This window comes from Cupriavidus necator, from assembly GCF_040578825.1.
GTDB classification, from domain to species: Bacteria; Pseudomonadota; Gammaproteobacteria; order Burkholderiales; family Burkholderiaceae; genus Cupriavidus; species Cupriavidus necator_E.
In genome coordinates this window covers 1-49,176 of the sequence record NZ_JBEFLI010000054.1, presented here as the reverse complement: position 1 = coordinate 49,176, position 49,176 = coordinate 1, and the positions used below count along the sequence as shown (strand labels likewise).

The 49,176-nt window shown below is 69.1% G+C and carries 46 protein-coding genes and 1 pseudogene; 26 read left to right on the top strand and 21 right to left on the bottom strand.

Annotated elements, in window-relative coordinates:
* Positions 1-105: 105 nt before the first annotated feature.
* The 3 genes from AB1I47_RS23655 to ligD form a co-directional block, all read right to left on the bottom strand.
* The gene (locus tag AB1I47_RS23655; RefSeq protein ID WP_354686147.1) at positions 106-2,148 is read right to left on the bottom strand and encodes a hybrid sensor histidine kinase/response regulator; all 2,043 of its coding nucleotides are present in this window, start codon (positions 2,146-2,148) and stop codon (positions 106-108) included.
* 322 nt (positions 2,149-2,470) lie between these two features.
* The gene (locus AB1I47_RS23650) at positions 2,471-2,881 is read right to left on the bottom strand and encodes a hypothetical protein (protein WP_354686146.1); all 411 of its coding nucleotides are present in this window, start codon (positions 2,879-2,881) and stop codon (positions 2,471-2,473) included.
* Positions 2,882-3,032: 151 nt separating this feature from the next.
* Entirely contained in the window at positions 3,033-5,951 is a 2,919-nt protein-coding gene (ligD, locus tag AB1I47_RS23645) for a DNA ligase D (RefSeq protein ID WP_354686145.1), read from the bottom strand.
* A 265-nt stretch (positions 5,952-6,216) separates the two neighbouring features.
* Here ligD and AB1I47_RS23640 point away from each other — a divergent pair, with 265 nt between their 5' ends.
* Positions 6,217-7,239 carry an SDR family oxidoreductase gene (locus AB1I47_RS23640; protein WP_354686144.1) on the top strand — a complete coding sequence of 341 codons (1,023 nt, stop codon included), beginning with the start codon at positions 6,217-6,219 and terminating at the stop codon, positions 7,237-7,239.
* 265 nt (positions 7,240-7,504) lie between these two features.
* Positions 7,505-9,553, top strand: a complete 2,049-nt coding sequence (locus tag AB1I47_RS23635; protein WP_407935893.1) for a PAS domain-containing hybrid sensor histidine kinase/response regulator — start codon at positions 7,505-7,507, stop codon at positions 9,551-9,553.
* Here the strand turns inward: AB1I47_RS23635 and AB1I47_RS23630 are convergent.
* Positions 9,538-10,587: a sigma-54 interaction domain-containing protein gene (locus tag AB1I47_RS23630; protein ID WP_354686142.1), complete on the bottom strand. Its 1,050-nt coding sequence runs from the start codon at positions 10,585-10,587 to the stop codon at positions 9,538-9,540. The genes AB1I47_RS23635 and AB1I47_RS23630 overlap by 16 nt on opposite strands.
* A 378-nt stretch (positions 10,588-10,965) precedes the next feature.
* Here AB1I47_RS23630 and AB1I47_RS23625 point away from each other — a divergent pair, with 378 nt between their 5' ends.
* The 5 genes from AB1I47_RS23625 (at position 10,966) to AB1I47_RS23605 (ending at position 15,693) form a co-directional block, all read left to right on the top strand.
* Positions 10,966-12,366 (top strand): sigma-54-dependent transcriptional regulator, encoded by a 1,401-nt coding sequence (locus AB1I47_RS23625; RefSeq protein WP_354686141.1) that lies wholly within the window; start codon positions 10,966-10,968, stop codon positions 12,364-12,366.
* Between the two features lie 124 nt (positions 12,367-12,490).
* Positions 12,491-13,363 carry a sensor histidine kinase gene (locus AB1I47_RS23620; RefSeq protein WP_407935896.1) on the top strand — a complete coding sequence of 291 codons (873 nt, stop codon included), beginning with the start codon at positions 12,491-12,493 and terminating at the stop codon, positions 13,361-13,363.
* 241 nt (positions 13,364-13,604) lie between these two features.
* Positions 13,605-14,411 carry a hypothetical protein gene (locus tag AB1I47_RS23615; protein ID WP_354686139.1) on the top strand — a complete coding sequence of 269 codons (807 nt, stop codon included), beginning with the start codon at positions 13,605-13,607 and terminating at the stop codon, positions 14,409-14,411.
* A gap of 96 nt (positions 14,412-14,507) precedes the next feature.
* On the top strand, positions 14,508-15,116 hold the full coding sequence (locus AB1I47_RS23610; RefSeq protein ID WP_354686138.1) for a hypothetical protein: 609 nt from the start codon (positions 14,508-14,510) through the stop codon (positions 15,114-15,116).
* Positions 15,117-15,222: 106 nt separating this feature from the next.
* A complete protein-coding gene (locus tag AB1I47_RS23605) occupies positions 15,223-15,693 on the top strand; it encodes a PRC-barrel domain-containing protein (protein ID WP_354686137.1) in 471 nt (156 codons plus the stop codon).
* Between the two features lie 101 nt (positions 15,694-15,794).
* On the opposite strand, the gene AB1I47_RS23600 is transcribed toward AB1I47_RS23605, so the two are convergent.
* The gene (locus AB1I47_RS23600) at positions 15,795-16,127 is read right to left on the bottom strand and encodes a BON domain-containing protein (RefSeq protein ID WP_354686136.1); all 333 of its coding nucleotides are present in this window, start codon (positions 16,125-16,127) and stop codon (positions 15,795-15,797) included.
* A 279-nt stretch (positions 16,128-16,406) separates the two neighbouring features.
* Here AB1I47_RS23600 and AB1I47_RS23595 point away from each other — a divergent pair, with 279 nt between their 5' ends.
* The 4 genes from AB1I47_RS23595 to AB1I47_RS23580 all read left to right on the top strand — a co-directional run bounded on the left by AB1I47_RS23595 (position 16,407) and on the right by AB1I47_RS23580 (position 20,391).
* Positions 16,407-16,997 carry a low affinity iron permease family protein gene (locus AB1I47_RS23595; RefSeq protein ID WP_354686135.1) on the top strand — a complete coding sequence of 197 codons (591 nt, stop codon included), beginning with the start codon at positions 16,407-16,409 and terminating at the stop codon, positions 16,995-16,997.
* Between the two features lie 93 nt (positions 16,998-17,090).
* Positions 17,091-18,278 (top strand): DUF3182 family protein, encoded by a 1,188-nt coding sequence (locus AB1I47_RS23590; protein ID WP_354686150.1) that lies wholly within the window; start codon positions 17,091-17,093, stop codon positions 18,276-18,278.
* Positions 18,265-19,158 carry an alpha/beta hydrolase family protein gene (locus tag AB1I47_RS23585; protein WP_354686134.1) on the top strand — a complete coding sequence of 298 codons (894 nt, stop codon included), beginning with the start codon at positions 18,265-18,267 and terminating at the stop codon, positions 19,156-19,158. The genes AB1I47_RS23590 and AB1I47_RS23585 overlap by 14 nt, the downstream gene beginning before the upstream one ends.
* 27 nt (positions 19,159-19,185) lie before the next feature.
* A complete protein-coding gene (locus AB1I47_RS23580) occupies positions 19,186-20,391 on the top strand; it encodes a DNA topoisomerase IB (protein ID WP_354686133.1) in 1,206 nt (401 codons plus the stop codon).
* Positions 20,392-20,397: 6 nt separating this feature from the next.
* Here AB1I47_RS23580 and AB1I47_RS23575 read toward each other — a convergent pair whose 3' ends face one another.
* Both AB1I47_RS23575 and AB1I47_RS23570 read right to left on the bottom strand, forming a co-directional pair.
* Positions 20,398-21,033 (bottom strand): ParB-like protein, encoded by a 636-nt coding sequence (locus tag AB1I47_RS23575; protein WP_354686132.1) that lies wholly within the window; start codon positions 21,031-21,033, stop codon positions 20,398-20,400.
* A gap of 50 nt (positions 21,034-21,083) precedes the next feature.
* The gene (locus AB1I47_RS23570; protein ID WP_354686131.1) at positions 21,084-22,289 is read right to left on the bottom strand and encodes a BON domain-containing protein; all 1,206 of its coding nucleotides are present in this window, start codon (positions 22,287-22,289) and stop codon (positions 21,084-21,086) included.
* Positions 22,290-22,638: 349 nt separating this feature from the next.
* Here AB1I47_RS23570 and AB1I47_RS23565 point away from each other — a divergent pair, with 349 nt between their 5' ends.
* The 3 genes from AB1I47_RS23565 to AB1I47_RS23555 all read left to right on the top strand — a co-directional run bounded on the left by AB1I47_RS23565 (position 22,639) and on the right by AB1I47_RS23555 (position 24,886).
* On the top strand, positions 22,639-23,496 hold the full coding sequence (locus tag AB1I47_RS23565; protein WP_354686130.1) for an SDR family oxidoreductase: 858 nt from the start codon (positions 22,639-22,641) through the stop codon (positions 23,494-23,496).
* 219 nt (positions 23,497-23,715) lie between these two features.
* On the top strand, positions 23,716-24,174 hold the full coding sequence (locus AB1I47_RS23560; protein WP_354686129.1) for a hypothetical protein: 459 nt from the start codon (positions 23,716-23,718) through the stop codon (positions 24,172-24,174).
* Positions 24,158-24,886: a ParB/Srx family N-terminal domain-containing protein gene (locus AB1I47_RS23555; RefSeq protein WP_354686128.1), complete on the top strand. Its 729-nt coding sequence runs from the start codon at positions 24,158-24,160 to the stop codon at positions 24,884-24,886. The genes AB1I47_RS23560 and AB1I47_RS23555 overlap by 17 nt, the downstream gene beginning before the upstream one ends.
* 255 nt (positions 24,887-25,141) lie before the next feature.
* On the opposite strand, the gene AB1I47_RS23550 is transcribed toward AB1I47_RS23555, so the two are convergent.
* From AB1I47_RS23550 to AB1I47_RS23535, 4 genes are all read right to left on the bottom strand, one after another.
* Positions 25,142-25,330 (bottom strand): DUF3008 family protein, encoded by a 189-nt coding sequence (locus AB1I47_RS23550; RefSeq protein ID WP_354686127.1) that lies wholly within the window; start codon positions 25,328-25,330, stop codon positions 25,142-25,144.
* Positions 25,331-25,499: 169 nt separating this feature from the next.
* Entirely contained in the window at positions 25,500-25,658 is a 159-nt protein-coding gene (locus AB1I47_RS23545; protein WP_354686126.1) for a DUF3309 family protein, read from the bottom strand.
* Between the two features lie 262 nt (positions 25,659-25,920).
* Positions 25,921-26,577, bottom strand: a complete 657-nt coding sequence (locus AB1I47_RS23540) for a response regulator transcription factor (RefSeq protein ID WP_354686125.1) — start codon at positions 26,575-26,577, stop codon at positions 25,921-25,923.
* Positions 26,574-28,607, bottom strand: coding sequence for a type IV pili methyl-accepting chemotaxis transducer N-terminal domain-containing protein (locus AB1I47_RS23535; RefSeq protein ID WP_354686124.1), 2,034 nt, complete (start codon positions 28,605-28,607; stop codon positions 26,574-26,576). The genes AB1I47_RS23540 and AB1I47_RS23535 overlap by 4 nt, the downstream gene beginning before the upstream one ends.
* Before the next feature lie 319 nt (positions 28,608-28,926).
* On the opposite strand from AB1I47_RS23535, the gene AB1I47_RS23530 reads away from it, so the two are divergent.
* From AB1I47_RS23530 to AB1I47_RS23520, 3 genes and pseudogenes are all read left to right on the top strand, one after another.
* Positions 28,927-29,352: a hemerythrin domain-containing protein gene (locus AB1I47_RS23530; RefSeq protein WP_354686123.1), complete on the top strand. Its 426-nt coding sequence runs from the start codon at positions 28,927-28,929 to the stop codon at positions 29,350-29,352.
* Positions 29,353-29,402: 50 nt separating this feature from the next.
* Complete coding sequence (locus AB1I47_RS23525; RefSeq protein ID WP_354686122.1) at positions 29,403-30,731, top strand: hypothetical protein; 1,329 nt, start codon at positions 29,403-29,405, stop codon at positions 30,729-30,731.
* Positions 30,691-31,323: pseudogene (locus AB1I47_RS23520) on the top strand (Crp/Fnr family transcriptional regulator); the annotation flags it as partial. The gene AB1I47_RS23525 and the pseudogene AB1I47_RS23520, both read left to right, overlap by 41 nt.
* 112 nt (positions 31,324-31,435) lie before the next feature.
* Here the strand turns inward: AB1I47_RS23520 and AB1I47_RS23515 are convergent.
* A complete protein-coding gene (locus AB1I47_RS23515) occupies positions 31,436-32,596 on the bottom strand; it encodes an NAD(P)H-dependent flavin oxidoreductase (protein WP_354686121.1) in 1,161 nt (386 codons plus the stop codon).
* 272 nt (positions 32,597-32,868) lie between these two features.
* Here AB1I47_RS23515 and ubiU point away from each other — a divergent pair, with 272 nt between their 5' ends.
* From ubiU to ubiT, 3 genes are all read left to right on the top strand, one after another.
* Positions 32,869-33,915 carry a ubiquinone anaerobic biosynthesis protein UbiU gene (gene ubiU, locus AB1I47_RS23510; RefSeq protein ID WP_354686120.1) on the top strand — a complete coding sequence of 349 codons (1,047 nt, stop codon included), beginning with the start codon at positions 32,869-32,871 and terminating at the stop codon, positions 33,913-33,915.
* A 66-nt stretch (positions 33,916-33,981) separates the two neighbouring features.
* A complete protein-coding gene (locus AB1I47_RS23505; protein WP_354686119.1) occupies positions 33,982-34,914 on the top strand; it encodes a U32 family peptidase in 933 nt (310 codons plus the stop codon).
* Entirely contained in the window at positions 34,911-35,369 is a 459-nt protein-coding gene (gene ubiT, locus AB1I47_RS23500) for a ubiquinone anaerobic biosynthesis accessory factor UbiT (protein ID WP_354686118.1), read from the top strand. Before AB1I47_RS23505 ends, ubiT begins: the two co-directional genes overlap by 4 nt.
* A gap of 21 nt (positions 35,370-35,390) precedes the next feature.
* Here the strand turns inward: ubiT and AB1I47_RS23495 are convergent, their stop codons facing one another.
* Positions 35,391-36,965 (bottom strand): histidine kinase N-terminal 7TM domain-containing protein, encoded by a 1,575-nt coding sequence (locus AB1I47_RS23495; RefSeq protein ID WP_354686117.1) that lies wholly within the window; start codon positions 36,963-36,965, stop codon positions 35,391-35,393.
* A gap of 418 nt (positions 36,966-37,383) precedes the next feature.
* Between AB1I47_RS23495 and AB1I47_RS23490 the strand changes: the two genes are divergently transcribed.
* On the top strand, positions 37,384-37,683 hold the full coding sequence (locus AB1I47_RS23490) for an alcohol dehydrogenase catalytic domain-containing protein (protein ID WP_354686116.1): 300 nt from the start codon (positions 37,384-37,386) through the stop codon (positions 37,681-37,683).
* A 29-nt stretch (positions 37,684-37,712) separates the two neighbouring features.
* On the opposite strand, the gene AB1I47_RS23485 is transcribed toward AB1I47_RS23490, so the two are convergent.
* Positions 37,713-38,246 (bottom strand): phasin family protein, encoded by a 534-nt coding sequence (locus AB1I47_RS23485; protein ID WP_354686115.1) that lies wholly within the window; start codon positions 38,244-38,246, stop codon positions 37,713-37,715.
* A gap of 219 nt (positions 38,247-38,465) precedes the next feature.
* Complete coding sequence (gene norR / locus AB1I47_RS23480) at positions 38,466-40,031, bottom strand: nitric oxide reductase transcriptional regulator NorR (RefSeq protein ID WP_407935894.1); 1,566 nt, start codon at positions 40,029-40,031, stop codon at positions 38,466-38,468.
* Positions 40,032-40,182: 151 nt separating this feature from the next.
* Here norR and ytfE point away from each other — a divergent pair, with 151 nt between their 5' ends.
* Positions 40,183-40,902, top strand: coding sequence for an iron-sulfur cluster repair protein YtfE (ytfE, locus tag AB1I47_RS23475; RefSeq protein WP_354686114.1), 720 nt, complete (start codon positions 40,183-40,185; stop codon positions 40,900-40,902).
* A gap of 40 nt (positions 40,903-40,942) precedes the next feature.
* Positions 40,943-43,231, top strand: coding sequence for a nitric-oxide reductase large subunit (locus AB1I47_RS23470; RefSeq protein WP_354686113.1), 2,289 nt, complete (start codon positions 40,943-40,945; stop codon positions 43,229-43,231).
* 68 nt (positions 43,232-43,299) lie between these two features.
* Here AB1I47_RS23470 and AB1I47_RS23465 read toward each other — a convergent pair whose 3' ends face one another.
* Positions 43,300-43,962 (bottom strand): DsbA family oxidoreductase, encoded by a 663-nt coding sequence (locus AB1I47_RS23465; protein WP_354686112.1) that lies wholly within the window; start codon positions 43,960-43,962, stop codon positions 43,300-43,302.
* A gap of 137 nt (positions 43,963-44,099) precedes the next feature.
* Positions 44,100-44,504, bottom strand: coding sequence for a hypothetical protein (locus AB1I47_RS23460; RefSeq protein WP_407935892.1), 405 nt, complete (start codon positions 44,502-44,504; stop codon positions 44,100-44,102).
* A gap of 160 nt (positions 44,505-44,664) precedes the next feature.
* Here AB1I47_RS23460 and AB1I47_RS23455 point away from each other — a divergent pair, with 160 nt between their 5' ends.
* A complete protein-coding gene (locus AB1I47_RS23455) occupies positions 44,665-45,042 on the top strand; it encodes a c-type cytochrome (RefSeq protein ID WP_354686111.1) in 378 nt (125 codons plus the stop codon).
* A 22-nt stretch (positions 45,043-45,064) separates the two neighbouring features.
* On the opposite strand, the gene soxR is transcribed toward AB1I47_RS23455, so the two are convergent.
* Positions 45,065-45,556: a redox-sensitive transcriptional activator SoxR gene (soxR, locus tag AB1I47_RS23450; RefSeq protein WP_354686110.1), complete on the bottom strand. Its 492-nt coding sequence runs from the start codon at positions 45,554-45,556 to the stop codon at positions 45,065-45,067.
* A 135-nt stretch (positions 45,557-45,691) separates the two neighbouring features.
* Here soxR and AB1I47_RS23445 point away from each other — a divergent pair, with 135 nt between their 5' ends.
* Positions 45,692-46,159, top strand: coding sequence for a RidA family protein (locus tag AB1I47_RS23445; protein WP_354686109.1), 468 nt, complete (start codon positions 45,692-45,694; stop codon positions 46,157-46,159).
* A gap of 25 nt (positions 46,160-46,184) precedes the next feature.
* Here the strand turns inward: AB1I47_RS23445 and AB1I47_RS23440 are convergent, their stop codons facing one another.
* Positions 46,185-46,586, bottom strand: a complete 402-nt coding sequence (locus AB1I47_RS23440) for a nuclear transport factor 2 family protein (protein WP_354686108.1) — start codon at positions 46,584-46,586, stop codon at positions 46,185-46,187.
* A gap of 117 nt (positions 46,587-46,703) precedes the next feature.
* Positions 46,704-47,597, bottom strand: coding sequence for a LysR family transcriptional regulator (locus tag AB1I47_RS23435; RefSeq protein WP_354686107.1), 894 nt, complete (start codon positions 47,595-47,597; stop codon positions 46,704-46,706).
* A gap of 92 nt (positions 47,598-47,689) precedes the next feature.
* Here AB1I47_RS23435 and AB1I47_RS23430 point away from each other — a divergent pair, with 92 nt between their 5' ends.
* Positions 47,690-48,466: an NAD(P)H-dependent oxidoreductase gene (locus AB1I47_RS23430; protein ID WP_354686106.1), complete on the top strand. Its 777-nt coding sequence runs from the start codon at positions 47,690-47,692 to the stop codon at positions 48,464-48,466.
* A 117-nt stretch (positions 48,467-48,583) separates the two neighbouring features.
* Here AB1I47_RS23430 and AB1I47_RS23425 read toward each other — a convergent pair.
* On the bottom strand, positions 48,584-49,176 hold a 593-nt coding region (locus AB1I47_RS23425), incomplete at its 5' end, for a transposase (RefSeq protein WP_354686105.1).

Genomic DNA, 49,176 nt, shown 5'->3' with positions numbered 1-49,176 from the left:
GGCGGGGGCTCGGGCGGCGGGGTTTCGGGCTTGCGCGAAGGGATGTCGGGATCAGGCGTGGTATGCACGAAGGCTCCTTGTTCCAGGGTTGCGGGGATCGGCGCGCTAGGCGCGCTCGCGTTCGGTGCCGAGCGCATCGAGCAGCCGTGTCAGGGCGTCGAGATCGGCGGGCTTGACCAGGTGCTGGTCGAAGCCGGCTTCCAGTGCGCGGCGGCGGTCTTCCGGCTGGCCGAAACCAGTCAGCGCGACCAGCGTGGCGCCGCGCATCTCGGGCAGCGCACGCAGCCGACGCGCGGTTTCGAAGCCGTCCATCGCCGGCATGCCGAGATCGAGCAACACCACCTCCGGACGCACATCATGCGCGCGTTCCAGCGCGCTCGGTCCATCGGGTGCGGTGACGACGGTATGGCCCAGCGTCTGCAGCGTCATCGTCATGGCCTCGAGGGCGTCGACGTTGTCGTCCACCACCATGATGCGGCGTGGCACGCCGCTGCGCGGCACGACCTTGCCGGTGCCGGGGTGCCACTTCTGCCACGGCTCGACCGGCAGCGTCACGGTAAAGGTGCTGCCCTGCCCGGGGCCGGGACTGTGTGCGCGGATGATGCCGCCATGCAGGCGCACCAGCTTCTGCACCAGCGTCAGCCCGATGCCGGGACCGTCATGCGGGAAGGTGTTGCGCGGCGGCTCGGCAGGGGTGTCTTCGGGCGGGGCCAGCGGATCGAACAGCTGCCGCTGCAGCGCTTCGGACAGGCCGGTGCCGTTGTCGCGCACATTGACCGTGACGTGGCCGCCGGCGGTTTCGGCGTCGTCGCCTTCATAGGTGGCGTCCACGGTGATCTGCCCGCCCGCGGGCGTGTAGGCCGCGGCGTTGTGCAGCAGGTTGCTGAAGATCTGCGTAAGCCGCACCAGGTCGCCGCGCACCGGCAGCGGCTGCTCGGGCAGCGACAGGCGCAGCGTGTGGTTGTAGGCGTCCATCACCGGGCGCACCGCCTCCACCGCGGTATTGAGCGCGGTGCGCAGCTCCACCAGGTCCTGGCGCAGCGTGATGCGGCCCTGGTTGAAGCGCGAGATGTCGAGCAGTTCGTCGACCAGCCGCGTCAGGTGGTGCAGCTGGCGGCCAATGACGTCGCGCGCGCGGAACATGTCCTCGCGCGACGGTGAAAGCTGCTGCAGCAGGTCGGCGGCACTGCGCAGCGGCGCCAGCGGGTTGCGCAGCTCGTGCGCCAGCATCGCCAGGAACTGGTCCTTGCGCCGTTCCTCGTCGCGCAGCGTGCGCCCGGCGCGGTTGTGCAGCGTCACGTCCTGGCAGGTGCCGGCAATGCGCAATGGCGGGGTGTCGCATTCTGTGTCCTTGCCCCCGTCCTTGCCGGCGTCTTTCGCCGTCTCGGAGACCCGCACCGGAAACGCCCGCGCGCGAATCTCGCGCAATTCGCCATCCGGGCGCGTCAGCTGGAATTCGATATCCATATGGCCGGTGCGCAGCATGCTCTCGAATGCCGCCACCACGCGCGGGCGGTCGGCCGGCGCCAGCCGGTCCAGGCACTGGCGGGGGTCTTCCATCAGTTGCTCGGCCGGATGGCCCAGCAGCGCCGCAAGCGAGCGGCTGGCGAACAGCAGGCGCTTTCTCACAGGGTCGAAAATCCAGACCGCATCGGCCAGCGATTCGGCGAGCTGCCGGAACATGTCTTCGTTATCGTGCAGCGCCTGCGAGGTCCGGTGGTAGGCGTCCTCGGCGCCGCGCAGCCGCAGCAAGGCGTGGATGCTCGACAGGACCTCCTCGGGCTCGGCCGGCTCGACCAGGTAGCCGTCGGCGCCACAGTTCAGCGCTTCGACCCGCTGGCGCGACTGCGCCAGCCCGGGCGAAGTCAGCAGCACCAGCGTGCGGGCGGTCTGCGGATCGTCCTTCAGCAGCCGGCACACCTCCAGCCCGCTGATATCGGGCAGACGTGCCGACAGCAGCACCAGCGCGGGCGCGTGCTGGCGCACCAGCGACAGCGCGGCGTGGCCGGTGGCGGCTTCGATCACGGAATATTCACCGCGATGCAGGATCCGGCTCTTGACGTAGCGCGGACCCTCGCGGTCATCGACGTTGAGAATCAGCACGGCAGCGTTGTCCCGGGAAATGGGGGAATTGGCATTCGGCTTCATGGCATCACGCTGCCGTGCGCTGGCGCGGCCGGTCATCAGTGGGCGTGGCGGCCCACGCAGCGGCCAAGCGCCATGGCGGCGTGTAAAACTGCGCCGGGGGTCGGGTGCTGTGTGCAACTCCTGTCATGCTGGCTCGCTTGTGGGTTGTAGTTATTACACACGTGAAAAACTCGTCCATCGCGATTCCCCCAGTGGCGTCGGCGTGTTGGCGGCCTTCATCGACGCCGTCCTGCTGCGCAGTGGCAAAAGGCGTGCCGGCCGAGCGGCGCGCCGGCCGCTTCCAACCGTCAGCCACGCCTTGCCCTGCCCGTGTCGGCCGTCCTTACTTGCGCTGCGCTTCGCCGCTGTGGGCTTCAGCGCTGGGCGCGGTGCCGCCGTGCGGGCCGGCCGATTTCGGCGCTTCGGCGGCCTTCTGTGGGATCTTGCCGGGTTCCGTAGCAGGGGTCGCCGTGGCGCCCTTGCCAAAGCGCGACGCGATCTGGTCCTGCACCCGGGTCAGCGCGTCGGCCTGCTGCTTGGCCGTTTCGGCCTCCTTGGCTTTCTTGGCGTCCGCGGCCTGCTGCTGCTCGGCCGAAAGCGGGGGCAGCTTGGCTTGCGCGGGGCCGGAGGCAAACGACAGCATCGCGCATGACACCAGCAGCCCATGCAGGGCGCGGCGGTTGCGCGGTGCGGCCCTCGCTGTGATGACGGCACTGATCGCGCGGATCGTCCTGTGAATCCTGAGTCGGCTCATGGCAGTTTCTCCGTGTCGTCGCGGCACGGGAAGCGCATCGCGCACAGTGCCGTGGGGCCGCCCATCGCGGGCGGGTTCACGGTAGAAGGATGGCAAGAAATGTGCCGCTTTCCCTTTCCACGATGCGGCATGGCCGCCGCCGCGGCGCTGCTCAGCGCACGTGGCCGAGCCGTGCGGCTGCGCGGGTGATGGCCTGGCGCGTGTCGGCGTAGTCGGCCCACGGATCGTCGGTCTCCAGCGCAGCCAGTCGCGCATCGACGTTGGCGACGCTCCACTGCGCCGCGCCTTGCAGCGTGTCGAGCTCGTCCCACGACACCGGGATCGAGACCCCCAGCCCGGGCCGCGCGCGCGCCGAGAACGCCGCAACCGTGGTGGCGCCCATGCCATTGCGCAGGTAATCGATGAAAATCTTGCCGACGCGATTGCGCGCGCCGCTCTTGGCCACGAAGCGCTGCGGGATCGTCGCCGCGAGATGGCGCACCACCTCTTCGGCAAAGTCCTTGAGCTCATCCCAGCCCGCGCGTGGCGTGACCGGCACCACGACATGCAGCCCCTTGCCGCCGCTCGTCTTCAGGAAGCTCGCCAGGCCCAGCTCGTCGAGCAGCGCCTTCATCAGCACGGCAGCTTCCTGCATCTGCGGCCATGGCACACCTTCGCCGGGGTCCAGGTCAAAGATGATCCGGTTGGGACGGTCGATGCTGCGCTTGCTGGCGTTCCAGGTGTGGAACTCCACCACGTTGAGCTGCGCCGCAGAGACCAGCGCCTCGACCGACACGATTTCCAGCAGCGCGGGATGGCCCGGCCACAGCGCGGGATCGAGCACGTTGAGGCCTTCTACGCGCAGCGTGTCGCCATGCCGCTGGAAGAACTGCTCGCCGCCCACGCCCGACGGCGCGCGCACCATCGCGATCGGGCGCCCGCGCAGGTGCGGCAGCATCAGCGGCGCGGCGCGTTCGTAGTAGTGCACCAGATCGCCCTTGGTGAGGCCGGTGCTGGGGTCGATCACGCGCTCGGCATGGCTGATCGAGACCTTGCCGCCCGCGGCAGTGGTGCGCTTGCCCGCGGCGCCGCGGGCGCTGGGCGCGGGCTTTGCCTTCGCTTCCGGTTGCGCCTTCGCTTTGGGCTTTGCTTCGGCCTTTGCTTCGGATCTGCCCTTCGCGGTCTCTGTGGCTTTCACGGCGGCCTTGCCCTTGCCGGCCGGTTCCGCCGGCTGTTCCACCGACACCGCGCCGGCAGGCTTGTCGGTGCGCAGGCCGTGGAACACGGCATGGCGCACGCGGCCCTCGCGGGTCCAGCTTCCGAACGACACCTCGGCCACCAGCTTGGGCTGCACCCACTGGCCCCTGACGCCGGCAGGCACCGTATGGAAGGGCGAGGCGTCGGCGCGCAGCGCATCCAGTTGCGCGCGCAGATCGCCCAGCATGCGCGTGTCGAACCCGGTGCCGACATTGCCGGTGTAGCGCAGCCGGCCGCTGGCGTCATGCACACCCAGCAACAACGAGCCGATGCCTGCGCGCGAGCCCTTGGGATCGGTAAAACCGGCTACGACGAATTCCTGGCGCAGCGTGCATTTGAGCTTGATCCACGTATTGCTGCGCGCGCTGACATAACTGGAATCGGCGCGCTTGCCGATCACGCCTTCGAGCTTCATGCGGCAGGCGGCATCGAGCATGTCGTCCGGGCTGGCTTCGAAGTCCTCGCTGAACTGCAGCCGCGCCGAGGTGTTGTGTTCGAAGATCCGCCGCAGCAGCGCGCGGCGCTCGACCAGCGGCAGCTTGCGCAGGTCATGGCCGGCAAAATAGGGCAGGTCGAAGACGAAGTACTGGATGGACTCGGCGCGCGAGGTCTCGAATGCGTTCTGCAGCGCCTGGAAATCGGTCTCGCCATGCTTGCCGAGCACGACGATCTCGCCGTCGATCCAGCCATCTGGCAGGCCCAGCGCGCCCACATCGCGCGCCAGCGGGCGCAGCCTGGCGGTCCAGTCGTGGCCCTGGCGCGTAAAGAGCCGCACGTCCTTGCCGTCGATGCGCGCCAGCACCCGGTAGCCGTCGAACTTGATCTCGTAGCGCCAGTCCTGCGCATTGGGCGGGGGCTTTTCCACCAGCGTGGCGAGCTGCGGTGCCAGTGCCAGCGGCAACGCGGCGCGCGGCGCGCCGCGCGGGGGCTTCAACGCCTTTATGCCGGCGCCCTGCGGCGCGGCCCGCGTGTCTTGCGCATCGTCCTCCGGATTCGCGCGCCTGGCTTTGCCGGCGGCACCGCGCCTGGCCGCGGCCTTGTGCGCGGTGCCACCGAGCACGCTGTCCGGCATCGCCTCGACCACATCGAACTCCGACGCCGGCACCGCGGCCTGGTCGCGCTCCTTGATCAGCAGCCAGGCGTCCTGCTCCTTCTGCTTGCTGCCGTGCATGCGCACCAGCGTCCAGTGGCCATGCAGCTTCTCGCCGCGCAGCTCGAACTTGAGCTTGCCGGCGCGATAGCCGGCTTCGGCATCGCCCACCGGCAGCCAGGTGCCGCGGTCCCAGACGATCACCGTGCCGGCGCCGTAGTGGCCGGCGGGAATCACGCCCTCGAAGCCGGCGTAATCCATCGGATGGTCTTCGACATGGACCGCCATGCGCTTGTCGGCCGGGTCCAGGCTGGGGCCCTTCGGTACCGCCCAGCTTTTCAGCGTGCCGCCCAGTTCCAGCCGGAAGTCGTAGTGCAGCCGCCGCGCCGCATGCTTCTGGATCACGAACGACAGCTCGCCGGCGCGCTTGCGCGGCGCGCCACGGGCCCGCGCCGCGGCGCCGCTGGGCTCCGGCGTGGCGCCGAAGTCGCGCATGCGGCGGTATTTCTCCAGCGCGGCCGGCGTGGCGCCCGCCTTGGGCTGGCGCGCCGACGCAGCGGTGTTGCTGGCTGTCTTGCTGGCAGACCTGGTCGCGGTCTTCGCCGCGGCCTTGCGCGCGGCAGCGCGCGGCGCCTTCGCCGCCGGGATGGCAGAGGAAGCGGCGGAAGTTGTGCCGGCGCGCTTGCCGGTGCGCTTGGCCGGGGTGCGGCCAGCGCCCGGTTCCTGTCGCGTTGTCTTGGCCATGGCTGTCGCCGGTTGCAGTGGGATGGATCCAGCTTAGGCAGCACATGGCGTGCCCGACATCGGCGCCCGTCCTACAGGCGCGCGCGCGGGCGCGGTCACGGCTGCAACATGTGGTTCTTACCGGGCGTTGTAAATCTGCGGCGCCACCGCTTCGGCACGTGGCGCAGTGCCGCGGGTTGCAACAGGAACGCTCCTTGCGACTAGCCAGCGGCACGCCCGGCGCCGTGCCCGGCCACCCGCGGCGGCTCCCGAGGAGATCAAGCAGATGAAACCAACCCTGAAGAAAATCCGCTCGCAGGTCATCGTCCTGACCGGCGCCAGCAGCGGCGTGGGCCTCGTCACCGCGCGCAAGGCGGCGCAGCAGGGCGCGCGCCTGGTGCTGGTGGCACGCAGCGAGGAATCGCTGCACCAGCTCGCGGAAGAACTGCGCGAGCATGGCAGCGAGGTCATCACCGTGGCGGCCGACGTGGGCAAGCAGGAAGATGTCGCGCGCGTCGCCAACGCGGCGATCGAGCGCTTCGGCGGCTTCGATACCTGGGTCAACAATGCCGGCGTGACTATTTTCGGGCGCCATTGCGACGTGCCGATGGAAGACCATCGGCGCCTGTTCGACACCAATTACTGGGGGACCGTGCACGGCTCGCTGGCGGCCGCGGCCCACCTGCGCGAGCACGGCGGCGCCATCATCAACATGGGCAGCGAGGCTTCGGACGGACCGCTGCCGCTGCAAAGCGCCTACGCGGCCTCGCAGCATGCGATCAAGGGCTTTACCGATTCGCTGCGGCTGGAGCTGGAGCAGGAACAGGCGCCGGTCAGCGTCACGCTGATCAAGCCCGCCGGGCTGGAAACGCCGATGGTGCGCCATGCCAAGAACTTCCTCGATGTCGAGCCGCGCCTGCCGCCGCCGTTGTATGACCCGGCGCTGGCCGCCGACGCGATCCTGTTCGCCGCCGAGAATCCGCGGCGCGACCTCTTCGTCGGCGCCGCCGCCAAGGCGTTTTCCGCGGCCGCCTACCATGCTCCGCACACCTTCGACCGCTTTATGCGCCGCTTTATCGGCCGTGCCCAGCAGACCCGCCACCCGGCCGGCCCGCTCGAGGACAACGCGCTGTATGGCAGCGGCAGCGGCCTGCAGGAACGCGGCGGCACGTACCGCGCCTTGCACTCATGCCCGTACACCACCACCGCGCGGCATCCGGTGCTGACGACCGCGCTGGTGGTCGGCGCCTCGGCCGCGGTAGCGGCGATGATGCAGATGCGCCGCCCGCGTGAGCGCGACACGACCTAGTCCCGCGCCCGCCCTTATCCCGCGCCCTGGTCCCCGCGCCGGGTTCCCGCGTGCCCGGCGCGCGGGAACCAACGTCTGCGCTGCTTCCCTTCCCCCGATCGGGTCGTCGATGCGGCCTGTGGCGCTATAACGGATGGCGCATAGGCCGCGAACGCCTATCATTGACACGGATGCCCGCCTGATCGGCGGGCATCTGCCCCTGTGCTCGCGATTCCGGCCCGGGGGCCTGCGATCCCCACCCTCCACCCACAGCGAAGGTGCGTTTATGTCCGAGCCGCAAGCGGCAAAAGGTATTCGCGCGTCACTCGTTGGCGAAACTGGCGGAGCCATGAGGGACGATTCCGTCCGACCACCGGCGGTGCAGGAGCCATACCGGCGGTTGCTGGCGGCAGTGCAGGACTGCGCGGTGTTCGAGACCGACGCGGACGGACGCATCGCGGTGTGGCCGCAACCCGCGCGCGACGTGTTCGGCTACAGCGCCGACGAAATCGTCGGCCGGCATTTCTCCTGCCTGCACCGCCCCGAGGACATCGCCGCGGGCCTGCCGCAGCAGTGGCTGCAGGCGGCCCTGCTCGCAGGCAGCGCGCGCGAGCAGGGCTGGCGCGTGCGGCGCGACGGCAGCCTGCTGCACGCCGCCTGCGTGATGCAGGGGATCGCCTCTGCGGAAATGTCCGGCAAGCCCTTGCCAGACGGTGTCGGGAACGGCGAGGGCGACGGGAACGACAATGGACCAGGCGAGACCGGTGCGCCGGTCGGCTTCGTCGTCTCCTGCCGCGACCTCACCGTGCAGCAGGCAGCCACCGAATATGCCGCCCTGGCTGAGTCGCGGCTGCGGCTGCTGGCCGACAACCTGCCCGGCACCGCGGTCTGCGAACTGGAGCTGGACGGCACCATCCGTAGCTGGAATGTCGGCGCGCAGGCGCTGACGGGCTATGCCGCGACAGAGGCCGTGGGCAGTCCGCTGGCACTGCTCTACGCGCGCCATGACGCCGCGGCGGGCCGCGACCGCGAGGCACTGGAAGCTGCGCGCGCGTGCGGCCAGTGGGCCGGCGACGAGCGCGTGGCACGCAAGGACGGCTCGGTCGTGCGCTGCCAGACGCGGATGGTGCTGGTGCGCGACGCCGGCGGGTGCCCCCATGGCCTGCTGTGGACCGCCCGCGATATCAGCGATGCGCTGCGGCTGGAGGTGCTGGAAACCGGCAACCGCCGGCTGCAATCGTTCCTTGCCATCCTTGCGCACGAAATGCGCAACCCGCTGGCGCCGGTGCGCAACGCGGTGGAGGTGATCGCGCTGACGCCGACCGCCGATACCCGCATCCGTCATTGCGCCGAGATCATCGACCGCCAGCTCCGCCAGCTCGAGCGGCTGGTCAGCGACCTGCTCGACGTCGGCCGCGTGACCGCGGGCAAGATGAAGATGGAGCTGACGCCGACCTCGTACAACGATGTGGTGACCACCAGCATCGAGGCCATCCGGCCGACACTGGAGGAAGCCGGGCAACAGCTCGTGGTGGACCTGCCGGCCACCTCGCCTTACGTGCGGGCCGATGCGGCGCGGCTGGGGCAGGTGCTGCTGAACCTGCTCAGCAATGCCACCAAGTACACCCCGCGCGGCGGCACGGTCGGCGTGCGCGTGAGCGTGGAGCCGACGCGGGTGGTCACGGCGGTGTCCGACACCGGCCGCGGGCTGCCGCCGGCGGCAATGGATCGCATCTTCAACCTGTTCTCGCAGGAGGCCGATGCCGGCAGCGGCAGCGGGCTGGGCATCGGCCTGGCGCTGGCCAAGGCGGTCGTGGAAGCGCACGGCGGCGCGATCCAGGCCGACAGCGAGGGCGCCGCCAAGGGCAGCACCTTTACCGTGATCCTGCCGCGCGTCACCGCGCACGCGCATGAGGCCGGCACGTTGCCGCCGGGCCCGGTGCCGCGCCGCCGCGTGCTGGTGGTGGACGATAACGTGGATTCGGCCGACAGCATGGCTGAACTGCTGGCCATCCTCGGCCACGAGACGCGCGCCGCGCACAGCGGCAGGCAGGCACTGGCCATCGCCGGCGAATTCCGCCCCGACTGCGTGCTGCTGGACCTGGAAATGCCCGACATGTCGGGCTTTGAAGTCCTGCAGGCGATGCGCGAGGCCGGTACGGACCGCGGCGTGCAGTTCCTGGCGCTGACCGGTCGCGGCTCCGCGGAGGACCAGCGGCTCAGCCAGACGGCGGGCTTTCATGCCCATCTGACCAAGCCACTCGGGATCGAGACGCTGTCGCGCGCGCTGGCCCAGCCCTTGCCGGGGGCGGCGCCGGTTCACAAGGACCGGTAAGCGTCGAGCCGGTTATACAGGGTCTTCAGGCTGATGCCGAGCGCGCGCGCGGCCTGGCGCTTGTCGCCGTCAAAACGCGCCAGCGTGGCCATGATGATCTCGCGCTGGGTATCGGCCAGCGTGGTGCCCACGCGCACGTTGACCACGCCGTCGACGGTGGTGGGGCGCGGCGGCTGCGTGGCCAGGTTGGGATTGCCGATCTCCACCACCTTGTCGGCCAGGATGAAGGCGCGATAGACCGCGTTCTTCAGCTCGCGCACATTGCCCGGCCAGTCGTAGCGCACCAGCCGGTCCAGCGACGCGGCCGAGAACGCCTTGTCGGTGCGCTCCATGGCGTTGTACTCGGCAAGGAAATGGCGCGCCAGCGGCACGATGTCGTCGGGGCGTTCGCGCAGCGGAGGAATATGCAACGGGAATACCGCCAGCCGGTACAGCAGGTCTTCGCGCAGCTGGCCGGTGCGCACCGCTTCGACCGGATCGCGGTTGGTGGCCGCCAGGATGCGCACGTCGGTGACGATCAGCGTATCGCCGCCGACACGGTGGAAGGTGCGCCCCTCCAGCACCCGCAGCAGCTTGATCTGCATCTCCAGCGGCATTTCGGTGACTTCATCCAGAAACAGCGTGCCGCCCTGGGCCTGCTCGAAGTAGCCGGCCTTCTGCTCGATGGCGCCGGTGAAGCCGCCTTTCTCATGCCCGAACAACTCGGATTCGATCAGCGTGGGCTGGATCGCGCCGCAATTGACCGCGATGAAGGGGCCCTTGCGCCGCGCGCTGCGCTCGTGCACGGCCCGCGCCACCACCTCCTTGCCGGCGCCGCTTTCCCCTACCGCCAGCATGGTGACATCGGTGGGCGCCACGCGTTCAATTTGCGCCAGCAAGCGCTGCATCGCGGGGGAGGTGCTCTCCCACAGCAGCGACACCTGCGACGGCACCGCGCGGCGCGGCGCGGGTTCTCCGCCGGGCGCGTTGCCGGCGGAGTGGCTGGAATGGGGAGCGGCATTGCTGCGCCGCGGTGTGCTGGCAGTCACTGGCACGGTCACTGGCCCCGAAGAGGCCCCGGTGCGGGGGCGGGTCATGTCATGGGAGGTGGGAAGTTCCTATGCTAGCCTTTGCCAGGGGGCCTTGCCATAGATGCGTGGCCCTGCGCGGAAAGTTCCGACAGCCGTGTCAGACGGACACCGGCAACGACCGTGCCTGCCCGCGCTTAGACTTGCATTACGCAGTGCAGAACCCCCGGTGCAGTGCCCGTGCAGTCGCCTGTACCCGCCGCCGTGCCACGCCTCGCATGGAGCGTGACGGCGGTTCGTTCCCGTTGCCAGGACGGCGCCCGCCCCAAGGCGCCGATCGCGGCACGGAGCCAGGCGCGCACAGGGTTGCGCTCAGGACTCCATTAGGTCTCACTGACGGATCGTATGCCCCACATCCTGATTGTCGATGACGATGAAAACGCCTGTGCCGCGCTGGCAGAGATCGTGGCCATGGAAGGTTTCACCTCCGCCACGGCAGGCACGCTGCGCGAAGCCCGGCTGCAGATCGGATGGCGCATGCCCGATGCGATCGTCGCGGACCTGCGCCTGCCTGACGGCAACGGCATGGAGCTGTTCGACGAGGTCGGCGCCTCCGGCGTCGAGGTGATCCTCACCACCGGCTACGCCAGCGTGGAAAGCGCCGTCGAGGCGCTGCGCGCCGGCGCCACCGACTACCTGGTCAAGCCCATCAACGTGGCGCGGCTGCAGACCGTGCTCAAGCGCCTGGCCACCACCGGCGAGCTGCGCGCGGAGATCCATTCGCTGCGCGGCGAGCTGCGCCGCTACGGCCGCTTCGGCCGGCTGATGGGCAGCTCCGAGGTGATGCAGGTGGTCTACGACCAGCTTGCCCGCGTGGCGCCCACCGAGGCCACCGTGCTGCTGATCGGCGAAAGCGGCACCGGCAAGGAACTGGCCGCGCAGACCGTGCACGAGCTGTCGTCGCGCCGGCGCCAGCCGTTCCTGGCGGTCAATTGCGGCGCGATCTCGCCCACGCTGATCGAAAGCGAAATGTTCGGCCACGAGCGCGGCAGCTTTACCGGCGCGGACCGCCAGCACAAGGGCTATTTCGAGCGCGCCGACGGCGGCACGCTGTTCCTTGATGAAATCACCGAAATGCCGGCCGAGCTGCAGGTGAAGCTGCTGCGCGTGCTGGAAACGGGCACCTTCATGCGCGTGGGCACCAACCGCGAATGCCATGCCGACGTGCGCGTGCTGGCCGCCACCAACCGCAACCCGGAAGAGGCGGTGGCCGACGGCAAGCTGCGCGCCGACCTGTTCCACCGGCTGAACGTGTTCCCGGTCGAGCTGCCGCCGCTGCGCGCACGCGGCGACGACGTGATCCAGATCGCCAACATGATGCTGGACCAGCTTAATGCCGAGCAGGGCACGCAGCGCCGCTTCGCGCCCAATGTGCTGGAGAGCCTGCGCCTGCACGCGTGGCCGGGCAATGTGCGCGAGCTGCGCAACTTTGTGCAGCGCGCCTTCATCATGGCCGACGACGACCTGATCACCGAGGTGCAGGTGCCGCTGCAGGTGGCCGCCACGCAGGCCCCGGGCGCGGCGGTGGTGTCGGTGCCGGTGGGGATGTCGCTGGCCGACGCCGACCGCCAGCTGATCTTCGCCACGCTGGAGCAGTGCGCCGGCGTGAAGAAGCACGCGGCCGAGATCCTTGGGATCAGCCTGAAGACTTTGTACAACCGGCTGGAAGATTATGCCGCCCGTGGCGAATTGCCGGAGTGGCTGCGCGCCTCGCGCAACGACTCAGGATCGTCCGCCACGGGATGACGGTGCCCGTGCCGGCAAGGGATGGCGGCGATTGCCGCGGCGCGCGTGCCGAGGGTGGCCCGCAGCGCCCCGCGCAGCACGTTTCTTGCTTCCGCGCAATGCAGCCAACCTGGCCGACACGACCATGACGCAGCCCACGCCGAACTCCGCCACGCCGGACGCTTCCACCCCTCATCCCCTGCATGCCGGCACCGCCGCAACCGGCGATGGCGCGCAGGAGCGCGCGGACGGCGAAACCGTGCGCAGCGTGAAGGAGGTGAGCGCCCTGATCGAGCAATCGGCGCACGACCTGCGCTCCTCGCTCAACGCGATCCAGAGCTGGGCCTATGTGCTGGACCGCGCCTTCGACGCGGCGCCCGCGCCGGCGCAGCGCGCGCTGGACGGCATCCGCGCCGGCATGCAGCAGCAACTGGCGCTGATCGAGGAAATGGAGGAAGCGGTGCGCCTGCTGGCGGACGAAAGCCCGCCGAACTGGCAGCGCATCGACCTGCTGGAAGCTGCCGCGCAGGCCATTGCCGACCGCCGCCCGGCGGCCGAGGCGCGCGGCGTGATGCTGTCGCCGGTGAGCACCGACGGCGGCGGGGATTCGGCTTATACCATCGACGGCGACGCGGTGCGGCTGGCGCCGCTGCTGCGGCACCTGCTGGTGCACTGCATCTGGCGCGCGCCGGCGGCCGGCTCGGTTGCCGTGCATTTGTCCGGCGAGCCCGATGGCGTCAAGCTGCGCATCACCGAAAGCCCGCCGCTGGACCAGCAGCGCAGCGCCAGCCGCCTGGCCGCGTTGACCGACTTTTTCGGCCGCCGGCCCCCGGGCTCGGACAGCGCGCCGCCGTCGCGCCAGAGCACCGCGCTGCTGCTGACCCGGCGCATGGTGGAGCTGCACGGCGCGGCGCTCAGCGCCGAAAGCGAAGGCTGTGAGAAAGACAAGATCAGCGTCTGTATCGCGGTCCGCTTCCCCCGTTCCCCGCGTTCGCCGCAGCATGGGCACAGCGCCTGAAGGAAGCTGTCGCGCAGCCTCTGACGGCCCCGCCGGCGCGTGTTTCAGGCCCATTTCGATGTAGTTTTTACAGGCGTGCCGCGCGCGCTACGCGTAGTGCTTGCCAGCTCGCGGCGCATGGATGACAGCGTGCGGCCCCGCACGGCAAGGCTTGCGCGCAATTGCCTTTGCGCCTGTCGTTCACCGCGCCTCTGGCCCGTCCCTTGCATAAGTAAGTTACTCAACCAAGGAGGGACCAACCATGCCTAAAGCCAGCCGCCAATCCGACAAGGCCGCGCAGGTTGCCCGCAAGTCGACCGGCGCGAAGTCCGACAAGTCGCAGGCCGCCCGCAGCCCTCGCGCTTCTACTGCCACGACCGGCAAGGCTGGCAAGAGCAGCACGGCGATGAAGGCCGCGAAGCCTGCCGCCAGGACCGCCAAGTCGACCACCATGTCTGCTGCCAAGCCAGCCGCCAAGCCAGCCGCCAAGCCAGCCGCCAAGCCTGCCGCCAAGACCGCTGCGAAGACCGCCGCTGCCAGGCCGGCCGCCAAGTCCGCTGCCAAGCCTGCCGCCAAGGCCGGGACCAGGACCGCGACGAAGAGCGCCGCCAGGACCGCCAAGTCCTCCGCCATGGCGAGTACCGGCGAACGCGCGGGCCGTGCCGAAGCCGGCAGGGCCAGCAAGGCCGCTATGTCTGGTATGTCCGGGATGTCCGGTATGTCAGGCAAGGCCGGTATGACCAGCAAGACTGCCAAGCCCGGCATGTCCGGCACGACGGGCAAGCCTGGCATGTCAGGCACGTCCGGTATGTCGGGGACGACCGGGGACAAGCAACGGGGCAAGGAACCCAAGACCTACCAGGGCGCGGTCGACGACTCCCTGGAGATGACCTTCCCCGCGAGCGACCCGATCTCGCCCAGCGCCGCCATGCATGCCGAGAAGAAGACGCGGACCGCGCGCGACGACATCGACTGGAAGCTCAAGGCCGGCAGCGAACAGCAGCCAGAGGGCGCCAAGCCGGCAGGCCAGCGCAAGGGTACGACCGGCCGTTCGACCACCCGCCGCTGACACCGGCGTCCACCACCTTTAGTCCATGTGCCGCAGCGCGGCGGCCACCCGCCGCGCTGCGCCCCGAACCAAGGGGATGAACGACAAGGAGCCAGCATGTCCGCCATCATTGCAGGTCGCTTCGACAGCTTCGCCACCGCTGAAACCATGGCCAGCCGCCTGAAGGCGCAGGGTTTCGCGGACAAGGACCTCAACCTCTTCTATGTCAATCCGCCCGGACAGCATGCGGCGTACCCGCTAGGGGGCGACCATGCCGCCGATAGCGGCGCGCGCAAATCCGGCGTCGGTGCCATCACCGGCGTGCTGTTCGGCGCCGCGGTCGGCGCGGCAGTGGGAGCGGCGCTGATTTCCGCGATTTCGGCCGCGCCGCCGCTGTCGATCCTGGTGATGGTGTTCGCCGTCGGCCTGGGTGCCTACCTGGGATCGCTCGCCGGGGCGCTGGCACTGGCGCGCAACGCGCGCCGCGATCCGCAGACCGGGCAGCCGCCGGTGCGCAACGCCGGCGTGGTGCTCGCCGCGCATGTGACCAGCGGCGACACCGCGGCGGTGGCCGACCTGCTGCGCCAGGGCGGCGCCAAGGACGTGGAACGCGCCGATGGCCATTGGGTCGACGGCCGCTGGGTCGACTTCGACCCGCTGGTGCCGCCGGTTCCGGCGGAAAACCCGGCAATGAACCAGCCAACGAACAAGCGCGAGCGCAGCTAGCGCAGTGCGGGCGCAGGCGCAGTCCGCCGGCGTCCTTGATGCAGCACCAGTGCCCAACTCGGCAACGCCCGATCCTTGCAGCCCCAACTCGCAAACGGAGGTGTCCATGAACCCAGTCCAACCTGAATCCCCTGGCGAGGTGCCAGGCGAACAACCGCGCGGCGCATCGATCGTCGGCGGCATCGACCGCAATTCCCCGGGCCCCGGCCCGTTCGTGATGGCCGCGGATACGCTGGAAGGCAACAAGGTGGTTGACCCTGCCGGCGACGATATCGGCACCATCGACCACATCATGATCGACGTGCTGGGCGGTCGCGTGGCCTACGCAGTGCTGGCCATGGGCGGTTTCCTCGGCATCGGCGAGAAGCTGTTCGCGCTGCCGTGGTCGGCGCTCACGCTCGACACCCGGCGCAAGTGTTTCGTGCTCGGCGTCGAGAAGGACCGGCTGAAGGCCGCGCCGGGGTTCGACAAGGACCACTGGCCAAGCATGGCCGATTCGCAGTGGGCCACCAGCATCCACCAGTACTACGGCATCTCGCCGTACTGGGAAGCGGATCGTTACGATCCGTGGGGGTGATCACGACCGGAAGCTGATTCGTCAATCCGGGGGAGACCGGGCGCCGGCATCAAACCGGCGCCTGGTTTTTTTTGCGTCAGCAGCGTGGGCGCGCCGGGGGTTCAGACCTTGTGGTTGATCTGCCCCGACGGGCGCTGCGCCGGATCGGCGTCCATGCCGCTGTCCTCCGGCTGGCCTTGCGGCTCGGGCGGCGGCTCGTGACGCAGCGACAGTTCGTTATGCACGCCGAGCACGCCGGCGCTGACCGCGGCGGCCTTCTCGATGCGCTGCGAGACATTGACGTCGTCGACGCAGCCGCGCACGGTGACGCGGCGATCCGCGACTTCCAGCGTCACGCCATCGGGGAAGCGGCCATCGAAGGCCGTGGCAATCTCGGCGCGCACCGCCACGCGCAGGGCTTCGTCATCGGCGGCTGAAGAGGCGTTCTGGTTCATCAGGAGTCCTTTGCCGGCGTGCGGCATGCCGCCCGGCTACTGGTAAAGGTTCACCGGCGCAAGAAGCATTCCCGACCACGGCTTGCCAGATGCCCGGATGCCGGCAGGCGTGCAGTCGGCAAGATTTATCACCCGATGTAGAAATGAAAGCCGCACCGCGCGCAAAGCGTGCACAAGTGCAGCGCGCGTTGTAGGACAGCGCCCGCTGCACTTTGGCAATGCGCTCCATACAATGAAATCAACATGCCGCCGGCTGGCGGTCCATTGTGGGAGCGCAAGATGAGCAACACCAGTCCAATCCTGCCGGGCGTCGGCCATCCACCCAACTCCGGCAAACGCGCCCGCATTCTCCACGCGTTCGACCGTTTCGCCGGCGCCGCTACGCGCCAGGCGGGCTCGCCCACCGCGTTCGTGCTGGCTGTCGCGGTGATCGTAACGTGGGGCATCACCGGGCCGATGTTCGGCTTCTCCGAGACCTGGCAACTGGTGATCAATACCGGCACCACCATCGTCACCTTCCTGATGGTGTTCCTGATCCAGCAGAGCCAGAACAAGGACGCGGTCGCGGTGCACCTGAAGCTCAACGAACTGCTGGCCTCGCACCGCGAAGCCAGCAATATGCTGGTGTCGATCGAAGACCTGGACGAAGAGGAGCTGCGCCAGCTCGTTACGTTCTACCGCCACCTCGCCGAGCTGGCCGACAAGGAGGACGGGGTCAAGAGCAGCCATTCGCTGGACGAGGCGCGCGAAAACCACGCCGCCAAGCGCCAGGCGCGCGCGTCGCGTCCGCGCAGCCTGGCACCGGAGGACTCCGGACACGCGCAGCCGTTGCCGGCGGGCAGCGGCTCCCCTGCTGCAGCGGGCTCATAGCGCGCCACGTGCGCTCCCGCCAGCGGCCCATGATCATCCACGCCGTATCCACGCCGTCGAGCACAACCCAGCAAGGAGCCAGCCGTGTCCGATTTGTCCGCCTCCAGCCAGGCAACGAAGCGAAAACGCACGGGCCCGGCCGCCACGGCAGCGCGGCCGGGCCGCGACGTCATGGTGTACGGCTGCGAGCCGCTGGGCGACGCCCACAGCCATCGTGGCACGACCCTTGCCCATATCGCCCGCAAGGTGGCTGATATCGCCGGCTACGGCTTTGCCGGCGCCTACGCCGTGCCGGCGCCGGGGCAGCCCGCGCCGTACCTGGTACCCGCGCAGACGCTGGTGGGTGCCGAGCTTGCCGCCAGCCTTGGCGTGCGTGGCGAAGGCGACCTCTTCGGCGGCGTGGTGCCGTACGCGTTCGTCGCCACCAAGGCGATCACGCACGGCCTGGTAGAGCCGGGCGCGGCGGCGCCCGCAGGCTGGAGCGAGGCCTTCGTGCAGCGCGTGGTGGGCGCGACCCTGCCGGGATTTACCGCGTTCACCATCGCCGATGCGCGCGTGGCCGCGCTGCGGCTGCTGGCGCTGGGGCCGGTGCGGCTCAAGGAGCCCTCCGGCATCGGCGGGCTCGGCCAGCGCGTGGTCGACAGCGAGCGCGCGCTGGACGAGGCGCTGGAGGCAACGGCGCCCGATATCGTCGAAACCCACGGCCTGGTGGTCGAGCGCGACCTGGACGCGCCGCAGACCTACAGCGTGGGACAGGTGGAACTGGCCGGCCTGCGCGCCAGCTACTGCGGCACGCAGGGGCTGACCGCCAATAACCGGGGCCAGCAGGTGTATGGCGGCTCGACGCTGACGGTGGTGCGCGGCGGCTTTGAAGCGTTGCTGCAGCATCCGTTCGATGCGCGCACGCTGGCCGCGGTGCGCGCGGCGATGGTGTACCACGACGCCGCGCTCGCCTGCTATGGCGGGCTGGTGCTGTCGCGCTGCAATTACGACGTGGCGTTCGGCCCCGCCGCCGGCAGTGCCGACCGCGAACACGTGCTGGGCGGCGTGCTGGAGCAGTCGTGGCGCGTGGGGGGTGCCACCGGCGCGGAACTGGCCGCGGTGGAGGCATTGCGCGACAACCCGCGCCGCACCCGCGTGGTGGCATCCACGCGCGAGATTTACGGCAACGGCGTGCGCGTGCCCGACGACGCCGAGATCTATTTCCAGGGAGAGGACCGCCATGTCGGTCCGTTGACGAAGTACGCACGACTGGAGCCCGAATCCGATGGCAACGCATGAAGAACTGCTGCAGATACAGACCGAGGGCGGCACCATAGCCGGCACCCTGATCAGCCCTGAAACCAAACTGCCCGGCGTGCTGTTCGTGCACGGCTGGGGCGGCAGCCAGCAGCAATACCTGGCCCGCGCGCGCAAGGTGGCGGGGCTCGGCTGCGTCTGCCTGACGTTCGACCTGACCGGTCATGCCGGCACGCGCGCGCAGTACGAAACCGTCAGCCGCATGCGCAACCTGGCCGACGTGGTGGCCGCCTACGACGTGCTGGTGCGCCAGCCCGAAGTCGACCGCAATGCCATCGCGGTGGTGGGCAGCAGCTACGGCGGCTACCTGGCCGCGTTGCTGACCACGCTGCGGCCGGTGCGCTGGATGGGCTTTCGCGCGCCGGCGCTGTATATGGACTCCGGGTGGGAACTGCCCAAGCGGCAGCTGCATCGCGAACAGGACCTGGAGAACTACCGCCGCAGCGTGGTGCCCCCGGAAACCAATCGTGCGCTGCGCGCCTGCTGCGCGTTCGCCGGTGACGTGCTGGTGATCGAATCGGAGAGCGACCAGGTGGTGCCGCACGCGGCGGTGATGAGCTACGTCGATGCCTGCCTGCGTGCGAACTCGATGACCTACCGCATGATCAAGGGAGCCGACCACGGCCTGACCGACGAGGAGAGCCAGCGCGCCTACACCAGCCTGCTGGTCAACTGGCTGCGCGAGATGGTCACCGGCGCGCGCGCCGGCCCGGTCAGCGCCGAGCGTGCGATCCAGCCCAAGCCCAAGCCCGCGCCGCCGGAGCCCGACGAAGAGCTCGGCATGGCGGGCGCCATGTCGGCCGCCGCCGCACCGCCACCGCAGCAGTCCGGCGCCGCGGCGCCACCGGGTGGCGCGCAATAGCGCACTGGCGCGTGACCTCGCAACGCTATGGACAGCACGCTGCCGACCACCGAGGCCGCCGCCCCGCTCGAAGCCGTGCTGCGCGACGCGGGCCTGCGCTATGTCGATGACAGCGGCCCCGGCATTACGCGCCGCCGCCATGGCAGTGGCTTCCGCTATATCGGCCCCGATGGCGAGAAGGTAGAGGATGCCGCCACGCTTGCCCGCATCGCCTCGCTGGCGATCCCGCCGGCGTATGAATCGGTATGGATCTGCGCCGACCCGCGCGGGCACCTGCAGGCCACGGGGCGCGATGCGCGCGGGCGCAAGCAGTACGTCTATCACGCCGAATGGGCCACGCTGCGCGATACCGACAAGTACGCGCGCCTGACCGCCTTCGGCGCCGCGCTGCCGCGGCTGCGCGCGCGTGCGGCGCGCGACCTGCGCCGCAACGGCATGCCGCGTGAGAAGGTGGTGGCCGCGGTGGTGGTACTGCTCGACGCCACGCTGGTGCGCGTGGGCTCGCCCCGCTACGAGCGGCAGAACCGCACCTATGGCCTCACCACGCTGCGCCGGCGCCATGTGACGGTGCGCGGCAGCCGGCTGCGCTTCCAGTTCACCGGCAAGAGCGGCATCACGCACGACGTCTCGGTCAACGACCCGCGGCTCGCACGCGTCGTGCGCAACTGCGCCGACCTGCCGGGCCAGCGCCTGTTCAAGTACCGCGACAGCGACGGCGAAGTCCGCGAGATCGGCTCGGCCGACGTCAATGCCTACCTGCAGGAAGTCACCGGCGGGGACTTCACCGCCAAGGACTTCCGCACCTGGGCGGGCAGCGTGCACGCGCTGGCGATCCTGCGCAAGCTGCCCGAAGCGGCTAGCGAGACCGCGCGCAAGAAGGCCGTGGCCGACGCGATCCGGCAGGTGGCGCACCAGCTTCGCAACACCATGGCGGTGTGCCGCAAGTGTTATGTGCATCCTGATGTGATCGACGCCTACCTTGCCGGCGCGCTACAACTCAGCGGCAGGGCCCCAGCGGCAACGCGGCTGCGCGCGGACGAGTCGCGGCTGCTGCAGTTGCTGTCGAAAGCCGCGGGGAAGGGTGATGGTGCGGGGGATCGTGCGGGGGATCCTGTGGCCAGGGGGACGAGCGCGGGCAACGGCAAGCGCAATGGGAAAAGCAGCCGCAAGAACAGCGGCAACAACAGCGCCAACAACAGCGCCAACAACCGCGGCACGAAGAAGGACAAATGAGCGCGCTCAGCAATCCAGCGCGCCGATATACCCCGGCAGTTCGCGCGCGCCTGCCGCATGCGCGAGCCGGAACGCGCGCACCAGCGCAATCGCGAAGTGGTGCGGCGTGTCGAACGGGCCCGGGACGGTGCGGCGAAAATAATCGGCCCAGCGGAAATCCAGGTAGGCCGTCTTGACCTTGCGGTAGCCGCCGGCGAGCTGTACGAACGCCTCCAGGCTGCGGTAGGGATCGTCGCGCATAGCGTGGACCGCTTCCGGCAGCTCCGTCAGCGGCCGCCGCCGGCCATGCTCGTCATAGGGGTGAACCATGTGGTTCGCCACCATGTAGCGCCAGAACGCGGCCACGTCCATGTCGCTGAGGTCGGCACGCACCACGCCAGGCACATGGGTCAGGCCCAGGTCATGCCAGGCGCGCACCCAATGGTGATGGTCGACAACGTACAGCGCCTGCTCGGGGCCGATCACCAGGTGCACCCGGTGCTTGTCGAGAAAGGCGGCGCGGTCCTCCGGCGGCACGCGCCGGGTGGTATGGACCTTCTGCGCTACGTGATAGCCGCCTACCGTAATCTGGGTTGGATGCAGCGCGGCCAGGGGCACCATCAGCTTGCTGCCGGGCCGTAGCTTGCGGGGTTGGCGTGGCATGGTGCGCTCGGCGCGGCGGGACGCCGCGCCGTGTGGACGGGTTGGAACAATCAGCTCTTGTTCAGCGTGCGGTCGGGCGAGATGCCGCTCGTGCTGCCGCTGCTGGCTGTGGTGTCCGTGGTGCCGCGGCCGACCGAGGTCTCATCGCCGCCGACTTCGGAACCCGCCGCCCATGATGATCCCGTCTGGCGCTGCACGCGCAGGCGGTTATCCACCTCGGCGACGCCGAATACCGCATCCGCGATCTCCTCGATCACGTACTTCTCGCGGCGCTCACGCACCGTGCCGTCCAGCGTCACCACGCCGTTGGCCACCTCCACCGTCACCTCGCCGACATCGATATACGGATTCATCGCCAGGCGTTCGCACACGTCTTCGCGCACGCGTTCGTCGGAGCGGCGATAGCCCTTGGGGCCGACCGCGCGGCGTCCGGCATGGCGGCCGCCTTGCTCGGCTTGCTCGGCGTAAGGCGTGCGGCGCCGATAGCCCGGATCGTCCGGATAGACCCGCTGGCCGCCGCTGTACGACTGGCCACCGCGGCCCGAATCGCCGAAATAGCCGCCGCCATAGGCGGGCTGGCCGCCGCGCTGCTCGCGGTCGCGCTCCATGCCTTCGCGCCAGTGCATGGCGCGGCCGCCGCGTTCATCCTCGTGTTCGCCGCCGCGTTCTATCCATTCGCCGCGGCTGCGTTCCCCGCGTTGCTGCGCCTCGCGCTGCTGTGCGCCGCGCCAGTCACCGCCCTCGCGCCCCCGGCCGTAGCCCTGATCGCGCTCGCCCAGTTCGCTGCGGCGCCCGCGCGGACCGAAACGGTCTTCGTCGCGATAGCCGTAGCCGCTTTCTCCGCCCGAGCCGCGCGCATAGCTGCGGTAGCCGCTGTCCTGCGCGGAGGGGCGGTAGCCGCCGTAGCCGCTGCTGTACGGATGGCCGCTGCCACCGGTGTCGGCAGCGCCATAGCCCTGCTCGCCCCAGCTGCCGCGGCGCTGGCCAGCGGGCGTATCCTGCTCGAACCACGCGCCGCGGCGCTGCGACGCCTGGCTGGCGCTGCTCATGCCGCCGCCTTCACGGCCACCCTGGCGACCACCTTCGCCGCCACCTTCACCGCCACCTTCACCGCGCCAGTCCTCACCCCATTCCTGGCCCCAGTCTTCCGAGCCGCTGCCCCGGCTCTCGTCGCGCATGCGTTGCGGCTGGCCACCTTCGCGGCGTTGCCCTTCGCGGCCGCCGCGGCCGCCACGGTCATTGCGGAAGTTGAACATATCTGCCTCCTGGTGAGGCCCGGGCGCGCCCGCCGCAATGCGGGGCGGCGGCGCGCGGCGCGGGCCATGACGTTCACGGCCGATAAGCCGCAAATTCCGTGCCCCGCCGCGGCATTGCCGGCGCGCGTCCTGCGGCGGCGCCGCGCTGTAAGGATTGCCGGGCGATGTAAGGGTTACGGGCATCGCCGCGCGCACACGCGAACCGCCCCCCGCTACCTTAGCCACCGGCTGCTGCTGCCCCGGAACGCCGGGGACTTGCCATTCGCGGCATGGAACTTGCGCGGCACGCGCAAAGGGTGCGTTCCCAGGCAAGTGCCGGCACGCGCCCTTCGCTGACAGGAGAAGAACCATGTCCACACCTAAAAGCGTCCCTCCCCAGCACCAGGACCGGCAGCCCGGGCTGGAATCCGCCATGCGCCCGCAGCCGGACAGCGGCGCGGATGACTATGTTGGCAGCGGCCGCCTGACCGGGCGCGTAGCGCTGATTACCGGCGGAGACAGCGGCATCGGCCGCGCGATCGCGGTGGCGTTCGCGCGCGAAGGCGCCGACGTTGCCATCGCCTATCTCGACGAGCACGGCGACGCGCGCGAAACCGTCGAGCTGGTCGAAGCCGCCGGCCGTAAATGCCTGGCTATCGCCGGTGACCTGGCCGACCAGGCGCATGCAGAATCGGTGGCGCGGCAGACGCTGCAGCAGTACGGCAAGCTCGACATCCTGGTCAACAACGCGGCCGAGCAGCACCCGGAGAAAGCGCCGGAAGACGTCGAGGCCAGCCAGGTTGAAGCGACCTTCCGTACCAATGTGTTCGCCATGTTCCATCTGACGCGCGCGCTGGTGCCGCACATGAAGCCGGGCTCGTCGATCCTCAACACGACCTCGGTGACCGCGTATCGCGGCAGCAAGCACCTGCTGGATTATTCAGCCACCAAGGGCGCCATTGTGTCGTTCACGCGCTCGCTGGCCCTGCAGGTGGTGGAGCGCGGCATCCGTGTCAACGGCGTGGCGCCAGGGCCCATCTGGACGCCGCTGATCCCGTCCACCTTCACGCCGGAGGAAGTCGCCGAATTCGGCAAGAAGACGCCGATGGGGCGTCCGGGGCAACCGTTCGAGGTGGCCGCGGGCTATGTTTTCCTGGCGTCGGATGCGGCCAGCTACATCACCGGGCAGGTCCTGCACATCAACGGCGGAGAAGTGGTTAACGGTTAAAAAAGCGGGGTAAAAGCGCGGTAAAAGCGGGTTAAGCACGCGCCGTGGATCGCGCCGGCAGGTAGTTCAGCACCGCGTTTGCAAATATTGCATGCGCGGCGCGCGCCATCATCCGCGCCGCGCGCAAGCGGCGCGGATTGTTTCACACCAGGTGCGGGCGTGGCTCTTGCAATGCGGGATGGAAGCAGTCACGACCACCGCCGATTTCAGGGAGCCATCATGTCACCCATCGTAGCCGGACGTTTTGAATCGCTTGCCAGTGCGGAAGACGCGGCGCGCACGCTGTTCGCGCGCGGGTTTTCCGTGTGGGACGTATCGATCATGTCGGTGCCGCAAGGCGCCGCCGACAGCGCCACTGCAGGCGCCGCCGGTGACACGCAGCGCGGCGGTGCGGTGATGCTGGCCGCCTGCGTCAGCAACGGCCTGGGCTCGGTCGTGGTCGACGTGCTGCGCGAATCGGGCGCAAGTGACCTGGAACGTGCGCAGGGTCACTGGGATTGCGGTCAGTGGACGGATTTCGATCCCGCCGTGCGCGGCGAGCCCGTGCAGGAGGGCGAGGGCGAGTTCTGGCCGCGCCCGCTGGCCAGGGAAGCGGTAGCCGAGCAAAGCACCGGAAACGAGGATCCAGGCAGCGAGCTGGAGCACTACGTCGAACGCAAGCGTGTCGAGCACGACTGAACGCCGCGCCGGCGCGGCCGACGACATCGAGGTGGCCCGCAACGGCGTCGGCCTCGCCTCCGCGCGGCGCAGCCTGCGCGGCAAGGCCATCGCCGAACTGACACGGCTGCGCCCGACCCAGTTGACGCTCGGCTACATCTACGTCGAACACAAGAAGGAAGTCACGCAGCGCCACGCCGATCCCGGCGACGACGCCGCGCTGCGGCGCTTCCTGCGCCGCCATCGGCTGAAAACCATCGCGGGACCGGGCGGCGACCTCTACATCATCGATCACCACCACTGGGCGCGCGCCTGGCTTGAACTCGGCTACGAGTGGGCGCCGGTGCGCGTGCTGCATGATTTCAGCCACCTGAGCGCATCGGCCTTCTGGAAGCGCATGCGCCGGCTTGGCCATGCCCATCCCTATGACGAGCATGGCAAGCGGCTCGGGCCCAAGGCACTGCCGCCCACGGTGATGGGCATGCGCGACGATCCCTACCGCAGCCTGGCCGCGTTCGCGCGCGAGGCGGGCGCATACCGCAAGCCGGGCAGCGCCTACGGCGACTTCTGCTGGGCCGGCTTCCTGCGCAACCGCGTACAGCAGGACCTGGGCAGCGTCGCCGGCTTCGGGCTGGCGCTGGCCGAATCGATCAAGCTGGCCCGCAGCCCCAAGGCGAGGCGTTTGCCAGGGTATTGCGGGCCGGCGCTGGTGAAGCGCAAGGGCGGAATTTAAGGCGAAAGGGGAGAACACCGGACGTCTGCGTCACGGCCCGACCTTGCTACCGCCGCTTGCGGACGCTCCCCTCTCCCGCGCGCGGGACAGGGGTGGGGGTGAGGGCCAGAGCCTCAACGAAGTAAAGCGAGTCAGCCGGGAGCAGACGAGCAAACCGGCAGCGTTACACCCCCGCCGTAAAAAGCAAAGGGCAGGCAACACCGCCCGCCCTTCGTCTTGCTGGCCCTCAATCAGTCAGAAGGGGCCCGACGCGGATCACTTTTCCGACTTGTGCTTCGGCATGCCCTTGGTCTTGGTCGAAGCCATCTTGTCGAGTTCCTTTTCGCTCATCGACTTATACATCGAACGCGAAGGACCCTTCAGCGATCCCGCCTTCTTTTCGCCGCGCTTTGCGGAGAGCGCCGCTCCCGCGGCCTGCTGTTGCGCCTTGGATTTTGCTGGCATCTGAGTCTCCTTGCGAAGAGTGGGAAAGAACCAGGCGATGCGCCGACAGATGCGCGGCAAACGCCCGCGCTTCTTTATAGGCCGCCTGCGCGGCGCCTACAAGCGCCAATAGCGGCAGCGCGCCGCAGCGCGCGTGCCGGCAGGCATCTCCCGCTTGCTGGCCGGGACGCTAGATCCGGCCAAGCACCACGAGCAGCAGCACGATCAGGACGATCAGTCCCAGGCCGCCGCTCGGCCAGTAGCCCCAACCGGAACTGTACGGCCAGGCCGGCAGGGCGCCGATCAGCAGCAGGACAAGAATGATCAGAAGGATGGTGCCGATTCCCATGGCGTGCTCCTGGTTCGTTGATCGGGGAAGCCCGCGGCTTCCGCACCGAAGCGGCCCGGGTTTGCAAAGGGCCACTGCTCAGAGTTCAGCCTAGATCAACACACGCTGGCATCCCTCCGGACAGGGACTGATAACGGTGTAGGAATCGGACGACGCCGGCGCGGCGTGGCGCGGCGCACAACGGCTGCGGCGCACAGCGGCATCACGCGTGGCGGCCGGGGCGCGATGCACTGCGCAAAAGCGCGGCAGGGACCAGCCGGGGTCAGCCGGCCTCGGTCAGCCCGTGCTCGACGGCATAAACCGCCACCTGCACGCGGCTGGCCAGGTTCAGCTTCTTCAGGATGTTCTGGACGTGGATCTTCACCGTGCTTTCGGCCACGCCCAGGTCGCGGGCGATTTCCTTGTTGCTTTCGCCACGCGCCAGCCCCTGCACGATCTCGCGTTCGCGCGCGGTCAGCCGCGGTGCATCGTCCTTGTGCGCCACCGCGGGCGGTGCCGGCGCGCGGAACTGCGCCACCAGCTTGGCTGTCATGCTGTCGGAGATCACCGGCTCGCCGGCCGCGGCGCGGCGGATGCCGGCGATCAGCGCCTCGGTCTCGATGTTCTTGATCAGGTAGCCGCGCGCGCCGCCGCGCAGCGCGGCGGCCAGTTCCTCGGCTTCCTCCGACACGGTCAGCACGATCACCGCGGTCTGCGGCAGGTCTTCCACCAGCAGCTGCAGCGCTTCCAGTCCGGACAGGCCCGGCATGTTCAGGTCCAGCAGGACCACGTCGGGGCGGTGCTGCTTGGCGCGCTTGATGCCCTCCACGCCGTCGGCGGCTTCGTCGACGATCTCGAAATCGGTCTGCCGCTGCAGCAGCGCGCGGATGCCGGAACGGAACAGGGTGTGGTCGTCGATCAGCAGGATGCGGATGGTCATGGCTGGGTTTCGGTGATCTGGGTCATTTCGGTTCCCGCGCGGGCCTGCCCCGTGACGGGGAGGATCAGTTCGATGCGCACGCCGTGCGCGGGGGCGGCCTGCACCTGTAGCTGGGCGCCCAGGCGCGCGGCGCGCTCGCGCATGATGTTCAGGCCGATATGCGCATCGGCGCGGGTGGCGAGCTCGTCCGGATCGAAGCCTTCGCCGTCGTCCTGCACCACCAGCCGGAATTCGCGCCCGTGGCGCAGCGCCACCGCAACGTGCGCGGCCATGGCGTGCTTGCGCACGTTGGACAGCGCTTCCTGCAGGATAAACAGCACCTGAAGTTGTTGTTCGGGCGACAGCGGCCGCCCGGAGCCATCGTCGTCGATGGTCAGCGCCGCTTCGGTGCGGCACTGCCGGCGGAAGCGCCCCACGGTTTCCTCCACCGCCGGGCGCAGTTCGCCGGTGCCGAGCCGCGAACGGAAGTTGTTGAGCAGTTCGCGTACATCCTGGTAGCTCTCTTCCACGCCATGGCGCAGCATCGGCACGAGCTCGCGGGTCTCGGCCAGGTCGTCGCGCGCCACCGCGGCATCGAGCAGCTGCACCTGCAGGTTCAGGTAGTTCAGGCCTTGCGCAATGCTGTCGTGCAGGCCCTGCGCGACCAGGTTGCGCTCTTCCACCACCGCAAGCTGGCGCGCGGTGGCCGACAGGCGCAGATGTTCCAGCGCCGTGCCCAGGTTCTGACCCAGCGTTTCGAGCAGCTGCCGGTCCGACGGCGGCAGCGCGCGCGGCGCGCGGAAATGCAGCGCGAACACGCCGGCGGCGCCGCGCTGGCTTTCGATGCGGAACGCGGCGAGCGACTGGAAGCCGTTGCGCGTGCACTGCGTGCCGTCCTCGCTGGCCAGGCCGCGGCGCTGTGCCGTGCGCAGGTCGACGATGGCGACTACGCTTTCGCGCGTGGCGTCGCCGCAATGGCAGGCGTCGGCGGCGGCGCAGGCTTCGGCCTCGGTCAGCGCCGCCGGCAGTCCGGTCGCCGCCAGCAGGTGCATGCGGCCGTGGCGGCTGTCGAGCACGCGCACGCTGCCGCCCTCCGCATCGAACTGGCGCATCACGCGCTCCAGGAAGCCGCGCGCCATCGACTCGCCATCGCTGGCCTGGTTCAGGAAGGCGGCCATGTCGTACAGCGTTTCCAGGTCGCGGTTGTGGCGCTCCAGCTCGGCGGTCTTCTGCGCCACGCGTGCCTCCAGGTCCTGGTACAGGTCCTGCAGTTCGCCCGCCATGCGGTTGAAGCCTTCGCTGAGCGTGCCGAACTCGTCGCGGCTCTCCACCGGCAGGCGCAGCGAGAACTCGCGCGCGGCCATGCGGCGCAGGCCGTCCTGCAGGCGCAGCACCGGCAGGATGATCCACAGGTACAGCAGGTAGATCACCGCCACCGTGCCCACGCATGCCATTGCCGCCAGCGCGGCCTGCGACAGCCGCAGCCAGTCGGTCTTGCGCGCGCTGTCGTGCTCGATCATGCCGACCAACTGGTCGGCCTGCGCGACAAAGCCGGGCAGCGCCGCGATGTACTGGTCGGGGCCGCGGCCATCGTCGGCCAGCGCCAGCGGCCGCAGGCGCTGCTGCCAGTCCAGCGTGACGCGCGCCATCTGCGCGTGGATGGCGGGTTCGTCGGGCAGGAACAGCGGCCGGGCCGGATTGCCCTTCTTCAGCTGCGCCAGCGTGGTGTCCAGCGCCTGCACCTGCATCGCCAGCGCATTGGGCACGCGCGCCTGCGCCAGCGTCAGCTCGATCGCCACGCGGTTGGCACGCATGCGCAGGCTGCCGGCGTCATTGATGGCGGCGCCGGCGCCTTCTAGCTTCCAGGACAGCCACAGCGTGCAGGAGATCATGGCGAGCACCACCAGCAGCACGGCCAGCGACAGCGAGATGATGCGCGTGGACAGGCGGTCTCGCAGCGCGGGCAGCGCGGACGCGGAGGCAGTCGCGAAACTTGCGGAAGCCGCGGCGTCAGCCGGTGCCTCGGCGGCGGGAGTATCGGGTTGGGACATGGTGCGGTATCGGGGGCTACCTTGGTGACGTCGCCCGGGGGCGGGCGCGTTGAGACAGCCATTGTCTGCGCGGCGCGGCGCTGGCTTCCTGTGCCAGATCAACTAAAGCCGGGTTTCCTTGTGAGCGATGTGCGGCCGGCTGCGCATCGCGGGCCGTTGCACCCAGCGTTGGCAGTGCAGCCGACACTACTCCAGATGTATCACGGCGTGATATATCGTCCTACCCCCGGCTTTTACCGGCCGACTTATCCCCGATCAAATCCCTGGCGCATGGCGCGTCCTAGCATCCGGTCAATACCAATCCGGGAGAACCATGGCCATGTCTAGGGGAATCGACACACTGATGCGCCAGCACCGCGACTGCGACGATGCGCTGGCACGGCTCGAAGACGCCGCGCGCGCGGGCAACTGGAACCAGGCCGCCGGCGCGCTGGCGCTGCTGGAAGCGGCGCTGGAGGGCAACTTCAACGCCGAGGAAGCGCGCTTGTTTCCCGCCTTCGAGCAGGCCACCGGCATCGCCGGCGGTCCCACCGCGGTGATGCGGCGCGAGCACGACGAAGTGCGCGCGCTGCTGGCCAACGCGCGCGAATGGCTGTCGCTGCGCGACGGCAATGCGCTGGCGGCGGAGATCGACACGCTGGTGGTGCTGCTGCAGCAGCACAACGTCAAGGAAGAGAACGTGCTGTTCCCGATGTGCCGCACGCAGGTGCCGGACCTGGACACCGTGCTCGCCGGCATCGCATAGGACCGGCGCATGACTTGCCGATGCCTGCGGGGCGCCGCGGAGCCTGCCGCATGAAAGCCGCAAATCTCGACTACGAACGCGCGCCGCGCCCGGCGGTGGTGTTCGGCTGCCTGCTGCCGGCGCCATGGCTGGGCGCGGCTGCCGGCGTGCTGCTGGCCGCAGGGCCCGCCGACGGCCTGCCGGACCGCTTTGCGCCGCTGGCGCTGGCGGCCGTGCATATGCTGGCGCTGGGCATGCTGTTGCCGGTGATGCTGGGCGCGCTGTTCCAGATGCTGCCGGTGGTGGCCGGCGTGGCCGTGCCCGGCGCCGGGGTGCTGGCGCCGTTCGTCGCGGCCGCCGGCGCGGGGACTGCCGCGGCGCTCGGTGTCGGATGGCTCGGCGGCGAGCCGATGGCATTGCGCGCCGCGGTGCCAGTCGGTGCGGTGCTGCTGCTGGCCGGCGCGCTGTTGCTGGCGGCCGGGCGGCGCGTGGCCGCAGTGGATGCCACTACGCGCACGCTGGCCGGCATCGGCGCGCCGCTGCTGATCGCGGTGTCGTGCGGCATGGCGCTGGCCGGCACGCTCGGCGGCTGGTGGCGTGTGCCGGTGGCATCGGTGCTGTCGCTGCATATGGCATGGGCGCTGGGCGGCTGGCTGGCGGCACTGGTGACGGGCGTCGCCACTACGGTGCTGCCGATGTTCTGGCAGACGCGGCGCCTGCCGCCCGCACTGGAGCGCTGGTTGCCGCTGGGCCACTGGCTGTCGCTGGCGGCGTTCAGCGCCGCGGTGCTGCTGTGGCCAGCGCTGCCGGCGCTGGCGCACGCCGCGCTGCTGCCATGGCTGGCGTTCGTCGCGGCAGTGGCCGCTTGCGGGCTGGCCGGCACGCTGCGCGCGCGGCGCCGCCACGATCCGCTGTGGCTGCTGTGGCCGGTGGCGTGCGCCAGCATGCTGGGCGCGGCGCTGCTGGCCGGCGTTGCGCTGGTACTGCCTGGCACGGACCTGCCGCTGGGGTGGTGGGCCGGCACCATGATGCTGGTCGGCGCGGGCGTGCTGCCGGTCACGGCGATGCTCGGCAAGATCGTGCCGTTCCTGGTCTGGCTGCACCTGCGCCGCCTGCTGCCGCCGCGTGCGCGCGTGCCGGCGATGCAGGCCATCATCGCACCGGCCCGGCAGCAGCGGCAGGCATGGCTGCTGCTGGCCGCCTACCTGTTGCTGCTGGCGGTGCCGCTGGCGCCGGCGTGGCTTGCCCGTGCCGGCGGGGTGCTGCTGGCGATCGCCCACGCGGGGCTGGGCTGGCAGTTGCTGAGCGCGCTGCGCTGCATGCGGCGCATGCGCCGTTGCGGCGGGCTGCCGCCGCGCCATGCGGGCGTGGCCGTTGAAGGAGGTCATCACCATGGCTGAAACCGTGAGCCTGGATACGCTGCCGCTGTTCCGCGGCGTCGACGCGCCGGTGCTGGCGCAACTGCGCGCCGCCGCCACCCCGCGCAGCCTGCGCAAGGGCGAATACCTGTTCCGCTGCGGCGAACCGTGCGAAGGGCTGTTTATCGTCGTGGAGGGACTGGTCAAGCTGGCGCTGCTGTCGCCCACGGGCGAAGAGCCCGCCGGCGAGCGCGCCATCGAAGTATTCGGCCCCGGCGCGGTCTTCGGCGAAGACCTGGTGTTTCTCGAGGTGCCGCGCCGCATGGCCTGCCAGGCGCAGGCGCGCACCGTGGTGCTGCATATCGGCAAGGCCGCGCTGTGGCATGCGCTGATGCATGAGCCGCTGCTGGCGGCGCAGTTGCTACGCAACCTGTCCGGGCGGCTGCACGGGCTGATGCGCGATATCGAGGCCACCAGCCTGCAGAGCGCGCTGCAGCGCGTGGCCGGCTTCCTGCGCGAGCAGGCCTTTGCGACGCGTCGCACCTGGCTCGCCTGCACGCAGCGCGTGATCGCCTCCAAGCTCGGCATCACGCCGGAGACGCTGTCGCGCGTGATGCATCGCTTCTGCGCCGAGCAGTTGGTGCGGATCGAGCGCGGCAAGATCTACCTGCTCGATCCGGAAGGGCTGGCGCGGCAGGCGGGGGCAGCGGAGCTGGCGGTCGCCTCACGGGGCGACCGCCGGGGGGCTATGCAGCCGCGGCCAGCGCCGCGGGTTTCTCCCCCGTCATCAGGTAGTGGATCAGCTCTGACACCGGCCGGATCGCTTCGCCAAACGGCAGCGCGCCGCGGCCGCGGAAAAACAGTCCCCGCTCCACATCGCCGCGCACCGCCTGCGCCAGTTTCAGGTCGATGCAGAACTGCCCGATGCGGGCGATGCCGTCGCGCAGCCCGCAGGCGTGCAGGCAATCGAAACCTTCCAGACATTCACGCACGCGGGCGCGGCGCTGCAGCCGCGCTTCGCTCGACAGGTAGCGCGACAGCCACGGCGTCAGCACCGCGCGCGCGGGCAGGCCTGCGACGCTGGTGAACTCGCGCAGCGTCTCGGGCCGCGCGGTGGCCAGCACCTGCTTGAAGGCGGGGTGCGCATCGCATTCCTCGGTCACGGCGAACGCGGTGCCGAGCTGCACCGCGGCCGCGCCTTCGGTGAGCCAGTGGCGCACCTTGGCATGGCTGTCGATGCCGCCCGCCAGGATCAGCGGGATGCTGTCCCACGCCAGCCCCAGGCTGCTGAACAGCTCGCGACACTCGGCCAGCACGCGCGAGAACGAGAAGCGCGGCTCGGACAGGTCCTGGAGCGTCGCCGCGCCCAGGTGCCCGCCGGCATGGGCCGGGTGCTCGACCACGATGGCATCGGGCAGGCGGCCCTTCTTCATCCAGCGGCGCAGCACCAGGCCGATGCCGCGCGACTCGGACAGGATCGGGATCAATGCCACCCTGGGGTGGCCCGCGGTCAGCTCGGGCAGGTCCAGCGGCAGGCCGGCGCCCATCACGATGGCATCGGCGCCGCTTTCGCATGCCTGGCGCACCAGCGCCGCATGCGAGCCCACTGCCTTCATCACGTTGACCGCGACCAGCCCGCGGCCTGCGGACAACGCCTGCGCGCCGCGGATCTCGCGATCCAGCGCCTCCAGGTTGGCGGCCTCGATGCGCGCCTTGTCGCGTGTGCCGCGGGTGCGCGCAAGCAGGTCGGGATGATGGTGGCGCAGGTCGATGCTGGCGATGGTGCCAACGCCGTTCTCGCGCGCGACCGCGCCGGCCAGGCGATGCGCCGAGATGCCGATGCCCATGCCGCCCTGCACGATCGGTAACAGGCGGCGGCCGGCCAGCTTCAGCCAGTGTTGATTCATAAACGGTCTCCGGAAGGGTGAGGCGCGCCGGGGCGTCAGGCAGCCTGGCACGTGGAATGACCGGCAGAGCGTGGCATACGGGCGCCGCCCTGCGTTTGCCGCAGGTCAAGCGCGCGGACGCGGCCTGCCATCGGCCTACGCCGACCGGCATAGGCCCGCGCCGCATACATGCCGTTGGGACCGGTTTGCGCGCGATCAAGCCCCTGCGGCCAGCGCTTGGCTAGCATCGGCCGCTGTCCTGCATCCTGCGCCGCGACCGGCGCCATCACCCCATGACACTTGCTTCTCCAGCCCTGGCCGAAGGCGCCCGCGCAGGGCGCCGGCCGCAACTGGTCGCGCCCGCCGGATCGCTGGCCGCGCTGCGCATGGCGCTGCAGCACGGCGCCGACGCGGTCTACCTCGGCCTGCGCGATGCCACCAATGCGCGCAATTTCGGCGGCCTCAATTTCACCGAGGCCGATATCCGCACCGGCGTTGCCGAAGCCCATGCGCGTGGCGCCGAAGTGCTGTGCGCCATCAACACCTTCGCGCAGATGGGCGCGGTGGCGCAGTGGCACCGCGCCGTCGATGCCGCGGCGGAGCTCGGTGCTGACGCGGTCATCATGGCCGACGCCGGGCTGATGGGCTACGCCTGCGAGCGCCATCCCGCGCTGCGGCTGCACCTGTCGGTGCAGGGCTCGGCCACGCATGCCGATGCCATCGAGCTGATGCGTGAGCGCTTCAATATCCGCCGCGTGGTGCTGCCGCGCGTGCTGTCGCTGGCGCAGATCGGCAAGCTGGCGCGCCAGACCAGCGTGGAGCTGGAGGTGTTCGGCTTTGGCAGCCTGTGCGTGATGGCGGAAGGGCGCTGCCTGCTGTCGTCGTACGCCACCGGCGACTCGCCCAACAACAAGGGCGTCTGCTCGCCCGCGCACGCGGTGCGCTGGACCGAGCAGAACGGCACCATGCATGCGCGGCTGTCGGGCATTCTGATCGACAGCTATGCGCCCGGTGAGCCGGCCGGGTATCCGACGCTGTGCAAGGGCCGCTTCGAGGTGGAGGGCGAGCGCGGCTACGTGCTGGAGGAACCGACCAGCCTCAACGCACTGTCGCTGCTGCCGTCGCTGATCGACATGGGCATCGCCGCGATCAAGATCGAAGGCCGCCAGCGCAGCCCGCGCTATGTGGGCGACGTGGTCGGCGTGCTGCGCGCGGCCATCGACGCCGCCTGCGCCGACCCGGCACGCTTTGCGCCGCGCCAGGAATGGCAGAGCACGCTGGGCCGCCATGCCGAGGGCGACCAGGTCACGCAGGGCGCTTACGACCGGCCATGGCGGTGAGGTTGAGGAAGCCAGATGGAACCGACCTGCCTTGATATGCCGATGCCGGCAACCCTGGAGCTACCCATGCCACAAACCGCCGCGGCCGCTGCGCCGCGCACTGCTGCCTTGCCGCGTTTGCGCATCGCGCTGGGCCCGCTGCTGTACTACTGGCCGCGCGAGACCGTGCTGCAGTTCTACGCATCCGTCGCCGATGCGCCGGTGGACCGCGTCTACCTGGGCGAAACCGTCTGCACGCGCCGCCACGAGCTGCGCCATGCGCAATGGCTGGAAATCGCGCAGATGCTGCGCGACGCCGGCAAGGAGGTGGTGCTGTCCACGCCGGTGCTGGTGGAGTCCGATACGGATATCGCCTGGATGCGCCGCGCCTGCGCACAGCAAGACTACCTGGTCGAGGCCAACGACCTTGGCGCGGTGCGCTGCATGGAAGGCAGGCCCTTTGTCGGCGGGCCGCACCTGAACGTCTATCACGCGGATACGCTGGCGTGGCTGGCCGGCCTGGGCGCGGTGGGCTGCGTCGCGCCGGTGGAGATGGACGGCCGCACGCTGGCCGCACTCGCCGCGGCCCGGCCCGCCGGCACGCGCCTCGAAGCCTTTGTCTGGGGCCGCATGCCGCTGGCGTTTTCGGCCCGCTGCTTTACCGCGCGCCACCACCGGCTGCGCAAGGATAGCTGCGAATTCCGCTGCATGGATTACCCGGACGGGCTGGTGGCCGCCACCGGCGAAGGCCAGCCGTTCTTCACGCTCAACGGCGTGCAGACGCAGAGCGCCACCTGCCTGGACCTGTGCGGCGAGGCGCTGGCCATGGCCGGAATGGGCGTGGACCTGCTGCGCATCAGCCCGCATTCGCGCGGCACGCTGGAGGTGGTGCGGCAACTCGCCGCCATCCGCGCGGGCGAGCAGGCGCCGGCGCGCAGCGGCATCACCCCCGCCGGCGCGCAGCCCTGCAACGGCTACTGGCACGGCGCCGCCGGCATCGTATGGGAGGCAAGGCCATGAACACGCTGCACAAGGTGATGGCCGGCGTGCACCGGCGCATGCCGGCGCGGGCTCGCGCGCTGCCGCTGGTGGCGGCGCTGGAGCTGGCGCGCCGTGCGGGCTGGCTGGAGCCGCCGGCCGCGCTGGACGGGCATGCCTTCCTGCTGACCGTGCAGGACCTTGGGCTGGAGGTGCCGTTCCGTTGCGATGGCGGCCGCTTCCATACGGCCGCGGCGAACGGGGCCGAGCCCGCGTTGACGCTGCGCGCCTGTGCGGTGGACTATCTGCGCCTGCTTGGCGGCGAGGCCGATACCGATACGCTGTTTTTCCAGCGCAAGCTGGTGATCAGCGGCGACACGGCGCTGGGGCTGGAGGTCAAGTACTGGCTGGATGCCGCGCCGCGGCCGGCATGGATCAGCAAGGCCGCGGCACGGCTGGTGGCGTTGCAGGGGGCGATGGCGGGTGCCGGCGCGTGAGTGGCTTTGGCTCGCCGGCGGCTACGCGTCGCCATCCAGCATGAAGCGGTTGCGTCCGGCCCGCTTGGCGCGATACATCGCGCTGTCGGCACGGTGCAGCAGCGGCTCCAGCCGCGGCGCTTCCGGCACGGTCCACACCGCGCCCACGCTGATGGTGACCAACGGCTGCACCGGCGTGCCGTTGTGCGCGATGCCGAGCTCGCGCACCGCGGCCACCATGCGGCGGGCCACCGCGCGGGTTTCCTCGCGCGAGGCCTCGGGCAGCACCACCGCGAACTCCTCGCCGCCGAGCCGCGCGCAGAACTGCGGACCGGCCAGCGTGCGGGTCAGCGCGGTGGCGATCTGGCGCAGGCAGTCGTCGCCGGCCACGTGGCCGTGCAGGTCGTTGTACTGCTTGAACAGGTCGACGTCGAGAATCAGCAGGCCCAGCGCCTGGTTGCGCTCGCAGGCGCGGGTCACGGTCGCAATCGACTCCCGCTGGAAATAGCGCCGGTTTGGGATGCCGGTCAGCGCGTCGATATCGAGGTCGGCCTGCACCTGCGATAGCTGCTCTTCGGTCTGCCCGAGCTGCGCGGTCAGCGCCAGCTCGCGCGACTGGAACCGGCTGATATCGCGCATGAACACCAGGCTGCCGATCTGCCTGCCGTCCAGGCGCGCCACGCTTTCCACGGTGAGCTCGAACGGCGCGCCCGCCGGCACGAACGGGATGGATGCCGCGTTATCGGGGGGATCCGGTGTGCGCCGCAGCGCGGCTTGCCAGCCCGCGGGCACCGGGCTGCCGCGGCGCAGCTCGGGCCATAACTGCGCCGCGGCCGGATTGAATTCGACGATCGCGCCATGGCCGTCGACGATCACGCAGCCTTCACCCAGCGCATCGAATACGCGCAGCCGCGCGTAATGGCCGATATCGTCCAGATGGGTGCGCAGCGCGCAGAACCACACCAGCACCGCCATCAGCGAAAACGTCGCCGGCGTCAGGTCGCCGCCGAGCGGACCGGTCCAGCGCTTCAGGTAGGCGATATGCGCGAGCAGCGGCAATGCCAGGCCGGCGGCCAGGATGGCGCGGCCGCGCCGCGACAGGGCGGTGTTGGGCACCTGCGCGGTGACCAGGAAATACACACTCAGCGCCAGCAACGCATAGGACCAGCCCGCCGCCACGATATAGCCCGGACCGTGCTCGAAGACCGCGCCGGGCGCGACCCCCGGCGGCATCAGCGTGATGCGCTGCCAGATCAGGTGGTGGCGCTCGTTGGTGAAGACCAGCACCACGGTCACCACCGCCGCCAGCACCGGCAGCCACAGTCTCGACCACGGCACCACATAGCGCGGGCGGCTCAGGTGCACCATCGCCACCAGCCAGCCGATCGGCACCGCCACGATGCCCACGTACTGCACCTTGGCCCACAGGATGCGGCCCGGCAGGTCGGCCGAACTGATCTCCAGCAGCCGGCCGCCGCTCCAGATCACCACGCCGCCGGCCATCACCAGGAAAGCCTGGACCGTGGGGTCGTCGCGCCGCGGCCAGGTGGTGATGACCATGCCGATGCTGCAGATGACGGCGATGGTGAGCAGGAGAACCAGGGGGTAGGAAGGCATGGGAGGCGCGGCGCGAGCTGGACCGATGCGCTAGGCAGGGGTGCCAGGGATCGGCCCGGTGGTCACGTTGCGGCGCGCGTGATGGCGGGCCGCCGTGTCTTTAGCTTTGTCCCGGCGCGTGGGTCGGACGCCGGCATATCGGGTTCGCGTTCTCATCAGGACGGATGATACCGGGCTGCGCGGCGGGTTTGAGCGCCGTGTGTCTGACGCAACGCGCGCCGCCGGCCGCCACCGCAGGCCACCACGATAGCTGTCGCTTATGACATAGAGCGGGGCAAGGCCTCGGCCGGTGCATCGACGGCAGGCCGGACCTTGCGTGGCAGGTGCGGCGTTTGCAGCCACAGCGCGTACGCATCGTAGAGAAACGCCGGCTGGCCCGGAAAACGCTGCACCAGCGCGCCGGCCTGCACGCGCTCGCGTGCTGCGCATCGAGGATGTCGATGTGCAGCCGCCGGCACGCGGGCAAGTCCGCATCCGCGTCCGGCCGCTGGGCCTGAACCGGGCCGAGGCGCTGCTGCGTGCCGGGACCTGTATCGAGACGCCGACACTGCCGTCCGGACTGGGACTGGAAGCAGCCGGTGTCGTGGAAACGGTTGGCGGAAGCGTCGACAGCTGGTGCCGGGCGATGCGGCAGCATTGTGGCGCCGGTGTCGATGGTCCGCTGGCCGGCCTATGGCGAGCGGATCAACGTTCCTTCCGAATCGTGGTGACGGTGTGAGCGGGTGTGGGCGGTTGTGAGCGCGCGGTTCAGCTTTCAGCGGGCTGCGGCCGCGGCGTTTCACGGATCGACCAGGGCGGTACATCCGTCACGCTATCCCGGCCGACCGGCCAGTCGGGCAATATGCCACGCGTCAGCAGATGACCCCACCCGTCGATCCACTTCTGCTGCGCGCGCGCCATCAGCTCCATCATCGCCGAGACATAGTGCAGCGGCCCGCCCAGCAGCGGCAGCTCGCTGGCGATCTCGCGCGCGTACAGTTCTTCCGGGTCCTGCATCACCACCGCGCCCATTGCATCGAGTTGCAATTCCTCAAACATCGACCTGGCGAACTCAAGGTTGAGTTCGGTCATCCGGCGCAGGTTCTCCGCCAGGTCGGATTGCATCGTCTCGACCTGGTGCATGCCGGTGAAGAAGGTCGGGAACGGCCACATGGCTTGTGGCCAAACGGTTTGCGACCACATGGCTTGTGGCCAGAAGGCTTGCGGCCAGAAGGCCTGCGTTGCAGTCATCATCACGGGAAATCTCCTGTTGGGCCGTGATGTCCGCACCAGGGCGCCCATGCACGGCACACCGGCGCACCGCCGTGCGGGCCGGCATGCTGACTAGCTTATGCGGTATTGGGAGGCGTCGCCATGACGGAATGGTGACGGGTGATGGCATGTTGCATGGCTGGTGATGCGCGGATGGGCCTGGCGATGACACAATGGGCCGGCACGCGTCGCGCAGGCATGTGACGCGCGCGGCGACTCGAATGCGATGGCGTTCCCGGTTCCCGGCCCTTACTTGCACCCCAGGCGCTTGGCCAGCTTATGCAGGTTGCTGGCATCCACCCCCAGCTGCCGCGCCGCCTGCGCCCAGTTGCCGTGATGGACCTGCAGCGCCTGCTCGATGCAGGCGCGCTGGGTTTGCTCCACCGCATCGCGCAGCGTGGTGCCAGCCACCAGGGTCGGCGAGGCAAAGGGCTGGGCCACGCCGCCACCGGTCATGCGCGACGACGGCGTTTCCAGTCCATCCAGGTCGAGCAGCTCCGCTTCCAGCGTGACGATGTCATTGCGGCCCGCGCCGCGGCTTACCGCGCGCAGTGCGGCGCGGCTGATCACGTGTTCGAGCTCGCGCACGTTGCCGGGCCAGCGGTAGCGCCGCAGCGCATCCTGCGCCGCGGCTGACAAACGCACGCTGCGCAGGCCCAGGCGTGCGCGGTTCAGTTCCAGGAAGCGACCGGCGAGCAGCAGTACGTCGTTGCCGCGTTCGCGCAGCGGCGGGATGGGGATGGGGTAGACCGACAGGCGGTGGTAGAGATCGGCGCGGAACGAGCCGTCGCGCACGTGTTCGCGCAGGTTGCGGTTGGTGGCGGCGATCACGCGCACGTTGACGCGGCGCGGGCGGTCGGAGCCCAGGCGCTGGATCTCGCCGTTCTGCAGCGTGCGCAGCAGCTTGGCCTGGATTGCCAGCGGCAACTCGCCCACTTCGTCGAGAAAGAGCGTGCCGCCGTCAGCGGCTTCGAAACGGCCGGGGCGTTCGCCGGTGGCGCCGGAGAAAGCGCCGCGGGCGTGGCCGAACAGTTCGCTCTCTGCCAATGACTCGGGCAGCGCCGCGCAGTTGACATGCACCAGCGGGTGCGCGCGCCGGCGCGATTGCCGGTGCAGGCGGTGCGCGAACAACTCCTTGCCGACGCCGGTTTCGCCCAGCAGCAGCACCGGCAGATCGGTATCGGCCACCACTTCCAGTTCGTGCAGCAGGTTCGCGATGGCTTCACTCTGGCCAACGATCTCGCCGGTGATTTCGCCATTGCCGGCAGCGCCCTCATCGGTCGCGGGCGTGCCGCGCGCGAGCTGCAGCGCGCGAATCTCCGCCTCTAGCCGCGTGGTGCGGATCGCCGCTTCGACGATAACGGTCAGCCGCTGCAGCTCGGCCTGCGCGGCGGTATCGAAGGTGCCGACGGTCAATGCATCCAGCGTCAGCGCGCCCCACGGCCGGCCGTCGACTTCCAGGCTGGTGCCCATGCAGTCGTGCACCGGCAGCGGCTCGCCTACGTGTTCGTCGATCAGGCCGTCGTACGGATCGGGCAGCACGCTGTCGTGGTGAAAGCAGGTCACGCCGCGCCGCGACAGGATCGCCGCCAGGCGTGGATGCAGGCCAACCGCGAAGCGCCGGCCCAGCGCGGCGCGCACCAGGCCGTCGACGGCAACGGGGCGCAGGTGGTCTTCCTCGAGCCGCAGCAGCGCCACCGCGCCGCAACGGAAATGCGTACGCAGCACGCTGACCAGGCGCTGCAGGCGAACGGCTTGCGGCAGGTCGGTGACGAGATCGGCCAACAGGTCGGGATACATGGCGCCCGGCATCATGGTGAAAGCTACCCTCTGGGTCATAAGTACCGCGCGAAGTATAGGGTATTTCTCACCTACTGTTTTTCAAGCCATTGATATGCTTATGTTTTTTTCGGGCACGCTCCTCGCGTAAGTCATGCATGCGTAACTTCCACACGGAGAAACAATCATGACGTTGCAGGACCAATCCCTTGGCCAACTGGCCCGCCGCATCCCGGGTGCCACGCGGATCTTCCACGATTACGCGCTGGACTTCTGCTGCGGCGGCAAGCAGACCCTGCGCGATGCCGCGCAGGAGAAGGGGCTCGATGCGGCGGCCATCGGCAATATCGAAGCGCAGCTGCGCGTGCTGCAGGATGCGGCTCAACCCACCGCGGACGACTGGAATACGGCGGCGCCGTCAGCGTTGATCGCGCATATCCTCACGCGTTTCCATCAGCGTCACCGCGAGCAGTTGCCCGAGCTGATCCGCCTCGCGCGTCGGGTCGAGCAGGTCCATGGCGACCGCCCCGATTGCCCGCTCGGCCTGGCCGGCCACCTGACCGCGATGCTCGGCGAGCTGGAAACCCATATGCAGAAGGAAGAGCAGGTGCTGTTCCCGATGCTGTCGCGCGGCATGCGCGCCGCCGCGGGCCGCCCCATCGCCGTGATGCGGCTGGAGCATGACGACCATGGCCAGGCGCTGCAGCAACTGGCGGCGCTGACCAACGACATCACGCTGCCGCGCGCGGCCTGCAATACCTGGCGCGCGCTCTACCTGGGGTTGCGCACGTTGCGCGAAGACCTGATGGAACACATCCACCTGGAAAACAACGTGCTGTTCGAAACGCCGGCCGGCCCTGCCGCCGCCAACGAAGCGCCCGCCTGCTCCTGCTCCACGCATGCCTGACCCGGCCTGCGCACGCCACCACAACCAACAACTTAGCATCATGGGCTCTTATCGCAGACTATGGTTCCTGCTGATCGCCGTGCTGGCGGTCACCTTCTCCCTGCTCGGCTACTACGGTGTCGAGGTGTACCGCCAGGCGCCGCCAATGCCGGCCAAGGTTGCCACTGTAGACGGCCGCACGCTCTTTACCGGCGACGATATCCTCGACGGCCAGACCGCATGGCAGTCGGTGGGCGGCATGCAGCTTGGCTCCATCTGGGGCCACGGCGCCTACCAGGCGCCGGACTGGACCGCCGACTGGCTGCATCGCGAGCTGACCGCGTGGCTCGACCTCGCCGCGCAGGACGCGTATGGCCGGCCCTACGCGCAGCTCGCCGCGCCCGCGCAAGCCGCATTGCGCGAACAGCTTCGCATCGAATACCGGGGCAATGCCGCCGATCCGCAGACGAAGGTGCTGACCGTCTCGAACCGGCGCGCACAGGCTATCGCCAACACCGCCGCCTACTACGACCAGCTCTTCTCCGACGCGCCCGCGCTGCACACCACGCGCGAGCACTACGCGATGAAAGAGAACACGCTGCCCGGCGCCGAACGGCGCGAGCAGCTGACGCATTTCTTCTTCTGGACCGCCTGGGCCGCATCGACCGCGCGCCCGGGACACGAGGCCACCTACACCAACAACTGGCCGCACGAGCCGCTGATCGGCAACCAGCCCACCAGCGAAAACGTGGTGTGGTCGGTGATCAGCGTAGTGGTGCTGCTGGCAGGCGTGGGGTTGCTGGTATGGGCCTGGGCCTTCCTGCGCGGCCACGAAGAAACGCCGCCGCAGGCGCCGGCGCGCGATCCGCTGCTGGCCGTCGCACTGACGCCGTCGCAGCGCGCGCTCGGCAAGTACCTGTTCCTGGTGGTGGCGCTCTTTGTGTTCCAGGTGTTCCTGGGCGGCTTTACCGCGCACTACACCGTCGAAGGGCAGAAGTTCTACGGCATCGATGTGTCACAGTGGTTCCCGTACGCGCTGGTGCGCACCTGGCATATCCAGAGCGCGCTGTTCTGGATCGCCACCGGTTTCCTCGCCGCGGGCCTGTTCCTGGCGCCGCTGATCAACGGCGGCAGGGACCCGAAGTACCAGCGGCTCGGTGTCAACGTGTTGTTCTGGGCGCTGGTGGTCGTGGTAGTGGGATCGTTTATCGGCAACTACCTGGCGATCGCGCAGAGAATGCCCGCGCACCTGAACTTCTGGCTGGGGCACCAGGGCTATGAGTATGTCGACCTGGGCCGCCTGTGGCAGATCGGCAAGTTTGCCGGCATCCTGATCTGGCTGGTGCTGATGATGCGCGGCATCATGCCGGCACTGCGCGCCCGCGGCACCGACCGCAACCTGCTGGCGCTGCTGACGTCATCGGTGGTGGCGATCGGGCTGTTCTATGGCGCGGGGCTGTTCTATGGCGAACGCACCAGCCTGACGGTGATGGAGTACTGGCGCTGGTGGGTCGTGCACCTGTGGGTGGAAGGCTTCTTCGAAGTGTTCGCGACCACGGCGCTGGCCTTTATCTTCTCGACGCTGGGGCTGGTGTCGCGCCCCATGGCGACCGCGGCCAGCCTGGCTTCGGCATCGCTGTTCATGCTGGGCGGCATTCCGGGCACCTTCCACCACCTGTACTTTGCCGGCACCACCACGCCGGTGATGGCAGTGGGCGCCGCGTTCAGCGCGCTGGAAGTGGTGCCGCTGATCGTGCTCGGACATGAAGCGTGGGAAAACTGGCGCCTCAAGCATCGCGCACCGTGGATGGCAGAGCTGAAGTGGCCGCTGATGTGCTTTGTCGCGGTGGCGTTCTGGAACATGCTGGGCGCAGGCGTATTCGGCTTCATGATCAACCCGCCGATCTCGCTGTACTACATCCAGGGCCAGAACACCACGCCGGTCCACGCGCACGCCGCGCTGTTCGGGGTCTATGGCTTCCTGGCGCTGGGCTTCACGCTGCTGGTGCTGCGCTATGTGCGGCCGGCTTACCGGCTCAGCCCGGCGCTGATGAAGACCGCGTTCTGGGGGCTGAATGCGGGGCTGGTGCTGATGATCGGCACGAGCCTGCTGCCGATCGGCATCATCCAGTTCCTGGCGAGCGTCGAGCATGGCACCTGGTATGCGCGCAGCGAGGCGTTCATGCAGCAGCCCATCCTGCAGACACTGCGCTGGGTGCGGACCTTCGGCGATGTGGTGTTTATCGTCGGCGCGGTGTCGTTCGCATGGCAGGTGGTGCTGGGCCTGGCGAACCGCACGCCGATGGCGGCAGAGGCGGTGCCGGCGCGGATGAAGACGGCGGTGCGCTGAACCACGGAAGAGACGTGGCAGTGCTGGCCCGCCCGGGGTTCCGGGCGGGCTTTTTTCACACGGCAGGCTCAGCCCTGCACCGGCTGCTGCTGCATCTCGTCCACGATCTGCCGGATCGCCTGCTCAAACGCCTCCACCGGCTGGCCGCCAGTGACGAGATAGCGGTTGTTGAAGAGGATCGACGGCACCGACTGGATGCCCATGCCCTGGTACTCGCGCTCTTCGGCGCGCACCGCATCGGCATAGTCATCGCTTTCCAGGATCTTGCGGGCCTGCGCGGCGTCGAGGCCGGCGGATGCCGCGGCTTCCACCAGCACGTCGTGATGGCTCGGGTCCTTGCCGTCGGTATGGTAGGCGCGCAGCAGCGCGAGCTTGAGCGGCAGTTGCTTGCCTTCGAGGCCGGCCCAATGCAGCAGCCGGTGGGCGTCGAAGGTGTTGTAGACGCGCGTGCGCTCGCCGAAGGTGAAGCCCACGCCGGCGCCGCGCTCGCGGATCATGGCCTGAGTCTCGGCGATTTGCGCGGGCGTGCGGCTGTACTTCTTGCCGAGGTAGTCGACGATGGCCTCGCCCTCGGCACCCATCTGCGGGTTCAGTTCGAAGGGGTGCAGTACGATCTCGGCGTCCACCGTATCGCCAAGCCGCTGCAGCGCCTGCCGCAGCGAGGACAGGCCGATGGCGCACCAGGGGCAGGCAATATCGGAGACGAAGTCGATTCTGAGGGGTTGCGGCATGGCTTTTCCTGGGGGGCTGCTGCATCGCAGCCCGCGGCACGTTGTGACAGTGCCGACAGGGTAGCCTGAGTTGCGAATCCTTGCAGGCGCGCAACCCAGGCTGGTCAGCCGTCAGGGTGAGCCGTCAGGGTCAGCCATCAGTCCCAGCGGCGGCCCGGGCCCTCATAGCCATGGCGGCGCGCCCATTCGCGCTCGCGCCATTCGCGGCGTTGTTCGCGATGGTAGGCGCGGTGATAGTCGCGGTGATAGTCGCGGCCGTCGTACCGGTCATAGCGCACCGGGACGGGAGCCACCACCACCGGGCGCGACGCATAGGCCACCGGCGCCGGGGCATATGCGACCGGAGCCGGCGCATACACCGGTGCCGGTGCATAGACCGGGGCCGCGCGGTAGACCGGCGCCGGGCGATAGACCGGTGCGGGCTCGGCAACCACAACGCCCGGGACGCCGATGCCAATGTCGATATTCACGCCGGCGTAAGCCCCCGCGCTGGCCGCGAGCATTGCCCCACCGACTACTGCCATGGCGATGATTCGTTTCATGTTTGCCTCCCAGGGGGCGTTGGACATGGCCTTACTGTAGGGGGCGGGCTCGTAATATAGGCCGCGCAAAGTGTTGCAAGTGTGACGGGGTGTAAGCCGGGCCGGCCACGCCCTGTATCATTCAGTCCCCGCCGCAAAGCCATCCCCCTGCCATCACCTCATGCGCCGTGCCGTATTTTCCGCGTTTGCCCTGGCCGGCCTTGCCGCCGCCACCGCCGCCCACGCCGCTCCCGATATCGCGGCTGGCAAGGCATTGTTCGCCGCGCGCTGTGCCTCCTGCCACCACGTCGGCCGCAATGCGCGCGCCGGCTTTGGCCCGCAGTTGAACGGCCTCTTCGGCCGTCCGGCCGGCGGCACCAGCGACTACCAGTATTCCGAGGCGATGCGCGCATCCAAGGTGGTGTGGTCGCACGACACGCTGGCCGCTTTTATCCGCGCACCGGGCAAGGTGGTGCCAGGCACGAAGATGCGCTTCTGGGGCATCGGCAACGACAAGCAGATCGAAGATCTGCTGGGCTACCTGCAGACGATCAGGTAATCCCCGGGCACGGCGGCGGCAGTCATTGCGCCTCGCCGGGGAAATGCGGCCCCGGGCCAGCGCCTGCCAGCGTGTCCTGCGGATTGCGCAGCGGGCATGCCTTCAGCGACAGGCAGCCGCAGCCGATACAGCCGTCGAGCTGGTCGCGCAGCTGCGTCAGCGTGCGGATGCGTTCGTCGAGATCGTCGCGCCAGCTTGCGGACAACTTGCGCCAGTCGGCAACGGTGGGCGCGCGTCCGTCGGGCAGTTTCTGCATGGCCGCGGCGATCACCGCCAGCGGCAGGCCCATGCGCTGCGCCACGCGGATCACGGCCAGGCGCCGCAGCACCGCGCGCGGATAGCGGCGCTGGTTGCCGCCGCTGCGCGTGCTGGCGATCAGGCCGCGCGATTCATAGAAATGGAGCGCGGACACCGCGATGCCGGTGCGCGCGGCGACCTCGCCGACGGACAGCAGTGGCTCGGCGGGCGCGGGGCGGCGCCGGCGCGGTGCGGTGGGTTGTTTCGCGGATGCCATGGCAGAGGGGGCGAGCAGCTAGTCGGCCGGAGGAATGCCCATGCTATCACCATGGGCGCGCTTGACCTCAAGTTAAGTTGAGGTTTGATACTGGCGGCTCCATTGTTCGGCTTTCCTCAACTCTGAGTTGACCCCATGCTGCCCTTCTCGCCTTTCTCGCCCCCGCTGTCGTCCGTGCAGCCGCCTGCGCGCGCCAATACGTCGCTGAGCCTGCTCAATCCCGACGGCCTGTACGATCCGCGTCCCAATGGTTATTCGCATGTGGCTGTGGTGGAGGGGCCCGCGCGCATCGTCTATGTGTCGGGGCAGGGCGGCGAGGATGCCGCCGGTGGCCTGGCGCCGGATTTTCCGCGGCAGGTTGCGCGCGCAATGCAGAACCTGCGCATCGCGCTGAAAGCCGCCGGCGCTGATGTCGGCGATGTGGCCAAGCTGACGGTGCTGGTGGTCGACCATTCGCACGACCGCCTGCGTACCTTCGGCGCGGCGCTGCGCGAGATGTGGGGCGACAAGCCGGTGCCGGCCTGCACGCTGATCCCCGTGCCGCGGCTGGCGCTGGACAACATGCTGTTCGAGATCGAAGCGACCGCGGTGTTGCCTGGCTGAGGCTGCGGCCGCCCGCCGCTGATGCTTACTTGTCGGCCGGTACGCGCGGCGCCGCGCTGAAGGTCTTGTTGACGATCTTCCAGGCGCCGTCGATCTGCAGCAGCGTCATGTAGTCTGTGAAGACGACGTCCGGGTAGTCCAGCACCACCTTGGCAACGCCGGCATTGCCGACCACATCGAACTGCGTGATCGAACGCTTGCGCTGCGCCTCGTCCGGCGCGGGATGTCCGGGGCAGCGCGCGGAGACGAACTCGTCAACGGTCAGCGAATGCAGCTTGCCGTCGCGGTAGGAAACGATGCGGGCGTCGGCGTGGAAGGCCCTGACCATATATTCGGCCTTGCCGGTGATATGGCCTTGCAGGTAGTCCTCGATCGGCGCAAGCGCCGCTGCATGCGGGGAAGTCAGGCCGGTTGCACAGTACGTCATGGGTCTCCTCCAAAACTGGATGCGGCGTGGAAACATCCCGCCGGGGTTTGAAAGGATTGATTGTATTCCAGTTTTGTATGCAAAAGAGGGCGGAATGACTGGTCCGTGCCGCCCCTTCTACACGGACCGCAGGATCAGGTCGCGCAGCCACCGGTGCGCCGGATCGCGGTGCACGCGTTCGTGCCACAGCATCGACATCTCGTAGCCCGGCACCTGCACCGGCGGCTCTACCACTTGCAGTCCCGCATGGTCGTGCACCAGCCGCGCGGGCAGCATCGCCACGAGCTCCGTGCGCATCACGACCTCCGACACAAACAGGAAGTGGGGCACTGACAGCACGACGCGCCGCTGCATGCCGGCGCTGGCCAGCGTCTCATCGGTCACGCCAAAAAATCCGCCGCCATCCGGCGACACGATCACATGGTCCAGGGCGCAGAACTGGGCCAGCGTCGGACGGCGCTTCAGCCGCGGGTGGCCGGCGCGTCCCACCAGCACATAGCGTTCGGTAAAGAGCGCGCGGCGGTGCAGCCCCGGCGGGGCGCCGTCGCTGGTGTGGAACGCAAGATCGAGTTCGGCTTGTTCCGCCTGCCTGGCAATGCGCGACGGCGCCATTTCCAGCACGGCCAGCCGCGCGCCCGGCGCCGCCGCGCGCAGCGCCTGCAGCGCGGGCAGCACGATGGTGGACTCGCCATAGTCCGTCGCGGCCACGCGCCAGGTATGCGTGGAGGCGGCGGGATCGAACGGCGCGTCCGGCGAGACCGTTTGCTCCAGCGCAGCCAGCGCCTCGCGCAACGGCTCGCGCAGCGCCTCGGCTCGCGCCGTAGGACGCATGCCGCGCGGGCCCGGCAGCAGCAGCGGGTCGCCGAAGTAGTCGCGCAGCTTGGCGAGGTGGACACTGACGGAAGGCTGCGAGAAGTTCAGTCGCTGCGCGGCGCGGGTCACGTTGTGCTCGGACAGCAGCACGTCAAGCGTCACCAGCAGGTTCAGGTCGAGCTTTCTGAGATTAGTCATGGCAATACCTGCAATATTGGATATTCATTTCCAATATACATGAGTACGGCCTATGCTGGCTTCACCCTACACAATCCTTCGATGCAGCCATCATGAACGTACTTCTTGTCTACGCCCATCCGGAGCCCAGGTCGCTGAATGGCGCGCTCCGCGACTTCGCGATACAGCGTCTGCGCGATGCGGGCCACAACGTGCAGGTCTCGGACCTCTATGCAATGCAGTGGAAAGCGCAGCTCGACGCCGCCGACAGCAAGGCGCGGCCCGGCGGCACGCCTTTTCATCCGTCACTGGACTCTAAGCATGCCTACGAGAACGGCCTGCAGAGCGACGATATCGCGCGCGAGCAGGAAAAGCTCCGCTGGGCGGATGCCGTCATCCTGCAGTTCCCGCTGTGGTGGTTCTCGATGCCGGCGATCCTGAAGGGCTGGGTCGAGCGCGTCTATGCCTACGGGTTTGCGTATGGCGTGGGCGAGCACTCCGACGAGCGCTGGGGCGACCGCTATGGCGAAGGCATGCTGGCCGGCAAGCGCGCGATGCTGGTGGTCACTGCCGGTGGCTGGGAATCGCACTACAGCGCGCGCGGCATCAATGGGCCGATCGACGACATCTTGTTCCCGATCCATCACGGCATCTTGTACTACCCGGGCTTTGACGTACTGCCGCCGTACGTGGTGTACCGGACCAGCCGGGTTGACGATGCACGTTTTGCCGAGATCCGCGAAGAACTGGGGCAGCGGCTGGATACGCTCGGGTCGATCGCGCCGATCCCGTTCCGGCCGCAGAATGCGGGGGACTATGACATTCCGCAACTCACGTTGCGTGAGGAGATCGCGCCGGGTGTGGAGGGGTTTGCCGCTCATTCGGGTTAAATCGCGGGGGGCGTGCCCACACGCCGGTGCATCAACGAAGTCACGCGCGTCGATATTGCCAGCGCCTGCCCTCACCCCCGGCCCCTCTCGCAAGCGGGAGAGCAACTGTGTTTAAAGTCAAGGCTTAACGGACGGCAAAACATGCTTAGTCGGGTCCCACATTGCGCCATCTCTGACCATCGCATTCAGGATGGTCAGCAGCTTGCGCATGCAGGCAACGATGGCAACCTTCTTAGGCTTGCCGGCCGCGAGCAGACGCTGGTAGAACGACGCAATGGCCGGGTTGTAGCGCTTAGCCGACAGCGTGGCCATGTACAGCACCGCGCGCACTTCGCCACGTCCGCCCCAGATGCGTCGCGGACCTTGCCGTTTGCCGGAATCATTGGCCAGCGGTGCAACGCCGACCAGCTTGCTGATGGCCCTTCGCCCCAGCTTGCCCAACTCCGGCAGAGCCGCCAGCAACGTCATGGTCGTCACCGCGCCCACACCTTTAACCGCTTCAAGCAGCGCACGCTGGTCTTTGAAGTGCTTCTCGATTTGCCCGTCCACATCCTTGTCGATTTGGCTGATTTGCTTGTCCAGCGTCCGGATCACCGCGCGGATACTACGTGCCGCCTGTGCCGACGCCTTCTCCAACCGATTGCCTTCCGCCACACGCATCTCCAGCAACTGCCGTCGACGCGTCATCAACGATGTGAGCTGCTCGCGAT

Excerpts from the sequence above, each read along its gene's own strand:
- AB1I47_RS23440 (WP_354686108.1), bottom strand. The coding sequence starts at position 46,586 with ATGACGTACTGTGCAACCGGCCTGACTTCCCCGCATGCAGCGGCGCTT.
- AB1I47_RS23465 (WP_354686112.1), bottom strand. The coding sequence starts at position 43,962 with ATGCCGCAACCCCTCAGAATCGACTTCGTCTCCGATATTGCCTGCCCC.
- AB1I47_RS23575 (WP_354686132.1), bottom strand. The coding sequence starts at position 21,033 with ATGCCACGCCAACCCCGCAAGCTACGGCCCGGCAGCAAGCTGATGGTG.
- AB1I47_RS23530 (WP_354686123.1), top strand. The coding sequence starts at position 28,927 with ATGTCTAGGGGAATCGACACACTGATGCGCCAGCACCGCGACTGCGAC.
- AB1I47_RS23595 (WP_354686135.1), top strand. The coding sequence starts at position 16,407 with ATGAGCAACACCAGTCCAATCCTGCCGGGCGTCGGCCATCCACCCAAC.
- AB1I47_RS23430 (WP_354686106.1), top strand. The coding sequence starts at position 47,690 with ATGAACGTACTTCTTGTCTACGCCCATCCGGAGCCCAGGTCGCTGAAT.
- AB1I47_RS23640 (WP_354686144.1), top strand. The coding sequence starts at position 6,217 with ATGAAACCAACCCTGAAGAAAATCCGCTCGCAGGTCATCGTCCTGACC.
- AB1I47_RS23540 (WP_354686125.1), bottom strand. The coding sequence starts at position 26,577 with ATGACCATCCGCATCCTGCTGATCGACGACCACACCCTGTTCCGTTCC.
- AB1I47_RS23615 (WP_354686139.1), top strand. The coding sequence starts at position 13,605 with ATGCCTAAAGCCAGCCGCCAATCCGACAAGGCCGCGCAGGTTGCCCGC.
- AB1I47_RS23445 (WP_354686109.1), top strand. The coding sequence starts at position 45,692 with ATGCTGCCCTTCTCGCCTTTCTCGCCCCCGCTGTCGTCCGTGCAGCCG.
- AB1I47_RS23580 (WP_354686133.1), top strand. The coding sequence starts at position 19,186 with ATGGACAGCACGCTGCCGACCACCGAGGCCGCCGCCCCGCTCGAAGCC.
- ubiU (WP_354686120.1), top strand. The coding sequence starts at position 32,869 with ATGACACTTGCTTCTCCAGCCCTGGCCGAAGGCGCCCGCGCAGGGCGC.
- AB1I47_RS23460 (WP_407935892.1), bottom strand. The coding sequence starts at position 44,504 with ATGAAACGAATCATCGCCATGGCAGTAGTCGGTGGGGCAATGCTCGCG.
- AB1I47_RS23435 (WP_354686107.1), bottom strand. The coding sequence starts at position 47,597 with ATGACTAATCTCAGAAAGCTCGACCTGAACCTGCTGGTGACGCTTGAC.
- AB1I47_RS23565 (WP_354686130.1), top strand. The coding sequence starts at position 22,639 with ATGTCCACACCTAAAAGCGTCCCTCCCCAGCACCAGGACCGGCAGCCC.
- AB1I47_RS23585 (WP_354686134.1), top strand. The coding sequence starts at position 18,265 with ATGGCAACGCATGAAGAACTGCTGCAGATACAGACCGAGGGCGGCACC.
- AB1I47_RS23535 (WP_354686124.1), bottom strand. The coding sequence starts at position 28,607 with ATGTCCCAACCCGATACTCCCGCCGCCGAGGCACCGGCTGACGCCGCG.
- AB1I47_RS23525 (WP_354686122.1), top strand. The coding sequence starts at position 29,403 with ATGAAAGCCGCAAATCTCGACTACGAACGCGCGCCGCGCCCGGCGGTG.
- AB1I47_RS23605 (WP_354686137.1), top strand. The coding sequence starts at position 15,223 with ATGAACCCAGTCCAACCTGAATCCCCTGGCGAGGTGCCAGGCGAACAA.
- AB1I47_RS23600 (WP_354686136.1), bottom strand. The coding sequence starts at position 16,127 with ATGAACCAGAACGCCTCTTCAGCCGCCGATGACGAAGCCCTGCGCGTG.
- AB1I47_RS23470 (WP_354686113.1), top strand. The coding sequence starts at position 40,943 with ATGGGCTCTTATCGCAGACTATGGTTCCTGCTGATCGCCGTGCTGGCG.
- AB1I47_RS23550 (WP_354686127.1), bottom strand. The coding sequence starts at position 25,330 with ATGCCAGCAAAATCCAAGGCGCAACAGCAGGCCGCGGGAGCGGCGCTC.
- AB1I47_RS23515 (WP_354686121.1), bottom strand. The coding sequence starts at position 32,596 with ATGAATCAACACTGGCTGAAGCTGGCCGGCCGCCGCCTGTTACCGATC.
- AB1I47_RS23620 (WP_407935896.1), top strand. The coding sequence starts at position 12,491 with ATGACGCAGCCCACGCCGAACTCCGCCACGCCGGACGCTTCCACCCCT.
- AB1I47_RS23505 (WP_354686119.1), top strand. The coding sequence starts at position 33,982 with ATGCCACAAACCGCCGCGGCCGCTGCGCCGCGCACTGCTGCCTTGCCG.
- ytfE (WP_354686114.1), top strand. The coding sequence starts at position 40,183 with ATGACGTTGCAGGACCAATCCCTTGGCCAACTGGCCCGCCGCATCCCG.
- AB1I47_RS23560 (WP_354686129.1), top strand. The coding sequence starts at position 23,716 with ATGTCACCCATCGTAGCCGGACGTTTTGAATCGCTTGCCAGTGCGGAA.
- soxR (WP_354686110.1), bottom strand. The coding sequence starts at position 45,556 with ATGGCATCCGCGAAACAACCCACCGCACCGCGCCGGCGCCGCCCCGCG.
- ubiT (WP_354686118.1), top strand. The coding sequence starts at position 34,911 with ATGAACACGCTGCACAAGGTGATGGCCGGCGTGCACCGGCGCATGCCG.
- AB1I47_RS23495 (WP_354686117.1), bottom strand. The coding sequence starts at position 36,965 with ATGCCTTCCTACCCCCTGGTTCTCCTGCTCACCATCGCCGTCATCTGC.
- AB1I47_RS23635 (WP_407935893.1), top strand. The coding sequence starts at position 7,505 with ATGTCCGAGCCGCAAGCGGCAAAAGGTATTCGCGCGTCACTCGTTGGC.
- AB1I47_RS23545 (WP_354686126.1), bottom strand. The coding sequence starts at position 25,658 with ATGGGAATCGGCACCATCCTTCTGATCATTCTTGTCCTGCTGCTGATC.
- AB1I47_RS23655 (WP_354686147.1), bottom strand. The coding sequence starts at position 2,148 with ATGAAGCCGAATGCCAATTCCCCCATTTCCCGGGACAACGCTGCCGTG.
- AB1I47_RS23570 (WP_354686131.1), bottom strand. The coding sequence starts at position 22,289 with ATGTTCAACTTCCGCAATGACCGTGGCGGCCGCGGCGGCCGCGAAGGG.
- AB1I47_RS23485 (WP_354686115.1), bottom strand. The coding sequence starts at position 38,246 with ATGGGCGCCCTGGTGCGGACATCACGGCCCAACAGGAGATTTCCCGTG.
- AB1I47_RS23455 (WP_354686111.1), top strand. The coding sequence starts at position 44,665 with ATGCGCCGTGCCGTATTTTCCGCGTTTGCCCTGGCCGGCCTTGCCGCC.
- AB1I47_RS23610 (WP_354686138.1), top strand. The coding sequence starts at position 14,508 with ATGTCCGCCATCATTGCAGGTCGCTTCGACAGCTTCGCCACCGCTGAA.
- norR (WP_407935894.1), bottom strand. The coding sequence starts at position 40,031 with ATGATGCCGGGCGCCATGTATCCCGACCTGTTGGCCGATCTCGTCACC.
- ligD (WP_354686145.1), bottom strand. The coding sequence starts at position 5,951 with ATGGCCAAGACAACGCGACAGGAACCGGGCGCTGGCCGCACCCCGGCC.
- AB1I47_RS23625 (WP_354686141.1), top strand. The coding sequence starts at position 10,966 with ATGCCCCACATCCTGATTGTCGATGACGATGAAAACGCCTGTGCCGCG.
- AB1I47_RS23650 (WP_354686146.1), bottom strand. The coding sequence starts at position 2,881 with ATGAGCCGACTCAGGATTCACAGGACGATCCGCGCGATCAGTGCCGTC.